The organism is Streptomyces sp. NRRL S-118 (genome assembly GCF_000716335.1).
Taxonomy (GTDB): Bacteria; Actinomycetota; Actinomycetes; order Streptomycetales; family Streptomycetaceae; genus Streptomyces.
On the sequence record NZ_KL591004.1, the window covers coordinates 363,609 to 418,777 of the forward strand.

The following is a 55,169-nucleotide window of genomic DNA, read 5'->3' on the forward strand; positions in this document are numbered from 1 at the left end:
CGCGGAACTGGCCGGAGGTCACCCGGCCGAGGCGGGCCAGGACGCACACGGTTCCGTCGCCGGTCGCACCGGGCGCGGGCGGTGCGCCGGCCGGCAGCTCCGCGCCCGTCACCCGCTCCGCCGCGACCGCTGCGCGCTGAAGGTGTGCCGTCACGTTCACGTCCTGCCCCGCGGGCAGCTCCCGCACCCGCCACGCACCCGTGCCCGCCGCCCGGGCCGCCGCGAGGAACGCCTCCGCCGCGGCCAGCGCGGCGCGCGGCGCGTCGGCGGCGGAGACCCGGTACGCCGCGTCCGCGACGCGCACCAGGGCGGTACCGGCGGCCTCTGCGAGCAACGTCACATCGGCGCCCAGGGCCGCGACGTCGCCCCGTCCGTCGTCCACGGCGAACAGGAAGCGGCCCGACAGCTCCGTCGTCCAGTCCTCGCCGCACAGCAGCTCGTCCAGCCGGTACGCCCATGCCGTCACGTCCGACCCGGCGAGCGGTGAGACGACCATGTTCCGTACGCGCTCGTGGCGTTCGGAGGCGGGCAGCAGCCCGGCCTCGCGCAGCACCTCCGCCAGTCCGAGCCCGCAGCCCTCGCCGAGGCCGCGCAGCTCGATGTTGCCGCGGGAGGTGAGGGAGAGGTGCCCGTCGCCCAGGCGGTCCGCCGCCTCCGCCAGCACCTCGACCTGATGGGCCGTCAGCACGCCGGTGGGCAGCCGGAGTCGGGCGAGCGACCCGTCGTCGGCCCGGTGCAGCCGCAGCGCACCCGGGCAGGCGTCGCCGCGGTCCCGCACGACGTCACCGGCGCGGTCCCGGCCGCGGTCCCGTATGTGAGCTTCACCCCGGTCCTGGGGGTTTGGTGAGCTGGGCGGCATGGCGGCGAGCATACGCGCAGCCTCTACTATGCAGACGGCACAGGGTCCCAGGGCCCTAGGGAGGAAGCCCGGTGAGAATCCGGCGCGGTCCCGCCACTGTGAGCCCGGCCACCCCGGACCGGGCGAGTCAGGAACTCCCGCCGTCCTACGACCACCCGGGGCGCGGACACCCCGAGGAAGGCCAGCGCACGCCATGACGCACGCGACGACCGAGGCGACGACTTCCGCCACCACGATCCTGCTGCTGTCGCACTCCGACACCGACCTGCTGAGCGCCCGCGCGGCCGGCGGGCCCGTCGCGTACCGGTTCGCCAACCCGGCCCGCCTCCCGCTGGACGACCTCCCCGCCTGCCTGGACGGCGCCGACCTCGTCGTCGTACGCCTCCTCGGCGGCATCCGCGCCTGGGAGGAGGGGCTGGACGCGCTGCGCGCGAGCCGGAAGCCGCTGGTCGTCCTCACCGGCGAACAGGCTCCCGACGCCCAGCTGATGGAGACCTCCACCGTCCCCATCGGCATCGCGGCCGAGTCGCACGCCTACCTCGCCCACGGCGGACCGGACAACCTGGAGCAGCTCGCCCGCTTCCTGTCCGACACCGTGCTGCTCACCGGGCACGGCTTCGAGCCCCCGGCCGCCGCGCCCACCTGGGGCCCGCTGGAGCGGCCCGCGCCGAAGGACGGCACCGGCCCGACCGTCGCCGTGCTGTACTACCGCGCCCACCACATGAGCGGGAACACGGCGTTCATCCACACCCTGTGCGACGCCGTCGAGGACGCGGGCGGCCGGCCCCTCCCCCTGTACGTGGCGTCCCTGCGCGCTCCCGAGCCCGAGCTGCTCGACACCCTGCGCGCCGCCGACGCCGTCGTCACCACGGTCCTCGCCGCCGGCGGCACCAAGCCCGCCGAGGCGCAGGCCGGCGGGGACGAGGAGGCCTGGGACGCGGGCGCGCTCGCCGCGCTCGACGTGCCGATCCTCCAGGCCCTGTGCCTGACCGGGCCGCGCTCCGCCTGGGAGGAGAACGACGAGGGCCTCTCCCCGCTCGACGCCGCCAGCCAGGTCGCCGTCCCCGAGTTCGACGGCCGGCTCATCACCGTGCCGTTCTCCTTCAAGGAGATCGACGCCGACGGGCTCCCGGCGTACGTCGCCGACGCCGAACGCGCCGCCCGCGTCGCCGGGACCGCGGTGCGCCACGCCCGGCTGCGCCACATCCCGAACGCCGACAAGCGCCTGGCGCTGGTGCTGTCCGCGTACCCGACCAAGCACTCCCGCATCGGCAACGCCGTCGGCCTCGACACCCCCGCCTCCGCCGTGGCGCTGCTGCGCCGGCTGCGCGAGGAGGGCTACGACTTCGGCACCGAGGACGTGCCGGGCCTGGCGTCCGGCGACGGCGACGAGCTGATCTACGCCCTGATCGAGGCCGGCGGCCACGACCAGGACTGGCTCACCGAGGAGCAACTCGCCCGCAACCCGGTCCGCATCCCGGCCGCCGACTACAAGCGCTGGTACGCCACGCTCCCCGAGGAGCTGCGTGCGAACGTCGAGCAGCGCTGGGGGCCGCCGCCCGGCGAGATGTTCCTGGACCGCTCCCGCAACCCGGAGGGCGACATCGTCCTCGCCGCCCTGCGCCGCGGGAACCTGCTGGTCCTCATCCAGCCGCCGCGCGGCTTCGGCGAGAACCCGATCGCGATCTACCACGACCCCGATCTGCCGCCGTCGCACCACTACCTGGCCGCCTACCGCTGGATCGCCACCCCGCGGTCCGACGGCGGCTTCGGCGCCGACGCCATGGTCCACCTCGGCAAGCACGGCAACCTGGAGTGGCTGCCCGGCAAGAACGCCGGCCTGTCCGCCGCCTGCGGCCCGGACGCGGCCCTCGGCGATCTGCCGCTGGTCTACCCGTTCCTCGTCAACGACCCCGGCGAGGGCACCCAGGCCAAGCGCCGCGCGCACGCCACGCTCATCGACCACCTCGTGCCGCCGATGGCCCGCGCCGAGTCGTACGGCGACATCACGCGCCTGGAGCAGCTCCTCGACGAGTACGCGCAGATCTCCTCCATGGACCCGTCCAAGCTGCCCGCCATCCGCGCGCAGATCTGGACGCTGATCCAGGCGGCCAAGCTCGACCACGACCTCGGTCTGGAGGACCGCCCGGACGACGACGGTTTCGACGACTTCCTCCTCCACGTCGACGGCTGGCTCTGCGAGGTCAAGGACGCGCAGATCCGCGACGGCCTGCACGTCCTCGGCGGTGCCCCCGCCGGCCCCGAGCGGGTCAACCTGGTCCTGTCGATCCTGCGCGCCCGCCAGATCTGGGGCGGTACGCAGTCCCTGCCCGGTCTGCGCGAGGCACTCGGCCTGGACGAGTCCGCCGCGACCCGTACCACCGCCGACGAGGCGGAGGCCACGGCCCGCGCCCTGGTCGAGGCGATGGAGGCCGCCGACTGGAACCCGGCCGCCGTCGCCGGTGTGGCGGAGGGGTACGACAAGGCCGTCGCCGAGATCCTCGACTTCGCCGCCCGCCAGGTCGTGCCGCGGCTGGCCGCCACCACCGACGAGCTGGACCACGCGGTCCACGCCCTGAACGGCGGCTTCGTCCCGGCCGGCCCCTCCGGCTCGCCGCTGCGCGGCCTGGTCAACGTCCTGCCGACCGGCCGCAACTTCTACTCCGTCGACCCCAAGGCCGTGCCCTCGCGCCTCGCCTGGGAGACCGGCCAGGCCCTCGCCGACTCGCTGCTGAACCGCTACCGCACCGACAACGGCGACTGGCCCACCTCCGTCGGCCTGTCGCTGTGGGGCACCAGCGCCATGCGCACCGCCGGTGACGACGTCGCGGAGGCGCTCGCCCTCCTCGGCATCCGGCCCGTGTGGGACGACGCCTCGCGCCGCGTCACCGGCCTGGAGCCCGTCCCGCTCGACGAGCTGGGCCGCCCGCGCATCGACGTCACGCTGCGGATCTCCGGCTTCTTCCGCGACGCCTTCCCGCACACCATCGGGCTCCTCGACGACGCCGTCCGCCTCGCGGCCTCCCTCGACGAGCCGGCCGCGGACAACTTCGTACGGGCCCACGCGCAGGCCGACCTCGCCGAGCACGGCGACGAACGCCGCGCCACCACCCGCATCTTCGGCTCCCGCCCGGGGACCTACGGCGCCGGCATCCTCCAGTTGATCGACTCGCGCGACTGGCGCACCGACGCCGACCTGGCCGAGGTGTACACGGTGTGGGGCGGTTACGCCTACGGCCGCGGTCTGGAGGGCCGCCCGGCGCGCGACGAGATGGAGACCGCGTACAAGCGCATCGCGGTGGCGGCCAAGAACACCGACACCCGCGAGCACGACATCGCCGACTCCGACGACTACTTCCAGTACCACGGCGGCATGGTGGCCACCGTCCGGGCGCTCAAGGGCACGGCCCCCGAGGCGTACATCGGCGACTCGACCCGGCCGGAGAGCGTCCGCACCCGCACCCTCGTCGAGGAGACCTCCCGCGTCTTCCGCGCCCGCGTGGTCAACCCGCGCTGGATCGAGGCGATGCGCCGCCACGGCTACAAGGGCGCGTTCGAGCTGGCCGCGACGGTCGACTACCTCTTCGGGTACGACGCCACGACCGGCGTGGTCGCCGACTGGATGTACGACAAGCTCACCGAGACGTACGTCCTGGACGAGGAGAACCGCGCCTTCCTCCAGGAGGCCAACCCCTGGGCCCTGCACGGCATCGCCGAGCGGCTCCTGGAGGCGGAGTCGCGCGGGATGTGGGCGGAGCCGGACCCGCGCGTCCTGGAGCGGCTCAAGCAGGTGTACCTGGAGGCCGAGGGCGACCTGGAGGACAAGTGACGATCACGGTCGGCGGTGCGGACGAGCAGCTCACCGAGCTGCTGGAGGAGGAGCTGACGGCGTTCAACGCCGAGGCCACCGGCGCGGGGGACTACGTGCCGTTCTCCGTGCGGGCCACGGACGACGCCTCCGGCGAGCTGACCGGCGGCGTGACCGGCTGGACCTGGGGGGACCTCGGCGCCGTCGAGCTGCTCTGGGTCCGGGACGACCACCGCAAGGACGGCCTCGGCACGCGGCTGATGCGGGCGGCCGAGGAGGAGGCCCGGCGCCGCGGCTGCGTACGCATGGTGGTGTCGTCGTACTCCTTCCAGGCGCCGCCGTTCTACCGGCGCCTGGGGTACACCGAGACGGCCCGTATCGAAGGCGTCCCCGGCGGGCACGTCGACGTCCACCTCGCCAAGTCGCTGGAACCGTCGGCCGCGCCGCTGTTCCAGGTGGCCGTGGTGCTGGAGTACCCGGCCGGCGCACTCGACGACGCCCGCCGGTGCGAGGAGGCCCTGCTGGCGCTCCTCCCCCGTCACGGCGGCCGGCTGGAGCGGCGGCTGCGCACCGCCGACGGCCTGTCGGAGGTGCACCTGCTGACGTTCCCCTCCCGGGCGGCCTACGGGGCGTACCTGGCGGACCCGGACCGTACGCCGGACGGGCGCATCACCGCGCGCGTGCTGGAGGTCACCGAGGTGTACGCCTGACAGACTCGCCCGTATGCCATCCCCCGTCATCGCCGTCACCGGGGCCTCCGGCCGTATCGGAGGCCGCGTCGCCCGCCGCCTCGCCGACGCCGGAGCGCGGACACGGCTGCTGGGCCGCGATCCGGCCCGGCTGCCCGACCTGACCGGAGCGCAGAAGGCCGCGCCCGCACCGTACGGCGACGCCGAGGCGATGCGCCGGGCCCTCGACGGCGTGGACACGCTGTTCCTGGTCTCCGCGCACGAGAGCCCGGACCGCATCCAGGAGCACCGCACGGCGGTGGACGCCGCGGTCGCGGCGGGCGCCGGGCGGGTCGTGTACGTCTCGTTCCTGAACGCCGCGCCGCAGGCGACGTTCACCTTCGCCCGCGACCACTGGCACACCGAGCGGTACATCGAGGCGTCGGGGCTGCGGCACACGTTCCTGCGGGACGGCTGGTACCTCGCCGCGTTCCCCGCCATGGCCGGGGCGGACGGCGTGATCCGGGGCCCGGCGGGCGAGGGCCGGGTCGCCGCCGTCGCCCACGAGGACATCGCGGACGTCGCCGCGGCGGTGCTCCTGGAGGGGGAGCGGCACGACGGCGCCACGTACGACGTGACCGGCGAGGAAGCGCTCACCCTCGCCGAGGTGGCCGGCGAGCTGTCCCGCGCGACCGGCCGGACGGTCCGCTACGTGCCGGAGACCCGCGAGGAGGCCTACGCCTCACGCGCCGGGTACGGCGCGGACCACTGGGAGGTCACCGGCTGGGTCACCTCGTACGAAGCCATGGCGGCGGGCGAGATGAGCACGACCGCCGACACGGTGCGCCGCCTCACGGGCCACCCCCCGATGACGCTGCGCGCCCATCTGGAGGCCCACCCGCGATCCTGGGCCCACCTGCTGTAGGCCGCCCTCTCCTCGTCCCGTGACTCCGCCGGCTGCCCGGCGCCGGGGGCGGTCCACCGCCCTGTCGATGCCGGTCCCCGTGGGGGACGAGCCCGGGGCCCCGGCCGCTGCACCCTTCGATGTAGTGCGGTTTCGTCTGCGCTCACGACGACCCCGGCGGGGCGCGCCGGAACGATGGAACACATGACCGACACACTCCGCGCACCCTCACCGCCGCCGGCCGCCGCGCAACGGCTCGTCCTCCTCGACGTCCTGCGCGGGGTGGCCATCCTCGGCACCCTCATGACCAACGTCTGGGTCTTCACAGCGCCCGGCTCCGAGTGGGGCGTGCTGCAAGGCGGCCCGGACGCCGTGTCGTTCGGGTCGGTCCCCGAGGCCGCGGAGGGCGTGTTCCGGCTCCTCGCGGACGGCAAGTTCCTGTCGCTGCTGACGATCCTGTTCGGCGCCGGCCTCGCGATCCAGTACGAGTCGGCGGCGCGGCGCGGACAGCCGTGGCCCGGCCGCTACACATGGCGGGCGCTGTTCCTGTTCGCCGAGGGGACCGTGCACTTCGTGCTGGTCTTCGCGTGGGACGTGCTGATGGGGTACGCGGTGACCGCCCTGCTGGTGGCCTGGCTGCTGACGCGCTCGGAGCGGGCGCGGCGCCGGCTGATGTGGTGGGCGGCGGGGCTGCACCTGGCGGTGACGGGCCTGCTGACGGCGGCGCTGGCCACCGCCGACAACGGCTCCGGCACGGTCTCCGCGCGCGTCGTGGACCTGTACGCGCACGGCAGCTGGGCCGACCAGATCGCCTTCCGCCTGGAGAACGCGATCGCGCTGCGCCTGGAGCCGGTCTTCGGCTTCCTCCTCCTCGTGTTCCTGTTCCTGCTGGGCGTACGGCTCTTCCGCGCGGGCGCGTTCGGCGCGGGCGACACCGGGCGGCGGCTGCGCGCCCGGATGCTGGGCTGGGGCCTCGGGCTCGGCGTGCCGCTCAACGTGGCGGTGGCCCTGGCCGGCGCGGACTACCTCCTGCTGGGGCGGTACTGCGCGGCGCCCCTGATGGCCGTCGGGTACATCGGGCTCATCGGTGCGGTGGTGGACCGGGTGCGCCGCCCGGGGCCGTTCACGGCCGGGCTGACCTCCGTGGGCCGGATGGCCCTGAGCGGCTACGTCCTGCAGAACGTGCTGTGCGTGTTCGCCGCGTACGGCATCGGGCTGGGCCTGGCGGCCGGGCTCGGTGCCGCGTGGCGGCCGTGGTGGGTGATGGGGCTGTGGGCCGCGGTCTCGGCGCTGCTGCTGGTGGTGTCCACGCTGTGGCTGCGCCGCTTCGCGCACGGCCCGCTGGAGGCCGTGCAGAAGTGGGCGCTGCGGCGCTGATCAGCCCCCGAGCACGCGCACGGCGTCGACGACGAGATCCCAGAACGCGGGGACGTCCACGTCGACGCCGACGTGCGCGTTGGGCGGGGCGCCCGTGACGCCGTCGAGGTCGACGACGGTGGCGCCGCGGGTGTGCGTGCCGGTCAGCTCGACGGCGACGGGCACGTGGACGAGGGTGATCAGCCCCGGGTCGACGAGGTGGGCGACGGTCAGCGGGTCGTGCAGCGGCGGCGCGGGGAAGCCGAAGACCTCGCGGTAGGTGGCACCGAAGTACGTCAGCAGCTCGGTGCACAGGCGCGCCAGCGGGGTGCCGAGCGCCTCGATGCGGGCGACCACGTCGGGGGTGGCGAGCACCTTGTGGCTGACGTTCAGCCCGATCATGGTGACCGGCAGTCCGCTGCCGAGGACGATGTCGGCCGCCTCCGGGTCCGCGAGGATGTTGAACTCGGCGGCCGGTGTCCGGTTGCCGCGGCCCGTGGACCCGCCCATCAGCACGATCCGCCCGATCCGCGGGCCGAGTCCGGGGTGGGCGAGCAGGAGCGCGGCGATGTTGCTGAGCGGCCCGGTGGGCACGAGCGTCACCGGCTCCGGGTGCGCGAGCAGGGTGTCCCGCAGGAACGTGACGGCGTCCCGCCCGTCGACCGGCACGTCCGGCTCCCCGAAGCCGGGCCCGTCGAGCCCCGACTCCCCGTGGATGTTCCGCGCGACGATCCCCGCCCCGCGCAGCGGCCGTGCCAGCCCGGCGGCGATGGGGACGCCCCGGATGCCGGCGGCGGTGCAGACGCGGCGGGCGTTGAGGGTGGTCTTCTCCACGGTCTGGTTCCCGGCCACGGTGGTGATGCCGAGCAGCCGGACCGCGGGGTGGGCGGCGGCCAGCATGATGTTGAAGGCATCGTCGTGACCGGGGTCGCAGTCCAGGATCACCGGAATCGGCATGGCGGTCGCCTTCCCTCCGCGGGGCTCCTGCCTCCGGCGGGGGACCCCGTTCCTCAGGCGCCCGCGCGCCCCTTCGGCTCACTCGCCGCAGGTCCCGGGAGTGACGGCCGTTTGCGGGCCATCATTCCAGCGGAGGCGCGGTCCGTCGCCGGACCCACCACAGGGTGGCCGCCGCGATGCAGGCCGAGGAGACGAAGGTGAGGGGCAGCAGGACGTGGGGGCCGTCGTCCGGGGCCGTCGCGCGGGCCTGCGGGGTCGCGGAGGGGCGGGCGGGAGCGGGGGCCGCGCGGACCGGGGCGGGGGATGCCGCGGGGCCCGCCGCGGTGGCGGCCGCCTTGGGCGGGGCCTGGAGCGAGCCGACCGGCCGGGCGCGGGGAGCGGCCGCGAAGCCCCAGTCGAGGAGCTGGCGCGCCTCCTCGTACACGGCGTACGCACCGCCGCGGCGGGGGTTCATCACGGTGACGACGAGTGTGCGGCCGTTCCGGCGGGCGGCGGCGATCAGGGTGTGGCCCGCGCCGCTGGTGTAGCCGTTCTTGACGCCGAGGATGCCCGGGTAGCGGGCGACCCCGTCGTCGCCGGTGACCAGCCGGTTGGTGTTGCGGATGCCGTACGACCAGCCGCCTCCCGGGAACTTCGCGTACGGCGTGGCGCAGTAGCGGGCGAAGTCCGGGTCGCGCAGGCCGACGCGGGCGAACAACGCCAGGTCGTACGCGGAGGAGACCTGCCCGGGTTCGTCGTAGCCGTCCGGTGAGACCACGTGCGTGTCCCGGGCGCCCAGGGCATCGGCGGTGGCCTGCATCTCGCGGGTGGTCGCCTGCCAGCCGCCGTTCAGGCCGGCCAGGACGCGCACCGCGTCGTTGCCGGAGCTGAGGAACACCCCGCGCCACAGGTCCGCCACCCGGTAGGTGACCTCCTCCTTCAGCCCGACGAGGCTGCTGCCCTCGCCGATGCCGACGAGCTCGTGCCGGCTGACGGTGTGCGGCCGGTCCGGCGACAGGCCGTGCAGCGCGGTCAAGGCGAACAGCACCTTGAGGGTGGAGGCCGGGCGCAGCCGCTTGTGCGCGTCGCGCGCGGCGAGCACCGCGCCGCTGCCAGCGTCGGCGACCAGCCAGGAGCGGGCGGACACGCCGGGCGGGCGGGCCGTGCCGGGGGGCACGCGCACCTGGGTGCCGGAGCGGTGCAGGACGGAGGCGTCCACAGCCGGGCTGGGGCGTGGCGGCACGGGCTCCACCGGCAGCGGGGGCACCGCGGGGATCAGGAAGAGGGCGGCGGCCGCGAGCGAGCTGACGATCATTCAGTCACGTTAAGGAGGCCCGCGCCGGTGCGCAGGGCGAGTGCGCCGGACGGACGACGCCCCTCCGCATTCGCATCAATCGGCGCTGCGCGGGCACTGGCAAGGGAGCCCGGGTACGGACAAGGCGAACTCTCCCCGGAGGGACGACATGACAGCGGACGCGGTCCTGCGCGACAAGGTCTTCATGCGGCTGCTCCCGCAGATGGGCCAGGAGATCCCCGTCCTGGCCCACATGAGGTACGACCCGAGGGACCCGTACGCCGTCACCGTGGAGTTCACGCACGGCGGCTGGGTCTACGCCGAATGGCGGCTGGACCGCGGCATGCTGCGGGACGGGATGCGCGGCGAGGTCGGCGAGGGCGACGTGCGGGTGTGGCCGCAGGTGGACGGCCCGCGCGAGGAGCTGTGCATCGAGCTGATGCGCAGCGCCGTCTTCACGGTGCGGACGCGCTCGCTGCTCCGGTTCCTGGACCGGACCTACGGGGCGGTGCCGGCGGGCGAGGAGCACGTGGAGCTGGACGAGTTCCTGGCGGAGGTCCTGAGCTCCGGCAGCCGGTAGCTGAGATCCTGGAGCCGTGGATGGGGCACGAGGCCGGGAGCTCGCCGTCGTGGGCGTGGTGGCCGCCGGAGGAGCGCTGGGGGCGGCGGCCCGGTACGGGGTGTCGCTGGCGTGGCCGGCGGCGCCGGGCGGCTTCCCGTGGGCGACGCTGTGGATCAACGGGTCGGGGTGCGCGCTGATCGGCGTGCTGCTGGTGGCGATCACGGAGGGCGGGGCGCCGGTGCACCGGCTGGTGCGGCCGTTCCTGGGTACCGGGGTGCTGGGCGGGTTCACCACGTTCTCCACGTACGCGGGGGACGTCGAGCGGCTGCTGCGGCGGCACGAGACGGCGACGGCGCTGGGGTATCTGTGGGCGACGGTCGTCGTGGCGCTGGGCGCCGTCTGGTCGGCGGCGTGGGCGACGCGGCGGGTACTGGTGCGGAGGGCGGCGTGATGAGGACGAGCGGCGCGCTGCGGCTGACGGTCCTGGTGGGGGAGGGCGACCGGTGGCGGCACCGGCCGCTGCACGCGGAGATCGTGCACCGGGCGCGGGAGGCGGGGCTGGCGGGTGCGAGCGTGTTCCGCGGCGTGGAGGGCTTCGGGTCGTCGTCCGTGGTGCACACGGCGCGGCTGCTGTCGCTGAGCGAGGACCTGCCGGTGGCGGTGGTGATCGTGGACGAGGAGGAGCGGGTACGGGCGTTCCTGCCGCGGCTGGAGGAGCTGCTGGCCCGCCGGGGCGACGGCGCCGCGGACGGGGCGGGGGCGGCGGCCGAGGGGCTGGTGACACTGGAGCGGTGCGAGGTCGTGCGGTGGTGAACTGGCTGCTGGTGCTGGCGGGCGGCGCGATCGGGGCCCCGCTGCGGTACCTGACGGACCGTGCCGTGCAGGCGCGCCACGACTCGGTGTTCCCCTGGGGCACCTTCACCGTCAACGTGTCGGGCTGTCTGCTGCTGGGGCTGCTGACGGGCGCCGCGTCGCAGGTGCAGCTGCTGCTGGGAACGGGGCTGTGCGGGGCGCTGACGACGTACTCGACGTTCTCGTACGAGACGCTGCGGCTGGCCGAGACGGGCGCGCGGCTGTACGCGGCGGTCAACGTGGTGGCGAGCGTGACGGCGGGCCTAGGCGCGGCGTTCGCGGGGGTGGCGCTCGCGACCGGTGGCCGGTGATCGTCCTTCCCCGTGGCCGGTGATCGCCCCCCGGTCGCTGGTGATCGTCTCCCGCCGGCCGGTGATCGTCCCCCGGCGCGCGAACGGGTGGGGCTCCTGGTAATAATGAGGCAAGGCTTGCCTAACCGCTGATGCCTCGTCGATCAGGATGCGTATGCCCTCCACCGTCGCACCGCCGCCGTCCCTCCGCACCTCCGCGGTGGAGCGGGTCACCGCCGCGTACCGCTCGATGGCCGCCGTCTCGCCCGTCCTGCGGTTCGAGGTCGGCGCGCCGGACGCGGGCGGCCACGACGGTGACGGCCCGGTGCCCGGGCGGCGCCTCGTGCGGGACCCCGAGGCGCTGGCGGCGCTGGTCGCGGCCGAGGAGCGCCGGGTCCGGGAGCTCTACGGCGTGCGGCCCCGGCGCGACGTCGCCCCCACGTGGGTGCTGCACCGGTACGCGTTCACCGTCGCCCTCGCCATGAGCGGCCCCTGGTACCTGGAAGGCTGCGCACCGCGGCTGACCCCGGACGGCGTCGCGTACGACGGGCGGACCCGGCGGCTGGTGGTGTCCCCGGCCGAAGCGGCCACCGCCCGCGCCCTCGACGCACAGGAGCTCCGCGGGGCGATCGCCGCGCACCTCGGCCCGGTCCTGGAAGCCTTCCGCCCGCTGGTGCGCCGCGGCGAACACGGCATGTGGGCGCTGGTCACCGACGCGATGGCCCAGGGACTGTGGCACCTGGGCCGCGCCCAGGGCGACCCCTGGCCCGCGGCCCACGCCGCCGAAGCCCTGCTGCCCGGCCGCACGCCCCCGCTCGCCGGCGCGGCCGCCTTCCGTCCGGACCCGGCGGCCTGCGGCGAGCCGACCCGGACGCGCGCCGGCTGCTGCCTGCTCTACACGCTGCGCCCGGAGGAGATCTGCTCCACCTGCCCGCGCCGCGGCCGGTCGCGCACCGCGTAGCGGTCCACGGCCGCCGACCGCGCGCCCGGGAGACGTCAGACCAGCAGGAACGCCGTCGCCGTCGCCGCGCCCAGCGACGCCCCGGCGACCGTCTGCGCGACCGTGTGGTACCGCAGCGCCACCCGCGACCAGCAGACGGCGGCGGTCATCGCGTACCCCAGGAGCCACCAGGGCGAGTGCGCGACGGACAGCAGGGCCACGACGGCCGAGGCGACCGCGGCGTCGACCGAGATCTTCCACACGGTGTTCACCGCGAGCAGCCCCACCGTCATCACCCACAGCGCGAGCATCGCCGCGAGGATGCCGGCCGGCGCGTGCCCGGCCACCATGACCAGCGACCCCGTACCGATCGAGCCGAGGATCACGAAGAAGATGGGCGCCCGCTTGGTGCGGTCGACGACGTGCCGGTCGCCCCACGTGCCGCGCTTGCGCTCCCACTCGATGTACGCGGCGGGCACCAGCCCCGCGCACAGCGCCCCGAGCAGCCCCCACAGCAGACCGCTCCAGTGCCCGGCGGCCGCCCAGCCGATGGCGAGCATGCCGATGAGCAAGACGTTTCGGGGCTGGAAGACGTCGGTGACGGCCCGGGCCGCCGTACGGGTGTCCTCGGGGGTGCCGGTGGTGGTGCTCACGCGCTCTTCTCCAGGGGCCGCAGCAGCGCCTCGGCCCGCTCGCCGTCGATCGTCCGGTAGGCGGCCGCCACCCGCACCAGCCAGGCGACCTCGTCGTCCTGGTCGGCGGCGTGCTTGGCCTCGATGGCCGCGGCCTTGCCGGCGGGCGCCCCACCCGCCTTGGCGGCCAGCGCCGCCTTGATCCAGTAGGCGTCGGCGAGCGGTCCCGGCTCGCCGCCCGCGGCGGCCCGCGCCGCGTCCACCAGCCCGTCGGTGACGTAGTGCCGCAGCTTCTCGACCGCGTCCGCGATGTCGGCGGCCCAGCGGTCCACGCGCAGGTCGGCCGGGGTGCCGAACCGGGTCAGCTCACGGGCGAGCGACGCCGGCGGCTCGAAGGGCTGGTCGGGGAAGGCGGCCATCAGCTCCCGCCACAGCGGGTGCAGCCGGGCCTGCGCCCGCCACAGCTTCACGCGCCGCCACCCCTTGCTGAAGGCGGGGATGGACGCGCCCACCGCGAAGAGGGCGAACAGCACGATCTGCGCGGCCTCGGTCGCCTTGTCGAAGGTCTGCGCGAAGGCGCGGCCGGGCTGCTCCACCACGCTGATCCACAGGAACAGCGTCCGGCTGACGGTGTAGCCGACGCCGATGACCATGGCGCACGTCATCATGCCGAGCCCGATCCGCAGGTGGCGCAGCGTGGCATTGGCCGTCGCCAGCCCCCACTGGTACGCGCACACGGCGGACGCGGCGCCCAGGTACAGGTAGAACACGCTCATGTAGAGCGTGGCGCCCCCCTGTCCGGCGTGGTCGGAGACGAAGCGGTCGGAGGGGACGGACCGGTCCACGACGGTGAAGAACAGGACGGTCAGCAGGATCAGCGTGGCCAGGGACGCCTTGGCCGCCACGTGCTGCACCCCCCGCGCGAACCGCACGTGCCGCGGCACGGTCCCGCCCTCCGGGTAGTGGCCGTAGATGGCGACGATGTAGCTGAGAATGGCCAGAATCGCGATGGTCGCCGTGTAGTGCTTGATGAGGACCGCGAGGTCGACGACCGGGCTGTCGTTGAGCCCGGTGCGCACCACGGGCGTCTTGGTCCACAGGGCCACGGCGAACCCGGCGTAACAGCCCCACAGCGCCCGGCGCCGCTTGTCCTCCTCGTCGCCCCACAGGGCGGCGGGCATGCGCCACAGCGCGACGGCGGTCATCAGGCCGGCTATGAGGTAGTCGGCGAGGTCGAGGGCGGTCACGGGGAGTCCTTGTCGGTGGTACGGCGGAAGAAGCCGCGCCGGCGGTGGGCGACGGGGCGGGACAGGGAGTTGGCGAGCCGCCCCACCATGTCATCGCTCGTCACCTCGCGCGCCATCCGCGGGATCAGCGACGCGCCGAATTCGGCCACTCGTTCGTCGTGGGTGTCGTACTGCGCCCGCGCCTGCACCGTGGCGCCCGAGGCGAGCACCCGGGATATCAGGGAGGTGTCGAAGACGGGCAGGAGACGGCGCAGTTGCTCGGCGTCGAGGGTGGTGCCGTGGTCGAACCACTCGTGGCACAGCTCGTGCAGGATGACGTGCTGCGTCTGGTACGCGGTCGGACGGCGGCGGTACAGGACGAAGCTGGTGGTGCCGGTGGTGAGGCGCAGTCCGCAGGCGGCGTTGACCCGGGCCAGCCGGTCGGGCAGTTCGCGCAGCACGATGGTGCGGCCCCGGGCCGCCTCCATGTTCGCCACCAGCGCTTCGATGGTGAAGGGCGAGGGGAGGGGAAGGTCCGCCAGACCGGCTTCGCACTCTTTGCGCAGCTTGCGCAGGGACATGGGGTGCTGCCTCTTACGTCCGTCAGTCCGTCGTCGTCACGCGTGCGTGTGACGACGTGCGGTCGGCGAGTTTACCGGGCCGGCTCCGGGCCGCCGGGTCTCCCGCCGCCGGGCCCCGGGCCGCCGGCGTCGTCCTTCTTCTTCGTCTCCTCCAGCAGGGAGAGCGCGAACTCCAGCAGTTCCGCCGGGATCCCGTCGTCGTCGTTGCCCCGCGCGGCCACGCCGCTGATCTCGCCGGTGCGCCGCTTGGCGAGGAACTGGAGCCCGGCGACGACGTCGTCGACGACCTCGCTCTCCTCCTTGAAGAAGCGCCAGTCCACGCCGAAGCCGAGGCCCAGCGCCTTGAGGATGTCCTCGGAGGGGTGGGTGACCTTCCCGGCCAGGATGTTGGAGAAGTAGCTGTGCGAGAGGGAACCACCGCGCTGCTTGACGAGATCGGCGAAGACCCGTCCCGAGACCTTCTGGCCGGGGAACGTCTTCTCGACCATGTACTCGACCTTCTGCTGCAACGTCCGCAATTCGGGCGTGCGTTCTTCGCCGTTGGTCATCGGGGTCCCCACGTCGCGCGCTGTTCGAGTCCGGTCAACGGGCTCGTACTGTAACCGACCCAGAACGTGGGTGTCTTTGCATCAGCGACAAAGCGGAGCAACCCACGCCTGCATCGGATCCGGACTTGCGCAGGCACTCTACGTCACTGTTAACTCGAAAAAACACGGGCAGGGGGCCACGAGGGGAGTCCCTTGCCCGTGGCGTACGGCACCTGTGTGCTCGGTACAAGGATGTAGCCCTTCGCGACGGGGGATGCACGAAGGGCTACATCGGCATTATGACACCTCGTCATGGGCGGTGGACAGGCGCCCCGGCGGACAATTGCGAACCGGTTCGCCTCCGCTTCGGCGCGCGGCCCACCGGATGGCTCGTTAGCGTGACAAATGGGACAACCGTTTGTGCGAAGAGGGGCAGAGCCATGGCCGTACCACCTGAGGGCACGCCCTGCTGGGCGGACGCGATGTTCACCGATGTGGAAGGTGCGAAGGCCTTCTACGGTGACGTGCTGGGCTGGACCTTCGGCGAGGCGTCGTCGGAGTACGGCGACTACACGCAGGCGTACGCGGACGGAAAGGCCGCCGCCGCGGTCGTCCCGCCGATGCCGGGCCAGGACGGTCCGGCCGCGTGGTGCCTGTACCTGGCGTCGGACGACGTCGAGGCCACCGCGCGCAAGATCCGCGAGAACGGCGGCGAGGTGCTGATGGAGCCGATGCAGGTCGGCGACTTCGGCTCGATGGTCCTGGCCCGCGACCCCGGCGGCGTGGTCTTCGGCGTCTGGCAGGGCGGCACCCACGAGGGCTTCGAGGCGCGCGGCGAGCGCGGCTCCTACTGCTGGGCCGAGATTTTCACCCGGGAGCCGGAGAAGTCCGACGACTTCTTCCCCGCCGTCTTCCCCTACCGGACCAAGGAGATGGAGTCCCCCGACCACATGGACTTCCGGGTCTTCCAGCTGGGTGAGGACCCCGTGCTGGGCCGGATGAGGATGACCGACGAGTTCCCGCCGGAGGTCCCGCCGCACATCAACGTGTACTTCGCCGTCGACGACTGCGACGCGGCCGTGGGAAGGGCGACGGCGCGCGGCGGAATCCTGCGCTGGGGCCCGATGGACACCCCGTTCGGCAGGTTCGCCTCGCTGAGCGACCCGCAGGGCGCGGCCTTCTCGGTCATCGACATGTCGAGGACCGAGGGCGAGATGCCGAGGATGACGGACGTGTAGGGAGTGTCCGCGAAACAGCGTCGTCCGCCCGCAGGGGCGGGGTCGGCGGCGGCCGCCGCGCGCGCCGGCCGCCGCCGGGCGGACGGGTCCTCGCGGCCACGGCCCGGCGGCGGCTCCCTCGCCCGCCGGGCGGCTCAGTCCTCCTGGGAGCCGGGGCCCGCTGCCGGGCCGCCCGGCGTCGTGGAGACCTGGCCCGGCGTCGTCCCGGCGGAGCTGTCGGGCGAGAACAGAGCCATCCCGACCAGGACGGCCGTGACGAACGCGACCGCACCGGCGATGGCGCTCGCCACCCGGGGGCGGCGGCTGACGAACGCGCGGGCCCCGCGGCGCGCCGGCGCCGGAGCGGCCCGGCGCCCCCGTCCGGCACTCCCGCCGCTCCGGCCCGGAAGCACGTACGTCGTCGCCGGCGCCGGGCCCGTCCCCCGGGGACCGGCGGGCATCGGCGCGGGCGGGGGCAGCGCCCCGGACGCGGACACGGGCGCCCGCACGGCGGCGGGCGCGGCGGCCGGAGCAGGCCGCGGAGCCGGCGTCCCGGGCGCGGCGGAGCGCGGACCCGGCATGGCACCGGCCGCGGGACGGCGGCCCGGTACCGGGGCCCGGACGGGTCCGGCAGCCGGCATCGGCTCCCCGTGGCCCTGCCAGGCACCCGACCCGAACCAGTCCGCGACCTGCTGCGCCGGCGGCCGCTCCTCCGGCTGCTTCGCCAGCATCCCCAGCAGGTACGCCTCGAACGCCGGCGGCACGTCGGCGCCCAGACCGCGCGGCGGTACCGGCTGGGTGTCGATGTGCTGGTAGAGCGTGGCGGTCGCCGTGTCGGCCTGGAACGGCGGCCGGCCCGTCACGAGCTGGTACAGCACGCAGCCCAGCGAGTACACGTCGGAAGCCGGGCCCGCCGGCCGGCCGAGCGCCCGCTCCGGAGCCAGGTAGAGGCTCGTCCCGACGATCTGGCCGGCCGTGGTGAGAGCGGCCGCCGGATCGTCCACGAACCGGGCTATGCCGAAGTCACCGAGCTTGACCGTCCCGTCCCCGTCGGACATCAGGTTGCCCGGCTTGATGTCCCGGTGGACGATGCCCTGCCGGTGCGCCACGGCGAGCCCTGCGGCCGTCTGCGCGGCGATCGTCGCCACGCGCGCGGGGCGCAACCGCCCCTCGGCGGCCAGCTCCTGCGCGAGGCTGCGGCCCTCGACGTACTCCATCACCAGGTAGAAGCGGCCGTCCCAGGCCCCGAAGTCGAAGACCGCGACCACATGGGGGTGGCTGAGCCGGGCCGCCGTCTGTCCCTCCAGCCGGAACCGCGCCGCCGCCTGCGAGTCGGGGTCGTCCCCCAGCATCAGTTTGACGGCCACCGGCCTGCCGAGCACTTCGTCCGTGGCCCGCCAGACCTCCCCCATTGCGCCGCGGCCGATGGGTGACTCCAACCGGTACCGATCCGCCACCAGCACGTGCGCACCAACCTCAATCCCGATCGATCCTGGGAGCAGGGTACCGACCCATCAGATGAGGGTCGGTCAGCAAGGTCCCCGCGCGGGCTCGTTGTGGCTGGCGCAATCCGCACTCGCCCGGCTTTCCGGGCCGGCGGTGCCGTCGGACGCCGACGCCGTGACGTGCCCCGAACGGTCCGGACGGCGGTCCGGACCATCCATAGCCCGCACCAGGAGTTCCCGGTGTCCCGGGAGTCACGGGTGTTCCGGGTTGCCTGGTGTTCCGGGGGCGCCCGGGGCCGCTGGTGCGGTGGCCGGGGCGGCGGGAGTTCTGGGTGCGCCGGGTGTGGCGGGAGCCGCCGCGGGTGCGGGGGCTGCTGCTGGGGCGGGCGCTCTCACCGCGTTGGGTGCCGGGGTCGGCGTCCTCACCGGTGCGGCCGGTGCCGCGACGGCGGCCGTGGCCGCGGGTCTCGGCGCCGCGAGGCTTGGCGCGGCGGAAGCTCCTTTTTCGGGGTCGGGCGGGGGGTGAGCCATCTGGTGATGGTGATGGGCATGGTGGGGCTGACGGTCTTCCTGGGACTGCTCATCCACTACCTGGCCACGCCCTTCGGGGAGGTGATGGGCGTGCAGCCGGACCCGTTCACGCGGTACTTCCCGCAGGCGGCCACGGCCGGTTCCTGAGGGCCGGGCAGACTGGCCCCCGTGGACCAGAAGCGCTTCCTCTACGTCGTCGTGTGCGCGGCCGGGATCGCCGGTGACGTCGGCACGCTCATAGCCGCCGCCCAGGACGAGGGCTGGGACGTCGGCGTCATCGCCACGCCGCACGGCCTGCCGTTCCTCGACGGGCCGGCCGTCGAGGCCCGGACGGGCTACCCGATCCGCTCGGCCTGGCGCCGCCCCGGCGATCCGCGGCCGCTGCCGCCGGCGGACGCCGTCGCCGTCGCCCCGGCGACCTTCAACACGATCAACAAGTGGGCGGCCGGCATCGCCGACACGCTCGCGCTGGGCACCCTGTGCGAGGCGTACGGCGCGGGCGTGCCCACCGCCGTGCTGCCCTGCGTGAACGCGGAGCTCACCGCGCACCCCGCCTACCGCGAGAGCCTGGCGCGGTTGCGCGGGATGGGCGTACGGATCGGCGAGGGCAGCGGCGGCGCGGCGGGCTTCCGCTGGGAGGAGGCGCTGGAGCTGCTCGCCGCCCGGTGACCGGGCCGGCCGCCGGCCCCCGGCCCCCCCGGGCGGGGGTGCCGCCCGCCGGGCGGTGGTCCACCGGCTGCGGTCGCCGCGGGTGTGGGGGGACCATGGGTGGCATGGGCGGTGCGGATGAGCTGCGGGCCGATCGGGAAGCGGTCGACGGCGCGGTCGACGGCGCGGAGGTGGGGCCTTCGCCGGCCGGCGGCCTGCTCGACGTCCTCGGCGTGGCCGCGATCGTGATCGACGCGGACGGGCGCATCGTCCTGTGGAGCCCGCAGGCCGAGGACCTGGTCGGCTGGAGCGCGCACGAGGCGCTGGGCAAGTACGCCGCGCGCCTGCTGGTGGGCGAGGAGCACCTCCCGCTGGTGCTGCGCCTCTTCGACCAGGTGATGACGACCGGGCAGAGCTGGGCGGGCGTCTTCCCCGTACGGCGCAAGGACGGCACCACGCGGCGGCTGGAGTTCCGCAACATGCGGCTCCTGGACGACCTCGGCGACTTCTACGCCCTGGGCCTGGCCACCGACCGGGAGACGCTGCGCCGGGTGGAGCGGGACCTGGCCCTGTCGGTGCGGCTGGTGGACCAGTCGCCGATCGGTCTGGCGGTCCTCGGGCCGGACCTGCGGTACGTGGGGGTCAACGCGGCGCTCGTGCGGATCGACGGCGTCAGCGCGGAGGACCACCTCGGCCGCACCGTCGGGGAGGTGCTGCCGTTCATCGACGCCGGACGGACCGAGGCGTCGATGCGGCGGGTGCTGGAGACGGGCGTACCGCTGCTGGACCGGCAGGTCGTGGGGCGGGCCCCGGCCGATCCGGAGCACGACCACGCCTGGTCGGTGTCGATGTACCGGCTGGACAACGTGGCGGGCAGGCCGATCGGGCTGGCCGTGTCGGTGGTCGACGTCACCGACCGGTACCGGGCCACGGCGGAGGCGGAGCGGGCGCGGGACCGGCTGGCCGTGGTCGCCGACGCGTCGGTGCGCATCGGGACCACGCTGGACCTGGAGCAGACCGCCCGGGAGCTGGCCGACGTCGCCGTGCCGGAGCTCGCCGACATCGCCGCGGTCGACGTGCTGGACACGGTGCTGGAAGGCCGCCCGAACCGGATCACGTCCGGCGCCGAGGCCCCCGCCGTCTTCCGCGCCCTGGCCGTTTCGGCTGCGTACCCGACGGTCGCCGTGGACGCGGCCGACCCGCCGGGGGAACTCGCCCGCTACGGCGCCGACCGGCTCGTCACCCGGTGCGTGCGCACCGCGCGGCCGGTGCGGGAGGCGCACCTCGACGAGCAGGCGCTGTCGTGCGTGGCGCGCGACCGCCGGGCGGCGGACCTGCTGGCGGAGGCCGGGGTGCACTCGTACCTGGCGGTGCCGCTGATCGCGCGCGGTGAGGTGCTGGGCGCGCTCGACCTGAAGCGGGCCCGCAATCCGATGCCGTTCAGCGACGACGACACGCTGCTCGCCTGCGAGCTGGCCGCCCGCGCGGCGGTGTGCATCGACAACGCCCGGCTGTACCGGCAGCAGCGGGAGACCGCGCTGACGCTCCAGCGCAGCATGCTGCCGGAGGCGCCGGGGGACCTCACCGGGCTGGAGGTGGCCACCCGCTACCAGCCGGCCGGCCCCGGCAGCGAGGTCGGCGGCGACTGGTTCGACGTCATCCCGCTCTCCGACGGGCGGACCGCCCTGGTGGTGGGCGACGTGATGGGCAGCGGCATCAACGCGGCGACCAGCATGGGACGGCTGCGCACGGCCACGCAGACGCTCTCCCGGCTCGACCTGGAACCGGCCGGGGTGCTGCGCCACCTGGACGAGATCAGCGCCGGGATGGACCCGTCACTGGCCACCTGCGTGTACGCCGTGTACGACCCGCACCACCACCGGTGCCGGCTGTGCACGGCCGGCCACCTGCCCCCGGTCCTGGTGCGCCGGGGCCGCGAGCCCGTCCTGCTGGAGCTGCCCACCGCGCCGCCGCTGGGGGTGGGCGGGATCCCCTTCCGCGAGGTCACGGTGGACCTGGAGCCGGGCGACCGGCTGGTCCTCTACACCGACGGGCTGATCGAGACGCGGGAGGAGGACATCGACAGCCGTCTCGAAGCCCTGCTGGCACTGATGGCCACGCTGGGGGACAGCGGCCTGGAGGAGTCCTGCGACCGGCTGCTGCGCGAGCTGCGCCACCCCGGCGACCACGACGACGTGGCCCTGCTGATGGCGTGCCCCGTCCCGGTCCGCTGAGGGCGCCGCCCGACCGGGCGGCCCGTACCCCGCCGCCGGGCCCACGGCCGGTGCTGCCTGCCGCGGCCGTCCGACCACGGCCTCCCATCGCGGTGGGACGGTGGCGGGGGAAGGACGGCGACGCGGGAGGGGACGGGTCGGGTCCCCTTCCGCGTCGGCGTGCCGTCCTGCCCGGTGCCGGGCCTGTCCGCGGTGCCGGGCCTCCCGGGGGCGCGTGCTCAGGCCGCGAGGCAGACCTCGGCACGGTGGCCGACGGTCGCACGCGCCGGCGCCGTCGCCGCCGTGACCCGCGGCACGGACCGGGCGAGCTCCTGCTGGGCCAGCGAGAGCACGTCGCCCAGACCCAGGCCGAGCGCCCCGGCCGCGGCCGCGAGCACCTCGGAGGACGCCTCCTTGCGTCCGCGCTCCAGTTCCGACAGGTACGGCATCGAGATCCGGGCCGCGTCGGCCACGTCGCGCAGCGTGCGCCCCTGGGCGAGGCGCTCGCGGCGCAGGGCGTCACCGACGACGTGGCGCAGCAGCGGCTCCGGCTGGGGGCGGTCCGGCTTCGTCCGAGGTGTGGTCACAGGCTTCATCCGGTCAGCCTAGAAGCAGACGGGGCGTCACGTCACGGGCCCGCTACGGCTTCCACCAGGCGCGGGAGGCGTCCCGCAGGGTGTTGGTCCCGCAGTGCACCTCTCCCATGCCCAGGTGGTAGGTCTCCCAGTCGTCGATGTACGCCACCTTCAGCCCGGCCCGCGTGTACGCGGCGTTCACGGCGGCGGTGAACACGTCCTTGCCGCCGATGACGGGGCCCCACTGCTTCGGAGCGAGGTACCGGTCCCGGCCGAGCAGCACGCCGTTGACCGCGCCGGGGACGTACGCGCTGGTCATGACGGTCGCCGGGCCCGCGGCCCGCTCGCCCTCGCGGGGCAGCCGCTTCTGCTGGCCGTACTCGTCGACCGCGTCCGGCAGGTCGCCCGCGCCCATGCGCTTCAGGCGGGGCATGCGGGCACCGCGCTCGCCCTCCTCGGTACCGCGGGTGAAGAGCGCGGGCACGCGGACGATCTCCGCGTCGGCCACACCCGTCTCGCGCTTGAGGACGTCGAGGTTGGCCCTGATGCGCTGCGCGGCCATCGTGTTGTCGGCGACCAGCCACTTCGAGGCGAGCGCCTGGGCGATCGTCTCCTTCGGGGCGGGCACGTCCTTGCTGCCCGGGACCGAGAACATCCGCGTCGAGCCGTGCCCGGCCTTCTGCGCGTCGCGCAGCAGCTTCAGCCCGGCCTCCGGGTCGGCGATGCCGATCCGCCAGCCGCGGGCGGTGCCCGGCGCCGGGAGGAACTGCACGAACTCGTCGACGTGGCCGACGTGCAGCCACGAGGTGTCGAGGAACAGCGGGTCCTGGAAGCCCTGGGCCTTCAGCAGCGTGCGCATCGCGCGGGCGGGCTTGGAGCCGTCGTCCTTGCGCTCGCCCATGATGATGCGTCCGGCCGGGAAGGAGCGCCCGCCGTGGGCGTACGGCGGAACGGTCTCCAGGTTGCCCATGGAGTTGAGGGTCCACTCCTCCGAGTCGCGGACCCCCGAGACCTGGACGACGCCGACGCCGTTGCCGCGGAGCTTCTCGAACAGCTCCCGGCCGGACTCGCGGTCGGGCTGCGCCGAGCGGAGCATCACGCGGATGACCTGGCGGCGCCCGTCGGGCCCGGTCATGCTGACGTACCCCGGCTCGACGAAGTCCTGGGCCCAGATGTCCTGGTACTTGTCGAAGGTGACGAGCGGCTTGGTGATGCCGGCCGCCTTGGCCTCCTTGGCCAGGCCCTGCACGAACGCCTGCTGGCGGCGGGCGTAGGGGTCCTTGCCCGGCACCTTGGTGACCATCACCTGCTGGGCGTTCTGTAGGTGGTGGTGGGTGAGCAGCGGCGCCACACGGAGGGTGACGTCGTCGGAGGTGGTCCGCCCGCCGGAGGTGACGGACAGGCGCAGGACCGCGCGGCCGTCCCACACCGCGGTGTCGCGGACGACGTCGGTGACCTCGACGCCGAACTCCACGCCGGAGCGCAGCTCGGCGGCGGTCAGACGGGTGTTGCCCTTGACCCGGTCCCAGCCGCCGGCGCGCTTGACGAAGACCCGGGTGCGGGCCGCCCCGGCGACGACGGCCGGGGTGCCGGTGGCCGACGCGGGCAGGTCCTTCATCGGTACGGAGCGCACCCGGGCGAGGTCGGCGGCGTCGGCGGTGCCGTTCACCCGTGTGTCGGAGGCGTCGTTGCAGGCGGCGAGGCGGGCGTCGGACAGCGGCTTGCCGCCCGGGCCGGTGGTCGCGCAGCGCTTGGTGTCGTCGTCGATGTTGGGCAGGACGACCGCGCCGCGGGCCGCGGTCCAGGTGTCCTCGCCCGCGGTGTCCGTCGCGCCGGCGACGTCCACGCGCCCGTCCCGGTTCACGTCCGCCCGCAGGTCGGCCGACGGCGGCGGCCCGGCAGCGAACACGGGCGCGGCGGGCGCCAGTACGGCCCCGATGACGGATATGGCCAGGGTCGCGCGTCTGGCGTGGCTCGTACGCACCATGCGTCCTTTCGTGGGGGATGCGTCTGTCGAGCCGGAAGAGGGCGTGCGGGCGCGATGCGTTGCTTCGGGACTCCGGTTCACGGCCGATGACTGCCCGCGGTGTGCCCGGGTTATGACGGCGGCTCAGTCCTGGCGCGGTGAAGGAGGCGGTTCCCGGCGCACCGGCGGCGTGCGGGTCGTCGTGCGGCCCAGCGCGGACGCCGCGCGGGCGAACGCGGCGGCGTCCACGACGGCCGCGCCGCCCGGGTCGTTGTTGAAGTACACGTACACGTCGTCCTGGTCGGTCCACGTGCCGGCGATGCGCCGGGCCCAGGAGGCCAATGCCTGGCGCCCGTAGCGCGGCGACGGGTCGGCGAGGCCGGCGTGGAAGCGGACGTACCCCCAGGGCGCCGTGCGCCACAGCGGTGTCACCGGGCGGGACCGGCGGTCCGCCCAGCACAGGGCGGCGCCGTACCGCTCCAGCACCGTCCGCAGCTCGCGCTCCGCCTCCCACCACGACGCGTGCCGCAGCTCGACGGCCACCCGGACCGTGGCGGGGAAGCACCGCAGGCACGCCTCCAGCGCCGGGACGTCCACCCGGAAGTCCGGAGGCAGCTGCACCAGGACCGGGCCCGTCCGGTCCTCCAGCCCCTCCAGACGGCCCATCAGCCGCGCGACCGGTTCCGCGGGTTCGCGCAGGCGCTTCAGATGGGTCAGGTAGCGGCTCGCCTTGACCGCCATGACGAACCCCTCCGGCGTGCGCTCACGCCAGGAGGCGAACACCTCCCGGGTGGGCAGCCGGTAGAAGGCGTTGTTGTTCTCCACCGTGGCGAAGTGCCGCGCGTACTCCTCCAGCCACAGCCGCTGCGGCAGCCCGGCCGGGTACAGCACGTCGCGCCAGTCCTTGTACTGCCATCCGGAGGTGCCGATGAGCAGGGGCATGCCGCCATGCCTGCCCGGGCGCCGGCGGCGCCTACCGCTCCGCGCCCGGGTTGGCCCGCCCGGCGGACCCCCGCCCGGTCCGCCCCGTCTAGCGTGCGACGAACTGGGTGAGGATCGCCTGCACTTCGTAGATGTCGACGCCCTTGGTGAAGGTCTTCTGGATCGGCGCGGGGCTCCCGGACAGCCACAGCTTCAGCTCGGCGTCGAGGTCGAAGGTGCCGGCGGTCTCCACCGCGAAGTGGGTGATGCTCCGGTACGGGATCGAGTGGTACTCCACCTTCTTGCCGGTGATGCCCTGCTTGTCGACGAGGATGAGGCGCCGGTCCGTGAAGAGGATGGTGTCGCGGATCAGCAGGAACGCGGCGTGCACCTGCTCGCCGTTGCCGAGCAGCCGGGCGTAGTCCTGCTGCGCCGTCGCCGGGTCGATGGTGTGCGCGTTTCCGAACAGCGCCATGGCAGGCCCCCCAGGTGGTGTGGTTCCACGATGATCGTCGCACTGTATACCGGGGGTGCCGGCCCGGCCGAGGGGTACGTTCCCGGCGGATCGTCCCCCGGGTGCGCCCCCCGGCGTGCCGTCGGAGGCGGGTGCTCCGTCGTGCGCGGGGCAGAACTTCACCACCTGCGACGATCATGACGATCTGGTTGCAGTGATGGCGGTGCGCGTATTTTGCTCCGGGGCCGGATCGTTCCCGGGGTGTGAGCGGTTTCGAGACGCAGACACGGACGCAGGCGACGGCGGGCGCCGCCGCGCAGGCGCAGCAGCGGACGCGGGACGCGGCGGCGCCCGGGGACGGTACCGGCACGGTGACCCGGGACGGCACCGGCGCGGGCCACCCGTCCCGGGAGACGGGCACGCCCCCGGCCCACGCCGCGCTCCTCGGGGCGTACTGGCTCGACGGGCCGCCCCACGGCACCCATACGTGCGACCGGTGCCGGCGGCTGCTCGGGCCCTCCGGCCAGGAGGTGGTCCGCACGGTGATGCTGGGTCTGGCCGTCGTCACGATCGTGTGGGGCGCGCTGATGGCGGTCGCGGTGGGGTGAACACCGTTTGTGGGGTCCGCCCGCCCGGCGTTTGATGGGAACGAGCGGGGGCGGATCCGGACGGAAGGAAGTGCGGCCGTGGACCTCTCCCTGCGTCCCGGGCGGGCGGAGGACGCCGCCGAGTGCGGCCGTATCTGCTACGAGGCCTTCCACGCCGTCGCCCACGAGCACGGCTTCCCGTCCGACTTCGCCAGTGCCCGGGAGGCCGAGGACACGATGGCGATGCTGCTGGGCCATCCCGGTTTCCACAGCGTCGTCGCCGAGCTCGACGGACGGATCGTGGGCAGCAACTTCCTCGACGAGCGCTCCCCCGTCGTCGGGGTCGGCCCGGTCACGGTGGACCCGGCCGTCCAGGACGGCGGCATCGGCCGCCGCCTCATGCGCCACGTCATGGACCGGGCGGCCGAGCGGGACGCCCCCGGCATCCGGCTGCTCCAGAGCGGCTACCACTCCCGCTCGTTCGCGCTGTACGCCGGACTCGGCTTCGTCTTCCGCGAGACGGTGGTCTGCCTTCAGGGCCCGCCGATCGGCGTCACGGTCCCCGGCCACGCGGTACGGCCCGCCCGGGAGGCGGATCTCGCCGCCTGCGACGACCTGTGCCGCCGGGTCCACGGCACCGACCGCCACGGCGAACTCGCCGATGCGCTCGCCCGGGGCACCGCACGCGTCGTCGAGCACGACGGGCGCGTCACCGGTTACGCCACGGACCTGGCCTTCTTCGCCCACGCCGTCGGCGACACGACCGAGGACGTCCGCGCGCTCATCGGCGCGGCCGAGGCCTTCGGCGGGCCGGGCATCCTCGTCCCCGCCCGCGACAGCGCACTGCTTCCCTGGTGCCTGGCCCACGGTCTGCGCGTGGTGCAGCTGCTGAGCCTGATGACCATCGGGTTCTACAACGAACCGGCCGGCGCCTACCTGCCCTCGATCCTCTACTGACGCGGCGGGCGGAGGCGGTGGAGGCCGGACGGACGGCGGGACGGGCCGCGCGGGTACCGCGGCGGGGACCCCGCCACGCGCTGTTCACCCGGCACCCGGCCCGTACGGTCGTCCTCGCGTTCACCGTCGCTGTCCTGGCCGGCACCGGGCTGCTCGCGCTGCCCATCGCCACCGAGGACGGCCGCGCCACGGACCCCGTCACCGCCCTGTTCACCGCGACCTCCGCCGTGTGCGTGACCGGACTGGTCGTCGTGGACACCGGCACCTACTGGAGCGGCTTCGGCGAGGGCGTCATCCTGGCGCTGATCCAGATCGGCGGCTTCGGCATCATGACGATGGCGTCGCTGCTCGCGCTCCTCGTCTCCGGCCGGCTGCGCCTGCGGCTCCAGCTGACCGCCGCGGCCGAGACCAGGAGCCTCGGCATCGGCGACGTGCGCCGCGTCCTGCTCGGCGTCGCCCTCTGCGCGCTGGTCGTGGAGCTGGCCACCGGCGCCGTGCTGGCCCTGCGGCTGCGGTTCGCGTACGGCGAGGGCGTGGGCTCCGCCGTGTACCTGGGGTTCTTCCACGCGGTGTCGGCGTACAACAACGCCGGCTTCGGGCTGTACCCCGACAACCTCGTCCGGTACGCCCGGGACCCGTGGGTGACGCTGCCGGTCGCGGTCGCCGTCATCATCGGCGGGATCGGCTTCCCGGTGATCCTGGAACTGCTGCGCCACCGCCACCGGCGGCGCACCACCGGACGGCGGCGGTGGTCGCTGCACATCAAGCTGACGCTGCTCACCTCGGCCGTCCTGCTGGTCACCGGTACCGTGCTCACCTGCCTGTTCGAGTGGGACAACCCCGGCACGTTCGGGCCGCTCGACGGGTGGGAACGGGCGCTGAACGGCTTCTTCCACTCCGCGGTGAGCCGCACCGCCGGCTTCAACACCGTCGACATCGGCGCGATGGAACCCTCCACGCTGCTGCTCACCTCCATCCTGATGTTCATCGGCGGCGGGAGCGCGAGCACCGCCGGCGGCATCAAGGTGACCACCTTCGCCGTGCTCGCCGTGGCGATGCTCGCCGAGGTGCGCGGCGAACCGCACTCCGAAGCGATGGGCCGCCGGCTCTCGCCGCACACCCTCCGCCAGGCGCTGACCGTGGCGCTGCTCGGCGTCGGGCTCGTCGTCGCCGGCACGCTCGCCCTGGAGACCCTCAGCGGGGTGGCGCTCGACGCGGTGCTGTTCGAGACGGTGGCCGCGTTCGGGACCGCCGGCCTGTCCACCGGCATCACCGCGGATTTCGCCACTGCCGGGCGGCTGATCCTCGTCCTGCTCATGTTCGTCGGCCGGCTCGGCCCGGTCACCCTCGTCTCCGCCCTCGCCCTGCGCGAACGCACCCGCCGCTACCACCTGCCCGAGGAGCGACCCGTCATTGGCTGACCACCCGAACCCGTGGCGCCGGCGCCGCCGCGAACGGCCCGCCCCGCAGCCGCCGCACACCGTGCCGGGCGACCGGCGCGTGGCCGTGATCGGTCTCGGCCGCTTCGGCAGCTCCCTGGCCGACGAGCTCACCCGGCGCGGCTGGGACGTCCTCGGCATCGACTCCGACCCGCGCCTCGTCCAGCAGCACAGCGCGCTGATCACGCACGCCGCCGCAGCGGACTGCACGGACCCCGAGGTGCTGCGCCAGCTCGGCGTGCACGAGTTCAGCCGGGCGGTCGTCGGCATCGGCAACGCCATGGAAGCGAGCATCCTGATCACCGCCAACCTGCTGGACCAGGGGGTGCCCAACATCTGGGCCAAGGCCGTCAGCCGCCAGCACGGGCGGATCCTCGAACGGCTCGGCGCCCACCACGTGGTCCTGCCCGAGCACGAGATGGGCGAGCGCGTCGCGCACCTGGTCACCGGGCGGATGCTCGACTTCATCCGGTTCGACGACGACTACGCGCTGGCGAAGACCGTCGCCCCGGTCCGCGCCACCGGCGTCCCCCTCGGCGAGAGCCAGGTGCGCAGCCGGTACGGGGTCACGGTCGTCGGCATCAAGCGCCCGGGGCAGGACTTCACGTACGCCACCGCCGAGACGGTCATCGAACGCGGCGATGTCATCGTCGTCACGGGCCGCACCCGGGCGGTGGAGACCTTCGCAGAGCTGACCTAGGAGGTGCCGTATGGCGCGGGACACGGACGTCGTGGTGATCGGGATGGGCGTGGGCGGCGAGCACGTCGCCGGGCGGCTGGCCGCGGCCGGGCTCGACGTCGTCGGGGCCGAGGCCGAACTGGTCGGCGGTGAGTGCCCGTACTGGGCCTGCATCCCCAGCAAGATGATGATCCGCGCGGGCAACCTGCTCGCCGAGGCCGGGCGCGTCCCGGGCATGGCCGGCGCCGCCGAGGCGGCACCCGACTTCGCCCAGGTCGCCGCCCGGATCCGGGGCGAGGCGACGGACGACTGGAACGACCGGGCGGCCGTCGACCGCTTCACCGGCAAGGGCGGGCACTTCGTGCGCGGCCGCGCACGGCTGACCGGGCCCGGCCGGGTCGAGGCCGACGGCACGGTGTTCACCGCGCGGCGCGGGATCGTCGTCGCCACCGGCAGCCGCCCGCAGGCGCCGCCCGTGCCGGGCCTCGACACCGTCCCGTACTGGACCAACCGCGATGCCGTCGCCGCCGAGGAGGCGCCCGGCTCGCTGCTGGTGCTCGGCGGCGGCGCGGTCGGCCTGGAGCTGGCCCAGGCGTTCGCCCGCTTCGGCACCGAGGTGACCGTCGTGGAGGCGGCGGACCGGCTGCTGCCACCCGAGGAACCCGAGGCGAGCGCGCTCGTCACCGCCGTCCTGCGCGGGCAGGGGATCATGGTCCTGACGGGGGCGCGCGCCACCCGGGTGCGGTACGAGGACGACGGCACGTTCCGGCTGACCCTGGACGGCGGCGAGGAGATCGGCGCGCAGCGGCTGCTGGTGGCCACCGGGCGGCGCCCGGTGCTGACCGGCCTCGGCCTGGAGACGGTGGGCCTGGACGTGGCGGACGCGCGGGCACTGGAGGTCGACGGCAGGATGCGCGCGGTCGGCGCGGACGGCGTCTGGGCCGTCGGCGACGTGACCGGGCGCGGTGCGTTCACGCACGTGGCGATGTACCAGGCGGAGATCGTCGCCCGTGACCTCCTCGGCGAGCCGGGACCCGAGGCCGACTACCGCGCCCTGCCGCGCGTGACGTTCACCGACCCGGAGGTCGGCTCGGTGGGGCTGACGGAGCACCAGGCCCGGGAGCGGGGCCTGCGGGTGCGGACGGGCACGGCGCAGGTGCCGTCCTCGACCCGCGGCTGGATCCACAAGGCGGGCAACGAGGGCCTGGTCAAGCTGGTCGCCGACGCCGACCGCGGGGTGCTGGTCGGCGCCACCTCCGCCGGCCCGGCGGGCGGCGAGGTGCTCTACGGGCTCGCGGTCGCGGTCCAGGCGGAGGTGCCGGTCGCCCGCCTGCGCCACATGATGTTCGCGTACCCGACCTTCCACCGCGCCGTGGAGACCGCGCTCACCGACCTCGGCGACCTGCCCGACGGTGTGCCGGACGCCCGGCACGGGAGGTGAGCGCCGCCTTCCCGGCCCGCCGGAGGCGCGGACGGACGCGCCGCGGTACGACCGGCCGCGTGCGGCGCTCCGGGCGGGGCGTCGCCGCGGCGTGACCGGCGGATCCGTCGGAGACGGCGTGAGGGGGTGACCTCGCCGCGCCGGCCGGTGGCCCGGCTCGACGGCCGGCGGGATGCGTGACCCCGTCCCGGGCCCGTGGCCCGGGACGGCGAACGGGACGCCCCGGCATGTGTGCCGGGGCGTCCCGTTCGTGCGTCGGGAGCGGGGCGTCAGCCGCGCGGGCGGCCCGCCGTCTCCAGGGGCTGCTCGCCGCCGGCGGCCGCGTTCGCGGCGACCTGCGGGGTGCGGGTCTTCAGCACCGCCCAGCCGACCGCCAGGCACACGGCCCAGCCGGCGCCCACGTACAGCGACACGCGGCTGTCGGGGTCGATGGCGATGAGCACGGTCACCATGAGGAGGAACGCCACGGCGATCCAGCTGCACACGGTGCCGCCCGGGGCGGGGAAGGACGAGGCCGGCAGACGGCCGGCGACGACCGCCCGGCGGTAGAGGATGTGGCTGACGAGGATCATCAGCCAGGTCCAGATACCGGCGGCGGTGGCCACCGAGGTGACGTAACCGAAGGCCTTCTCCGGGACGACGTAGTTGAGGACCACGCCGATGCCCATCAGGGCGGCGGAGAGGGTGATGCCGATGGCCGGCGTCTTGGTGGAGCTCAGCTTCCCGAGCGCCTTCGGCGCCTCGGAGTTGGCGGCCAGGCCCCGCAGCATACGGCCCGTGGAGTACATGCCGGAGTTGCAGGACGACAGCGCGGCCGTCAGGACGACGAAGTTGACGATCGCCGCGCCCGCCGGGATGCCGATCTTCGCGAAGGCCGCCACGAAGGGGCTCACGCCCGCCTCGAACTCGGTCCACTTGACCACCATCAGGATCACGCTGAGCGCACCGACGTAGAAGACGATGATCCGCCACGGCAGCGTGTTGATGGCCTTGGGCAGGGTCTTCTCCGGGTTCTCCGACTCGCCCGCCGTGACACCGACGAGCTCGACGGCGAGGTAGGCGAACATGACGCCCTGGAGGGTCATCAGGCTGGAGCCGATGCCCTTGGGGAAGATGCCGTCGTGGGCCCAGATGTTGGAGACCGCGGCGGTGTCACCGGCCTGGCTGAAGCCGAGCGTCACGACACCGAGACCGATGACGATCATGCCGACCAGCGCGGTGACCTTGACCATCGAGAACCAGAACTCGATCTCGCCGAAGATCTTCACCGAGATCAGGTTGGCCAGGTACAGGACGACCAGGAAGACCAGGGCGGTCACCCACTGCGGGACCTGCGGGAACCAGAAGTTCACGTAGATCGCCGCGGCCGTCAGCTCCGCCATGCCGGTGACGACCCACATCAGCCAGTACGTCCACCCGGTCACGAACCCGAAGAACGGGCCGAGGAACTCGCGGGCGTACTCCGCGAAGGAGCCCGACACCGGCCGGTACAGGAGCAGCTCGCCGAGCGCCCGCATGATGAAGAACACGATCACGCCCGCGAGGGCGTACATGAGGATGAGGCTGGGTCCGGCCTTCGCGATGTTCGCGCCCGCACCCAGGAAGAGGCCCACGCCGATGGCGCCGCCGATTGCGATCATCTGGACCTGACGGCTGCCGAGCCCGCGCTCGTAGCCCTCTTCGGGAGTGCCTCCCGCGGCCCCATTGCCGTCGCTCTGCTTGCCGACCTGCACTGAGGTCATGGTTTCTTGCGCCTTTCTCCATGCGCGATCCGTGCCTGACGGCCACGGATCGGGTCACGATCCCCCCGGATGTGGATGGAGTTGCATACCGGCGGTCCGCCGGTCGTAGCGCCCGGCCGGACAGGGATGGCGTCCGGCAGGAGTCGTGCAGATTTATCACAGCCGTCACGATGATCCAGACGTTCGGACGTGATCCACACCACGAGGAAAGGCGTGCAAAGCGGTCATGCGCGGGCAACAGGGACGATCGGTTTGACGCGATCGTTATCCGGATCTGAGCAACACCTGAGCGAACACCGACCGGCCGGGCGACCTACCGGCGAGTAACTCTGCGTGACCGTCCGTTTGGTACGCGCCCTTGCCGTACAGGGCTGGACTCCCTCCGGCCGGGTACGCGTATGACGCACCGTGAACGAATCGTCGCAGCGCCCCGATCGAGAACGGGCGAGAACGGAGCAGCCAGTCATGAGCAACGCCGTACCTCACCGCGACCGGCCGATCGTCGTCGGCGTCGAGGAGGGGCCCGGACAGGAGGAGCTCGTACGGTTCGCCGCGCGGCAGGCACTGCTGCACGGCAACCCCCTGCACATCGCCCACGTCGTGCGGGAGTCCCCGGGGGAGGAGGAGCGGGGCGACGCCGCGGTCAAGCAGGCGGCGATGCTCGTGCAGCGGTACGAGGAGGTCGTGCGGTCCGAGTACCCCGAGGTCATCGTGGCCGGTGAACTGCCCGTCGGCAGCCCGGCGGCCGCGCTGGTGGAGCGCTCCGCGGACGCCGCGACCGTGGTGATCGGCCACCGCGGCTCCGGCGGCTTCCCGCGGCTGCCCCTGGGGTCGGTCAGCTGGCAGGTGGCCACGCACGCCGAGTGCCCGGTGATCGTCGTACGCCCGGGGGAGAGCGAGCAGCCGCGCGACAACCGTGTCGTGGTCGGCGTCGCCGCGGACGAGGCGTCGCTCGCGGCGCTGGACGTGGCGTACCGCGAGGCGCAGTTGCGCGGGGCCGCGCTGGAGGTCGTCCACGGCGCCTTCCACCCCGGCATGCTGCCGTCCGGACCGGTCGGGATGGTGCCGCCCGACTTCACACTCATGGAGGACGGGGCCCGCGAGTACCTGAAGCAGCAGACCGGTCTGCGCCGCGACCGCTACCCCGACGTGCCGGTGGAGGTCCGCATCGAGCACACCCGGCCCGCCACGCTGCTGGTCGAGGCCGCTCTCAACGCCTCGCTGCTCGTCGTCGGCTCCCGCGGCCGCACCGGGCTGCGCCGGCTGTTCCTCGGCTCGGTCAGCGCCGAGGTCCTGCACGAGGCGCAGTGCCCGGTCCTGGTGGTGCCGGTCGTCGAGGAGGACGCCGCCGCCTGACGCGCGCCGGCGGCCGGGCCCGTCCGGGGGCGTGACCGCTCAGCGCCGCCGGGCGGTGCGGCCCGTACCGCCCTGCCGCCGCCGCACCAGAGCGCGCAGCCAGCGGCGCAGCCGGCGGCGGATCCCGCGCAGCGGACGCACGGCGGACGCGGCGTGCGGCTGCCCCTCGGTCGCCAGGGGCACCAGCGGCATCAGATAGCGGGCGCCGCCGCGCACCATCACGCACAGCGGGACCTCGTCCACGTCCTCCACCAGCAGCGTGATCGGCTCCGGCGGGTCCCCCGGCAGCTCCGCCGCCAGCTCCGTGCCGCCCCGGCCGTGGGTGTGCCGGGCGGCGACGACCTTGCCGTCGACCAGCACCTCCACGTCGTGCGCCGTGCGCCCGAGGAGCACGGTGACGGAGTGGCCGTCCTGGTCCAGGTGGAAGCGGTGGCGGTGGGGCACGCTCATCGTCCCGAAGCTACGCGGCGCGGACCGTCCGGCCGGGCGGCCGGCGAGGCGTGGCCGGCCGGTTCAGCCGTGTGGCGCAGCACCGGCACCCGCCCGCGCGCCGCACGGCTCCCGCCGGGCGGCGGGATCAGGACGGCGCCCCGGCGTGCGCGGGGCGACCGGTCCCCGGCCCCGGCCGCCGCCGACGGGGAACCCGACGCCCGTGGTGAACATGGCGGGGGTCGAAGGCGAGGAGCGGCGCGGCCTCGGCGACCTCCTCCCCGGACCCGTTGCGCCGCGGGGGCGTGCCCGTCCCGTGGCCCCGGCCCCGGAGGGTTCGGCGGGGCACGTGCCCCGGCGGGCCGGTACCGGGGCGCGGCACGGCTGCTGCGGGCGGCGGCCACCACCCGGCAGCGGCTCGGCGCGCCGCCGCCCGCGGCCGCACGCGCCGACGTCGACCGGATCGCACGGCGCATCGTGGCGGCGGGCGGCGCCTTCAGCGCGGGCTGCGGGGAGGCGGCGGGGACTGCGCGCCCGCCGCGGTGAGCAGCTCCACGACGTCCGGGTACGGTCCGGCGGCCGCCCATTCCAGGGCGGTGCGCCCGGTGCCGTGGTCCTCCCGCAGCCCCGGGTCGGCGCCGTGCTCCAGGAGCGCCCGCACGGCTTCGGTGTGACCCCAGCAGGCGGCGGCGCACAGGGGCGTGCCCTCGGAGCCGAACCCGCTCTCGGCGTCGGCCGGGGCTCCCGCGGCGAGCAGCACACGGGCGACCGCGGCCTCTCCCTGCACCGCGGCGGCGTAGAGGGGGGTCGTCCCGTCCGCGTCCGCCCGGCCGGGACCGGCGCCGGCGCGCAGCAGCGCCCGTACGCGGGGCAGGTCGCCGAAGGCCGCGGCGGCCACCAGTCGCCGGCTGAGCTTCTTGCTCCGTCGCAGGTTCACCCGGCGACCCTACGCGGGGACGCCGCGGCTACCTCAGGGGGCGGGAGCGCCGGGAGCGGCGGACGGCGACGAACACGATGTCGACGACCAGCACGATGATGCCGATGACCAGCAGGAACATCAGACCTTCGATGATCACGCCGATCAGCCCGAGGATGATGGCCACGAGGACCAGGAACAGGAACAGCGCCATGGCGGGACCCTCCTGCGGCGGGGCGGCCGGTCAGCGGCGCGCGAGCTGCCGCTCGCCGTGCGCACCCTGCCGGTAGGGCAGGTCGTAGTGGCGGAAGACCGCCTCCTCGCTCTCGGCCGCAAGGACGCCGTCCGTCTCGATCGACGGGGCGTCCCGCACATGGCCCTTGTCGTAGGCGACCTTGAGGTAGTCCGGTCCGACCGTCGCCTCGTCGAGGGGGACGAACACCAGGCGCTGCCGGGTGGGCAGCCCGGTGCGCACCGTGGCCATGGCGGGCTCGTCGGTCCTGGTGTCGACGTAGACCGCCTCCAGCACGCCGATCTTGTGGCCCCTGGGGTCGACCACGTCGTGGTTGCGCCACTCACGTATGTCTGCTGACCGAATCATGCGTGCGTCCTCTGAGCGGGTTCCGTGTCCGTCGGACTCTTCACGTCCAGCCTGCCCCGGTGCGCCGGGGGCTGCCACACGGGGCTCGGCGGCCGGGTGGCGGCTCTCCGGTGGTCCCGCCGGGCGGTGTCAGACCTCGTCCGCCCGCCGGCGGTCGTCGAACGACGACTCGCTGGTCGCGAGCCAGGAACGGGCGGGTTCCGCCGGTTGGGTCGTGTCCACCGTGAGGTGGAGGCGGGTGCCGCCCCCGGGACCGGCGGGATAGCTGCGCTGTTCCGTCGCGGCGAAACAGTGCCGCAGTACGTCGGCGACCATGCGGGCGACCTCCGGGGTCGCCGCCACGACCCGGACCTCCGCGTGTCCGGTCGCGGGCATTTCCTCCTCGGCCTGCACAGCGCCACCTCCTCGCACACCCCGGGGACCGGCCGGCCCCCCGTGGCCAGTGTGCACCCGGGCGGTCCGTCAGACGTCCTCGCCGCCGACCGGCCCGCCACCGGGGGAGCCCTCCCTGCGGCGCAGTTCCTCGTTGTCCCGCAGGGCGTCGTCGAGCCGGTCCTCCAGGGTGATGACCCGGCAGGCCGCCTCCACCGGGGTCCCCTGGTCGACCAGCTCGCGGGCGCGGGCCGCGATGCGCAGCTGATGCCGGGAGTACCTGCGGTGACCGCCCTCGGACCGCAGCGGCGTGATGAGCCCGGCCTCGCCGAGGGCGCGCAGGAACGCGGGGCTCGTGCCGGTCATCTCCGCGGCGCGCCCCATCGTGTAGGCGGGGTAGTGGTCGTCGTCGAGGTTGTCGGCGGCGGGGGTGGAGCGGGATTCTGACGCCATGCGGACCTTTCGTCCCGTCGGCAGCGGGCGGACCGGTGACGTTCGCCTCGTGCTGCACCCGCGGACCTGACCAACGGGCGTACGGAAAGTCTATTGCGGCCGCTGCAGGTTCGTCATGGCGCTCCCCGGTGCCGTGCCCGGGGCCCCGCCGGGGCGGGTGCCGCCGCCCAGGGGGGCGCGGCGGGAAAAGTCCGCCGGATTCGACGAGGATTTCTCCAGCGGCCGTGGAAGAAACCGAAGGGGCGCGCGCCCAGGATTTCTCGCACCGACAATTGCCCGGCGTATTTCCCCGCCCTTCGCCGCCCTGCGTGCTACTGTCGATATCAGTTGCAGTTGTGGTTCCCAGACTTCAAGTGCCCCGCCGGTTCGTTCGCGGCGGAGCACTTTTGTTTTGCCGGTATTCCGGACGGGTCAATCATCGCGGCGACGCGCGAGACCCGCACGGTGCGGGCTCGGAAAACCCGCAAGGAGCAGAGACATGGCTACTGGCACCGTCAAGTGGTTCAACGCTGAAAAGGGCTTCGGCTTCATCGAGCAGGAGGGTGGCGGCGCGGACGTGTTCGCCCACTACTCGAACATCGCGACCTCCGGGTTCCGCGAGCTGCAGGAGGGCCAGAAGGTCTCCTTCGACGTGACGCAGGGCCAGAAGGGCCCGCAGGCGGAGAACATCGTTCCCGCCTGACGTGCACCGTCCTGACGGCGCCGGGGCCCGCACCTTGGGGTGCGGGCCCCGGCGCCGTTTTTTGCGTCTCGGCCCAGGCCCCGCTGCCTGATTTCCCACGGACCTGCCGCCCGGTTCCGGCCCCGGCCGCGCGCGCCCGGCCTTCTGCTCGTCGCCGCAATTCCGCTGTATCCGGCAGTGTCGAGGGCCGACGATTCCTCGATGTGTTCATCACGTCCATTTCGAGGAAGGCATCTCGTGAACCCTTCATCCCGCCCCGGCCCGCCCGGACCCGGTGACCTCCGGGAGCCCGCGCACGGCCCCGGCACCCCGACGCTCCCCCCGGTCGCGGCATTCGCCGACCTGGACCTCCCCGCCCCGCTCCTGGCCGCGCTCGCGGCCGAGGGTGTGACCGTGCCGTTCCCCGTCCAGGCGGCGACCCTGCCGGACACGCTGGCGGGCCGGGACGTCCTGGGCCGCGGCCGTACCGGTTCCGGCAAGACCCTGGCGTTCGGGCTCGGCGTGGTCGCGCGCCTCGCGGGCCGCGTCGCCGAACCCCGCCGGCCCCTGGCGGTGGTGCTCGTGCCCACCCGGGAACTCGCCCAGCAGGTCGGGGAGGCGCTCGCCCCGTACGCCCGCGCCCTGAGGCTCCGGCCCCTCACCGTCGTCGGCGGGCTGTCCATCCGCCGCCAGGCCGCCGCGCTGCGCGACGGCGCCGACATCCTGGTGGCCACGCCGGGCCGGCTCGGTGACCTCGTCGAGCGCGGCGACTGCCGGCTCGACGCCGTCGCCGTCACCGTCCTCGACGAGGTCGACCGGATGACCGACCTGGGCTTCCTGCCGCAGATCACCGGCCTGCTGGACCTGGTGCCGGCCACCGGCCAGAAGCTGCTCTTCTCCGCCACGCTCGACCGCGACGCCGACATCCTGGTCCGGCGGTACCTGCACGACCCGGTCGTGCACGCCGTCGACACCCCGACCGGCGCGGTCACCACGATGGAGCACCACGTCCTCCACGTCAGCGACACCGACAAGACCGGTGCGACGACGCGGATCGCGGCCCGCGAGGGCCGCGTGATCATGTTCCTGGACACCCGGCAGGCGGTGGACCGCCTCACCCGGCACCTGCTCGACAGCGGCATCCGCGCCTGCGCCCTGCACAGCGGCAGGACCCAGGCGCAACGCACCCGCACCCTGGCGGAGTTCCGGGAGGGGCACGTCACCGTCCTGGTCGCGACGGACGTGGCGGCCCGCGGCCTCCACGTCGACGACCTCGACCTCGTCGTCAACGTCGATCCGCCCGGTGATCACAAGGACTACCTGCACCGGGGCGGCCGCACCGCCCGCGCCGGCGGGGAGGGCAGGGTCGTCACCCTCGTCCTGCCGCACCAGCGCCGCTCCATGAACGCCCTGCTGGCCCATGCGGGTGTCACCGCGCAAATCACCGCGGTGCGCCCCGACGGGGCGGAGCTGAGCCGGATCACGGGTGCGCGGACGCCCGCGGGGGTCCCGGTCCTCGCCGCCGTGGCGGCGCAGCCCGGCGGGCCGGCCGGTGACGGGACCGGCCGGCGGCACGGCGGAGCGGGCGGGGGCCACCCGGCTCACCCGCCCGTCCTGGCACCCCGCCGCCCCGCGACGGGGGGAGCGGCCGCCTGACGCGTCCGCCGAGCACCGTCCGCGACGCCATGGGGCCCACGGCCCCCAGGTCGGCGACGACATGATCCTGGACCTCGCCCTCTCCGTCCTCGCCGCCGCCCGTACCGGGCACCTCGTGGTGTGCGACGCCGACGGGCGGGTCACCGGGCTCGTCTCCCGGACACAGCTGACCGCGCACCCGGCCGGCACCCGGTACACGGAACTCACCCGCCTGCGGGACATCACCCATGACCGGGGGCCCTTCACCTCCGCCCTGACGGCCCTGCCCGTCGCCGAGCGCGCCATGCGCGGCCGTACGCAGCAGGCGTCCGTCGTGGTGGACGACGACGGGTACGCCGTGGGGATCCTCGCGGCCCCGCACGGCGACACCCCGCGGAGGTGTGCCGTGGCGCGGGAGCGCCCGCGGCTCAGCTGTCGGTGTAGCTGAAGTCGCCCACCGTCCACGCGCTGACATCCTCGATGGCCACCCGGTACATCCCACCGGTCTCGGGGATGCCGAGCGTGCCCTGCAGGATCCGCGCGACGTGGAAGTGCAGGTGCGAGGGCCGCTTCGGGGGTGTGCCCGCGGCCGCGCCGCCGAACACACCGGAGAACGCGCTCAGCCGGTCGGAGTCCCGCAGGACCTCGGCGACGCGCTCCCGCCACACGGCCTCGGGAGCGAGCCGTCCCGTGATCACGGCTCCGTTGACCACGACGGTCAGGGACATCTGATTGGACTGCTCGGACTCGACCATGGACGCGACATCCACGAGCAGGTCATCAGGCTTCGTCATGCGGTGACACTACAAGCCGCGCCCCTCCAGGGGGAGGCCGCCCTGGTGAAGTCGGCGCCCGCGCCGTCCCGTACCGGGGGTGCGAGGGTCACGCCGGCGCCTTCCGGGGGAAGGCCCGCCGGTAGTCCCCGGGCGTCACCCCGACCTGCTTGAGGAAGTGGTGGCGCAGGTTGTTCGCGGTGCCGAGGCCGCTCAGCTCCGCGACCTTCTCGATCGGCAGGTCCGTCGCCTCCAGCAGGCTCCGCGCCAGGCCGAGCCGCTGGTCGAGGAGCCACTGCAGCGGGGTCGTCCCGGTGACGGCCCGCAGGCGCCGGTAGAAGGTCCGCGGGCTCATCGCGGCGCGCCGCGCCAGGTCCTCCACGGTGAGCGGCCGGTCCAGGTGGGTGCGGGCCCACTCCAGGGCCGGGGCCAGGGCGTCGTCGTCGGTGGCGGGTACGGGCAGGTCGATGAACTGGGCCTGGCCGCCCGGCCGGTGGGCGGGGACCACCATCCGGCGGGCGAGCTGGTTGGCGATGTGCGCGCCGAGGTCGCGGCGCACGAGGTGCAGGCACAGGTCGAGTCCGGCGGTCAGCCCGGCGCTGGTGAGCACGTCACCGTCGTCCACGTACAGCACCGAGTCGTCCACGTCCACCTTCGGGTAGCGGGCGGCCAGTTGGGCGGTGTGGAGCCAGTGGGCCGTGGCGCGGCGCCCGTCGAGCAGCCCCGCTTCGGCGAGGGCGAAGGCGCCGGTGCACAGGGAGACCACGCGGGCGCCCGCGTCATGGGCCGCGCGCAGGGCGGCGATCAGGTCGCGGGGCAGCGGGGCGCCGTCCTCGACGCAGGCGTCGGGGACCGAGGGGACGACGACCGTGTCGGCGCCGACGAGGTCGTCGAGCCCGTAGGGCGTCCGCAGCGACAGCCCGGCCGCGCCGCCGGGGGCCGTGCCGGCGGTGCCGCACAGCCTCAGCTCGTACCAGGGGTCGGCGAGATCGGGCTGCGGCTTGCCGAAGACGGTGCACGGGATGCTCAGTTCGTAGAGGTCCCAGGACGGGACCGGGATCTCCCCGGTCACCACCACGGCGACGGATCCGGGCCCGGCGGCAGTACTCATGCCGTGCAGCCTATGGCAGGAATTTGGTGGGGGACGTCACCGGTGCCACTGTTCCCGCGGGCCGGGCGCTGCGAGCGTGGTGCGTACGTGAGCGACCGCAACGTGCGTGACACACCCAGGAGTTGAAGAACATGCGTACCGAATCCCCCGATCGTCCGGAGCGCCCGGCGGTGACCGTCCTCGGGCTGGGCTCGATGGGAACGGCGCTGGCGGCGGCGCTGCTGGACCGCGGCCACCCGACGACCGTGTGGAACCGCTCGGCGGACCGGGCCCGTCCGCTCGCCGGCCGGGGCGCCCGGGTGGCCGCCACGGCCGCCGAGGCGGTCGCGGCCGCCCCCCTCGTGATCGTCTGTGTGCTCGACGACGCGGCGGTGCACGCGGTCCTCGACCCGATCGCCGACTCCCTCGCCGGCAAGGCCCTGGTCAACCTCACCACCGGCTCCCCCGAGCAGGCCCGGGCGACCGCCGGCTGGGCCGCGGCGCACGGCGCCGACTACCTCGACGGCGCGATCATGACGACCCCGCCGGGCGTCGGCAGCCCCGACATGATGTTCCTGTACAGCGGGTCGCCCACCGTCCTCGCGGAGCACAGCCCGGCCCTGGAGGCGCTCGGGGACCCGCTGCTCCTCGGGACCGACCCGGGCCTGGCCTCCCTGCACGACGTCGCGCTGCTCGGCCTGATGTGGTCCACCATGACCGGCTGGCTGCACGGCGCCGCGCTGCTCGGCGCCGAGAAGACGCAGGCCACGGACTTCACCCCGCTGGCGGTCCGCTGGCTGACCGCGGTGGCCGGCTTCCTGACCACCTACGCGCCGCAGGTGGACGCCGGGCGGTACCCGGGCGACGACGCCACCGTCGACGTGCAGATCGCGGCCATCGACCACCTCCTCCACGCCGCGGCCGCCCGGGGCGTGGACAACGCCCTGCCGGAGCTGCTGAAGGCGGCCATGGTGCGGGCGGCCGCCGCGGGCCACGGGTCCGACAGCTTCGCGAGCGTGATCGAGGTGCTGAGGCCCCCGGCGGCCCACGGCTGACCACATTCCGCCCGGTGTCCGCACAATGGATACACGGATGGGAAACGTGCGGAAGGGGGCGCCGGTGGCGCCGGACCGGTCGGGGGACGACAAGGCTCCCGGCCCGCTCTGGTCGGAGCCGGGAACGCTGCTGGAGCACGTACGCGTCGCGGTCTTCGGCATCGGCGGGGACGATCGCATCTGCTTCTGGGGGCCAGGCGCCCAGGACCTGTTCGGACACGACTCCGCCGCGGTGCTGGACCGGCCGGCCGGTGTGCTCTTCGCGGACCCGCCCGAAGGCGCCGCCCCCGGTGACGCGGGCACCGGCGCCGGGCCGGTGCCACTGGCCGAGCGCGGCCGCCGGCTCGGGTACTGGCGCGGCCGGCTGCGGGCCCGGCACCGGGACGGCACCCCCTTCGACTGCGGGTTCCGGGCGTTCCCGGTGACCGGAGCCGACGGGGCGTCGGTCGTCATGGCGCTGGCCAGCCGCAGCGACGAGCTCGACCGGGTGAAGACCAATCTGGCGTTCCTCGACTCGCTCTTCGAGACCTGCCCCATCGGGCTCGTCATGCTCGACGAGGAGCTGCGGTACGTCCACCTCAACCAGGCCCTCGCCGACATGGACGGCCTGTCCATCGAGGCCCACCTCGGCCGCCGGACCGGCGACATCATGATCACGTCCGACGGCGGCGAGTACGAGCGGGTGCTGCGGCGCGTCACCGAGGAGGGACGGCCCGTCGTGGGCGCGCTGGTCGGGGTGCGGACCCCCGGCCACCCGGACCGCGACCAGGTGCGGTCGGTGAGCTTCTTCCCGCTCAGCGGGGCGGTCGGCAGCCGCCCCGGGGTGGGCGGGCTGCTCGTGGACGTGACCGAGCGGGAGGAGGCGCTCATGGAGGCGAGCGCCCACCGCCGGCGGCTCGCCCTGCTGTACCGGGCGGCGGCGTCCATCGGCAGCACCCTGGACGTGGGCACCACCGCGCGGGAACTGGTCGGTGCCGCGGTCCCCGAGTTCTGCGAGGCGTCCGTGGTGGAGCTCGTGGAGTGGATGGACGAGCCCGAGGTGTTCGACCCCGGGCGGCCCCTGAACACCCGCCGGATCGCCTCCGGGACCACGCTCCCTCCGCCCGCCACCGAGCTGGTGAGCGGGCTGGAGAAGGTGACGTACCCGCCCGGCTCCGCGATCCACCGCATGATCACGGCGGGGAGGGCCGTCTCCGTACCGGTCAACGACGAGTTCATGACCCGGACCGTCATCCACCAGGAGCGGGCCCGGCTGCTCAGGGACAGCGGTCTGTCCTGCCTCCTCATCGCCCCGCTGATCGCGCGCGGCACGGTGCAGGGGCTCATCATGTTCGGCCGTTCCGCGGCCCGGCTGCCCTTCACCGAGCAGGACCTCGACCTGGCCGGTGAGCTGGCCTCCCGCGCCGCGCTCAGTCTGGACAACGCGCGCCTCTACAGCAGGGTGCAGGACATCGCGGTCACCCTCCAGCGCGCGCTGCTGCCGAGCGCGCTGGCGTCCAGCCCGTACGTCGAGTTCGCCCACCGCTACGTGCCCGGCAGCCACATCACCGAGGTCGGCGGCGACTGGTACGACGTGATCAACGTGTCCGGCGGCCGGGTCGCCCTGGTCGTCGGCGACGTCATGGGGCACGGCGTACCGGCCGCCGCGGCCATGGGCAGGCTCCGCATCACCGCCAAGGCGCTCGCCCGGCACAACCAGGAGCCCGCCGCGCTCCTCACCGAACTGGACCTGTGCGCCCAGGAGGCGGGCATCGAGCTGGCGACCTGCGTGTACCTCCTGTACGACCCCGCCACCGGACGGGCCCGGATCGCCAACGCCGGGCACCCTCCGCCCGTCGTGCGCCGGCCGGACGGCTCGGTCGACGTGATCGGTGACGTCCTGGGCGTGCCCCTCGGGGTGGGCGGCCACCGCTTCGGGACGACCGGCGTCGACCTCCCCGACGGTGCGGTCCTCGCGCTGTACACCGACGGCCTCGTCGAGGCGCGCGGCCGGGACATCGAGGACGGCGTGCGGGCGCTGTGCGGCGAACTGCGCCACGTGGGCGGCGGACTGGAGGCGGCGGCGGACCGCATCCTCGGGCGTCTGCTGCCCGGTCCGCCGCACGACGACACGGTGCTCGTCCTCGCGCGCGTCCGCCGCCGCCCCCCGCACGGCGCCTGACCCTCACCGGGGCCCCGGCGCTCCCGCCCGGTGGAGCTCCCCGGCCGCGGGGGCCCGCCGCCGTCCCAGCACGCTGCCCACCAGACCGAGCAGGAACGCCGCGGGCAGCGAGACGAGGACGACCGTCTGGAGCGGGAACCAGTCGAAGTGCCGGTCCGGGAAGAGGGCCGCGGGCGAGCCGGAGAACACCGGACCGGAGAGCTGGAGCCCGACGGCGCAGAACAGGCCGCCGTACAGGGTCCACAGCAGCCCGGTGCGGTTGAGGCCGCGCCAGAAGAAGGAGTACACCAGCGCCGGGAGCAGGCTGGAGGCCGCCACCGCCAGGGACAGGACGGACAGGAACTGCACGTTCCACCCCTGCACCCCGACCGCGAGGGCGATGCTCAGCACCCCGGCCCCGGCGGACGCGCAGCGGGCGGCGGCCACCTCGCGGCCCTCGGTGGTGCGCCCCTTCCGCAGTACCTGCGTGTACAGGTCGTGGGCGATCGCCGCGGCCGCCGCGAGGGTGACGCTCGCGACCACGGCGAGGGTGGTGAGGAAGACCGCGGAGGAGACCAGTGCGACGAGCAGCGCGCCGCCCGTGCCGGTGGCCGGGCCGCCCGCGAGCACGGCCGTGAGCAGCAGCAGGGCGCTGTTGCCGCCGGGATCCGCCCCGACGATGGCCGGTGCGCCGACCAGCGCGGCCGCCCCGAAGCCCAGCAGGGCCGTGGTGAGGCAGAAGGCCCCGACGATGCCGAGGGCGTGACGGACGGTACGGCGGGCGGCCGCCGCGTCGGGGGCCGCGCCGAGCTGCATGGTGACGTGGGGCAGGCACGCCACGCCCAGCACGATGGTGACCATCAGGCCGATGAAGTCCAGCGTGCTCTCCGCCCCGGTGCCGGCGGCGAACCGCAGGCCGGGGCGCAGGTACGCGTCCGGGCGGCCGCTGCCCTGCGCGGCGGCACCGATCAGGGAGTCGGTGTCCCAGCCGAAGCGGTTCAGGAGCACGGCCGCCACCGCCGCGGCGGCGCAGAGCAGCACCACCGTCTTGATCGCCTGGATGACGATGGTGCCCCGCATGCCGCCGAAGACCGTGGCGCACACGACGAGGGCCCCGATCATGACGACGGCCGTCTGCTCGACGCCCGGGCCGGACATCCCGAGCAGCGCGGCGGTGGTCGTCCCCGCGCCGGAGAGCTGGACGACCAGGTACGGGACGCAGGCGCTCAGCGTCACCACGGCGACCGCGATCCGTACCGCCGGCCCGGGGGCGCGCAGCGCGAGCGTGTCGCCCAGGGTGTAGCCGGCGCGGCGCCGCAGGGGCTTGGCCAGCAGGAGGAGCACGCCGAGCGACAGCACGGTGCACAGGGCGATGAACAGGCCGTCGTAGCCGTAGATCGCGACGCTGCCCGTGGTGCCGAGGACGGTGGCCGCGGACAGGTAGACGCCGGCGAGGACGAGCGCCCCGCGCAGCGGCCGCAGCCTGCGGCCGGCCGTGTAGAAGTCGTCGACGCGGTCCCGCTCGGGTCCGCTGAGCACGCAGATGAACAGGACGGGGACGACGAAGGCCAGGAAGCCGACGAGGACCAGGTCGCGGGCGTCCCGGTCGAGGGCGCCGGAGGTGGCGAGGAGGATGTCCGCACTCGGACGCGTACCGGTGCTCATCGGTCGTACCGCACCGCCGTCCACAGCAGCAGGGAGACCTGGAGGAGCAGCGCCGCCACACCGATGGTGATCCCGCCCCACAGGCCGGTGGCCATGAGGCCGGGGGCCCAGCAGGCGAGGATCACATGGACGGCGAAGACGGCTCCGTTGACGACGGCGAAGGTCGCGCCGGTGCGGTGACGGGGCCCGGTAAGGGGCGCGGACGCGGATGCGGGTGCGTACGGCCCGCCGGGCGGACGGCCGGAGGGACGGGCGGGGGCGTACGGCTCCTGGGGGTACGGCTCCGGGGAGTAAGGGTGGTCGGGGAAGTACGGATGGTCGGGGAAGTACGGATGGTCGGGCGAGTACGGATGGGCATGGGCGTACGGGTCGGCCATGGCGTCTCCTGGCGGCGGAGGGTCGGGTGCGGGGGCGGCACACCAGAGCAGCCGACGCGGCCCCGCCCGTCCAGGCGTCCGGCCCAGGGCAGTGCACGGTCACAACGCCGGGCGGCTCCGGCTGTGCTGACTCCCAAGCAGGGCCGCGGCCGGGCCGAGGAGCCGGTGTGCGTCGAACGCGAGCGTCAGGCGCAGCAGGTCGCGCGGGCGGGTCAGCGAGAGCCCGGTGATCTGCTCGACGCGGCGCAGCCGGTTGAGCACGGTGTTGCGGTGGCAGAACATGCGCCGGGCGGCCTGGGCGGCGGAGCCGCCGTGTTCGATCCACACCCCGAGGGTGGTCAGCAGCGTCTCGCGATCGGCGGGTTCCAGGTCGTACAGCGGGCGCAGGACCTGGTGCGCCAGTTCGGCGGCCAGGTCGGGGCGTGAGACCAGCAGGCCGTCGGGCAGCCGCGCGTCGAGCCGGACGACCTCGCCGCCGGCCCGGCAGGTGCGCAGGGCCAGCGCGGCCATGTCGCGGGCCCGGGCCAGGCCGTCCAGGCCCTGGACGACCGGGCTGATCCCGATGCGGACACCGGCGCCGGGCCGCAGACCGGCGGCGAGCGCGTCCAGGGGCAGGGCGCCCAGGTGGGCGACGAGCACGTCCCGGTCCGCGGCGGCGTGCCGCAGGATCCGGATGCCGGGCACCTCCGGGGTGCTCCACGGCTCCCCGCCGTACGGCGGCGCCGCCACCGCGGCCACCGCGTACCGCCCGTCGAGCGGCAGGTCGAGGACCGCGGCCGCGTCGCGGGCGAACGCCGGGTCGTCGCGGGTCTCCAGCAGGGCGGCGAGGATCAGCCGGACGCGCTCGGTGTGCCGGCTGGCGACCCCCTCGGCGGCCTGCCGGTAGGCGTCGGCGACCAGCACGGCGTCGCGGTCGTTGCTCTTCCAGACGAGTTCGGCGACGTGGACGAGCTGGCGCACGTCGCCGAGCCCGTCGCGCTCCACCACGCCGATGATCCCGCTCCACACGCTGGAACCGGCCACCCGGAAGGCGTGCAGCACCTCGTCGAGGGGCCGCCCCTGCTCCGCCCGCCGTACGCCCAGCTCCCTGGTGTACCGCTCGACGTCCACGATCCGGTCCGGCTCGAGGCCGGCCTCCAGCCCGTGGCGGATGCCGTTGCCCACGGTCGTGCGCACGTCGGGCGGGGCGAGCACGGGATCGGCGTAGTACGGCACGTCGGCGCGGATCCTCGCCACGACCGTGTCCGTGAACGCGCTGCCCCGCTCCAGCAGGCGCCGGCAGGCGAGGTGGAAGAGCTCCTGCGGGGCGGAAATGTGCTGCATGGCGCCTCCATGCCGTCCGGAGGGCCACCATGCTAAGCGGTTGCTTAAGCGCAAGCGAGATTTCGGCCGATGCGTTCCGAATCGTGACCTGGCGCGTACCGCGTCGCCGTCCGGCGCCCCGGCCTGAGGTCTCCGGTCGGCTCCGGCGGTCGGGGTGGGCGGCCGGCCACCGGCATCGGGCGGCCGCTCCGCCGACCGGCCGGCCGGCCTCCCGCTCCCAGGTGCCCGGCACCCACTCGATCACGGCCGGCGTCGGGTCCTGCTCGTCCTCGAACCGGTGGTGGAGCGCACCGCACGTGCAGCCGGCATCCCTGGCCGCCTGTTCCAGGGCGAGGTTGCCACGGGTGTGTCCCTGTGCGTGGGGCGCGGGCCGCCACGCGTCCGCTATGTGCCCGTTTCCGGGGGCAGGCAGCAAGCTGCCGTACAGCTTGCTGCGCGATGCGTGTCTTCAGGGGGAATGCCCCGGCCTGGCAGCATCGGCCCACGACACGGGCCACCGGGCCTTCTCCGCCCCGCGTGAAGGGACACCGCCCCACCGATGGACATCTCGACCGACGACCTCTCCGCCTCCGACGTCGTCGCCCTCCTGGAGGAGCACCTGGCGGAACTGCGGTCCGTCACGCCGCCGGAGAGCGTGCACGCCCTCGACCTCGACGCGCTGCGCCGCCCCGAGGTGACGTTCTGGTCCGTCCGGGACCACGGGGTCCTCCTCGGCTGCGGCGCCGTCAGGCGCCTGGACGCGCACCACGGCGAGATCAAGTCGATGCGTACGTCGTCCGCCGCGCAGCGCAGGGGCGTGGCCGCCGCACTCCTCGCCCGCATGCTGTCGGAATCCGCCCGGGCGGGGTTTCGCCGGATCAGTCTGGAAACCGGAACGGAAGAATTCTTTGCGCCCGCGCGGGCCTTGTACGAGAAATTTGGTTTCTCCTACTGCCCTCCCTTCGGTGAATATCAGGAAGACCCCAACAGCGCCTTCATGACGAAGCTCCTCGTGCCCCTTGTGTAGCGGTATGGCGGCTTCTCCTTGTTTACCCGGATGTGTCGCTTGCGCATCTTGCTGCCATGCAGCTTCGTGAGTCGCCGGGCGCACCACACACCGATGCCTGGCGTGGCAGTGTGATGCGCACGCCGCACCGCCGGCCAGTGCCGAAAGCAGAAGAACCGGCCGGGACGAAATCGAACCGGCCGGAACGCAAAGAACCGGCCGGGAGCGGAAAACCAGCCGGGAGCAGGAAAGAACCGGCCGGACGGAAAGAGAACCGGCCGGGGCGGCTGTGGCGAAAAGAGATCAGGAAACCCGACGTGAAGGAACGTGCCGTGAAACGTCTGCGTCAGACCCTTCTTACCGGATGCGCCCTGGCCGTGGCGGCCCTCGGAGTGTCCGCCGGACCCGGCCAGGACGACACCGGATGGGGCCGGAACGTCGCGAAGGCGACGACCGGAATCACGACGGCCGGCACGGGCACGGCGAACGCCGTCACCGGTGACGACACCGGCTGGGGCTGACCGGGCCGCGGCGCCGGCCGAGTCGCCGCTCCGCATCTCCGGGGAACGACAGCCCGGAACCCATCCGCTTCCCGCCCGGCCAGTGGAGTCGACGAGGACACCACCGGCCGGTGCCGAACTCCCTTTCCGCCCGGTGCCGTCATGGGCGCGTCCGATCAGACACCCATAGGGGATGAGCGAAGATGACGCACTGGTCACCAGTGGCGGACGACCCCGTGACCCGTCCCCCCGCCAATGGGTTCCGGCAACTCGTCGCCGGCGCCGTGGGCAACGTGGTGGAGTGGTACGACTGGCACGTCTACACGTTCCTCGCCGTCTACATCGCGGCCGAGATCTTCCCCGGCAAGGCGGGAAACCCGCTCGTTCCGCTCCTCGCGACGTTCGCCGTCTTCGCCGTCGGCTTCTTCGCCAGGCCGGTGGGCGGGCTCCTGCTCGGCGCCGTCGCCGACCGGCACGGCCGGCGGACCGCGCTGACCACGACGGTCCTGCTGATGGGCGCGAGCTGTCTGCTGATCGCGGCGACCCCCACCTACGCCACGGCCGGGATGCTCGGACCCGTCGTCCTGGTCCTCGCGCGGCTGCTCCAAGGGGTGTCGGCCGGCGGGGAGTTCACGGCCAGCACCACCTTCCTCGTGGAGTCCGCCGGGCATGGCCGGCGCGGCCTGTTCTCCAGCTTCCATTACGTGTCCGCCACGATCGGACAGGTCCTCGCCTCCGGTACGGCGACGCTGATCGTGTTCACCCTCCCCGAGCAGGACATGCGCGACTGGGGCTGGCGGCTGCCGTTCCTCATCGGCGCGGTGCTCAGCCTGGCCGGCCTGTGGATCCGGCGGGGTGCCGAGGAACCGCGCGGCCGGTGGCAGATGGAGCGGCGGCCCGGCCTGTTCCACGCGCTGCGCCACCACCCCCGGGAGTCGTTCCTGATCTGCGGCATCACGATCGGCGGCACCATCGCCTTCTACACGTGGACCGCCTACCTGCCCACGTACGCCCAGGTGAACCAGGGGTTCGACAAGAGGCAGGCCCTGCTGGTGGGCACCGTCTCGCTGATCTTCTTCGCCCTGGTCCAGCCGCTCGGCGGGCTGCTGTCGGACCGGCTCGGCCGGCGTCCCCTGCTGATCGGGTTCGCGGTGGGGACGGCCGTGCTGTGCGTGCCGCTGATCGACCTGATCACCCCCGGATCCTTCCTGTCACTGCTCTTCGTCCAGTGCGCGGGCATGCTGCTGCTCACCGGCTACTCCTCGATCGCGGCGGCGGTGAACGCCGAGGTGTTCCCGGCCCGTGCGCGCGCCGCCGGGATCGGCTTCCCGTACTCGCTCACGGTGGCCCTGTTCGGCGGGACCGCCCCCTATGTGGGGACGGCCCTCGACGCCGCGGGCGCTGCCGGTGTCTTCCCCTGGTACGTGGCCGCGCTCTGCCTGGTGTCGGCGCTCGTCTACCTGCGCCTGCCGGAGACCGCGCACGAGCCACTGGAGCAGTAGCGGGGCGGGCGGCGGCCCCGCCGCACCGACCGCATCAGGCGCCGACCGCTTCCTGGGTGGCGAGCATGTGCCCCGCCTGGAAGCGGCTCTGCGCGCCCAGCTCCGCCATGATCTCGGCGACGTAGCGGCGGCAGGTCCGCACCGACATGCCCAGACGGTTGGCGATCGACGCGTCCGTCATGCCCTCGGTCAGCAGCCGGATGATGCTCTGCCGCAGGTCGTCCGCGATCTCCACCCGGGTGTCCGCGCTGCCCACGAACGGCTCGGCGGCCAGCCACAGCCGTTCGTACGTCTCGGTCACGAAGGCCACCACATGGGGCTCCCGGATCAGCGCCGCGGCGTGCGGCCTGCCCGGCACCGCGATCAGCGCGGCCTTCCGGTCGAAGATCAGCAGCCGGGTGAAGTGGTCGTCCAGCGTGCGCACATGGGCGCCGAGCTGCGTGACCCGGTCGACGTACACGGTGGTGCCGCGGCTGAACCGCGCCGTGTGCTGGTAGAGGATCTGCATCCGCACGCCCCGGTGCAGGGCCGCCTCGTCACGCGGCATCGCCTCCTCCAGGATGCTCTCCTCGCGCCGCCCGCCGGGCTGGGCGGTGAGGATCTCCTCCCGGCACTGCTGGGTGAGGTCGGCGATGACCGCCCGGACGTCGGCGAGGTTCTCCAGCACCTGGAACGGGCTGTGCTGTTCGCCCGTGCCGGACAGGCACGCCTCGAAGTCCGGGACGAACGCCATGAGTTGCTCGCGGGTCTGCTCGATCTGCGTGCGCTGCAGCCGGATGCCGCGCTCCAGTGGACCGATGACGTCCGCCGCCGCCTCCGCCGGGGACACCGCGACGAGGCGGTCGCCCGCCCGGCCGCGCAGCAGCCCCATCGTCAGCAGCCGGGTCACCGCCGCCTCGGCCCGGGGCCGGTGCAGCCCGAGCGCTCCGGCCAGTTCGGTGAGTGCCACGCCGCCCGCCCCCTGGGCCAGGGCGTAGCCGTACAGGCGGTGCAGCGTTTCTCGATCAGGTGCTTCCGTGCTCATCAGGCGTATGCCCCCCTGCCCGTCGACTGCATGACCAGCCCAGCCCCCGAACTCAGGATTACCCATGGGTCACGGGATGCACATCCCTGTTCCACATCCTGAGAGACGGTTTCTCGCCGCCGTGTCCTGATGGGTTTTTGCCCGGCCCGCCCGATTCGTTCGCGCGGCACCAAGCTGTCACGCAGCAAGCTGATCGTCTTTCCCGCTGATGCACGCCATTCCGCTGTGCCATCGTCGTTCTCGTCCCGCCCGGAGAAAACAGCTCCCGCAGAGGACTTCCTTCCCTCGTCAGTTATCTCGCTGTACTTCGCCGTTCCCGAATACGGCGGGTGGGCGGGGCGTGCCACAGGAGATGATCGAGTGAGCGGCTTGGTGGGCTGGGTCGACTTCCACCACGACCTGACCAAGGAGGAGCCCGTCGTCCACGCGATGACGGATTCCATGCGCAACCGCGGTCCCGACACCAAGGGGACCTGGATCTCCCGGACCGCCGCACTCGGGCACCGGGACCTGCTCACCACCACGGTGCACGGCGAGCAGCCCTTCGCGTCGCGCGTCGGCGGAAAACCGGTCACCGTCACCGTCGCGGGCACCCTCCACAACCGGCGGGAACTCGCGGCCGACATCGAAGCCGCCGGAGGAAATCCCGGGGAACGCACCGACGCCGAATTGTTCTTACAGGCGTATCTGCTCTGGGGGAACCGATTCGTCGAACGTGTCGACGGCGTCTTCGGATTCGCCGTCTGGGACGGCCGGACGCAGCGCCTCGTACTCGGCCGCGACCGGGTCGGAATCAAGCCGCTCTACTACTCCGCGTACGACGGCGGAATCCTCTTCGCGTCCGTACCGAAGGGGATCATGGCGAATCCCCGCTTCACGGCACGGCTCGACCTCCGAGCGCTCCCCGTCGCCCTCCAGCCCCGGCTGGCCCTGCCCGGGGAGACCCCGCTCCTCGGCCTGTACGAGGTCCCCCCGGGCCACGTGCTGACGTACACCCGGTCCGGCCTGACCAAGGACCGCTACTGGCAGCTCACCAGCGCACCCCACGGCGACTCCTTCGAGACGACCGCACGCCGGGTCCGGGAGCTGCTGGAGGACGCCGTGGAGCGCCAGGCCGCCACGGACGGCCCCCTCGGCGCCATGCTGTCGGGCGGGGTGGACTCCACCTCCGTCGCCGCCCTGGCCGTACGGCAGTTGCGCCGGACCGGCTCCGAGCGGACGCTGGACACCTACTGCGTGCAGTTCGAGAGCGACCCCGCCCACTTCGTGGCCACCGAGCTGCGGCCCGACGTGGACGCCCCGTACGCCGCGGCCGCCGCCGAGTTCATGGGCAGCCGGCACCACACGCTGACCGCCACGGTCCAGGACCTGCTGGACGTCATCCCGGACACCCGGCGCGCCCGCGACCTGCCGGGCTGGGGCCAGTTCGACGCGTCGATGTACCTGCTGTTCCGCGAGATGCGGGGCAACGGCACCGTGGCGCTGACCGGCGAGGCCGCCGACGAGGTCTTCGGCGGCTACCCGTACTTCTTCAAGCAGGAGGTGGTCGGGCGCCGGAACTTCCCGTGGCTGGGCGACGGGCCCAAGCTGTCGCGGTACCTGTCCCCGGACCTGATGGCGCTCGTCGACCCCGAGGAGGACGAGCGCGCCCGGTACTCCGAGATCGTCTCGCAGGTGCCCCGGCTCGACGGCGAGGACCCGGAGAACGCCCGCATGCGGGAGATCTTCCACCTCGGTCTCGCCGGCCCGCTGTCGGTCATCCTCGACCGCAAGGAGCGCATGAGCTCCTTCAACGGCCTGGACGTACGGGTGCCGTTCTGCGACCACCGCCTGCTCGAGTACGTCTGGAACGTGCCCTGGTCGCTGAAGTCGCGGGGCGGGGTGAAGGGACTGCTCAAGGCGGCCATGTCCGATGTCCTGCCCCCGAGCACGGTCCACCGCAAGAAGAGCGCCTACCCGCACGTGCAGAACCCGGAGTACGACCGGACGCTGGTGCGCGCCGCGTCCTGGATCGCCAACGACGCCGCGTCGCCCCTGGCCGGCCTGTTCGACACCGCACGGCTGAACGGCCTGATCGAGCGGATCCGCAACAACGCGATCGACGCGGAGCTGCCCGGCGGATCGAACCAGGCCGCGCTCCTCATCCAACTCGTCGAGCTGCACACGTGGGTGGACGAGTACGGAGTATCGCTGCCCTGACCGGCCCGGGGCGCCGCCACATCCACAGCAATCCGCAAGGGAGCACCCATGCTTGAGCTGGTACCCATCACCGAGTCCATCGGCACCGAAGTGCGCGGGGTCGACGTCACGGCCGGTCTCTCCGACAGCGACTTCGAGCGCGTGTACCGGGCCTGGCTGGACACCACGATCCTGCTCGTCCGCGGCCAGGACATGACGCCCGCGCAGCACATCGAGTTCACCCGGCGGTTCGGCGAGATCTACACGTACACCCGCTCCCAGTTCAACGACCAGGAGTATCCCGAGATCCTGATCCTGTCGAACAAGAAGGAGAACGGGAAGCCGATCGGCTCCGCCTACAGCGGCCGTGTCTGGCACAGCGACGGCCACTTCCTGACCGACCCCCCGGTCGGCTCCATGCTGTACGCCCGCGAGGTGCCGCCCGTGGGCGGCGACACGTGGTACGGCAACATGTACGCCGCCTACGACGCCCTGCCCGAGCGGGTCAAGGAGCGGATCGAGGACCTCCGGGTCGTCATCAGCCGCGTCCAGTCGCGCCCGTACAACTACCCGGACCGCCCCGCGCCCACCCCCGAGGAGCGGGCCGAGTGGGTGGACGTCAGCCACCCCGTCGTCCGCGTCCACGAGGAGACCGGGCGCAAGGCCCTGATGGTGGGCGGCAACGTGCCGTGGCGGATCGAGGGGATGCCCGAGGAGGAGAGCCTCCCGCTGGTCACCTTCCTCCAGGAGTTCGCGGTCCAGCCGGGGTTCACCTACCGCCACACGTGGCAGCCCGGCGACATCCTCCTGTGGGACAACCGCAGCGCCATGCACCGGGCCACCTACTACGACCACGTCGCGCACACCCGGCTGCTGCACCGGACCACGATCACGGGGCGGCGCACCACCGCCGCCGCGGCCTGAGCGGGCGGCCATGAAGACGTACGACTACATCATCGTGGGCGCCGGCGCCGCGGGCTGCGTGCTCGCCGGGCGGCTGACCGAGGACCCGTCCATCAGCGTCCTGCTGCTCGAATCGGGCCGCGAGCGGCACAGCCCGCTCCTGTCCGTCCCGGCGGCCGAGACGGTGCTCATGGGCAACCCGAAGTACGACTGGTGCTTCGAGACCGACGCCGACCCGACGATCGAGGGCCGCAGCGTCCGGATCCCGCGCGGGCGGCTCCTCGGCGGATCCAACGCCATCAACGGCATGATCTACGTTCGCGGCCAGAAGGAGGACTACGACGACTGGGCGGCGCTCGGCAACGAGGACTGGTCCTGGTCCGGCGTCCTGCCCTACTTCAAGAGCCTGGAGCGGGCGGACGGCATCGGTGGCGAGAACCGGGGCCGCGACGGCCTGATCTCGGTCGGCCTGCCCCGCGACCGCGACGAGCTGTGCGACGCGTTCGTCGAGGCCGGCGTGAAGGCCGGCTACCCGGAGAACCCCGACTACAACTCCGGTGACCAGGAAGGCTTCGGCTACTACCAGGTCAATCACGAGAACGGCCGCCGCTCCTCCGCCGCCGGCACCTACCTGAAGGCGGCGCGCCGCCGGCCCAACCTCACGCTGCTGACGGAGGCGCACGTCGGGCGGCTGAGGTTCGAGGGCAGGCACTGCACCGGCGTCGAGTTCCGCCACGACGGCCAGGAGCAGCGGGCCGGCAGCCGCCACGACGTCATCGTCAGCGCGGGCGCCGTGCAGTCCCCGCAACTGCTGGAGCTCTCCGGCATCGGCTCCGCACGCGTGCTCTCCGACAGCGGAGTGCCCCTCGTGCACCACCTGCCCGGCGTCGGGGAGAACTTCCAGGACCACTTCGCCGCCCGGCTGCGCTGGCGGGTGCGCCGCCCCATCACCTTCAACGAGCGCTCCCGCGGGCTCGGCCT

The 55,169-nt window shown here is 73.8% G+C and carries 55 protein-coding genes and 1 riboswitch (2 of these 56 cut by a window edge); of the genes, 30 read left to right on the forward strand and 25 right to left on the reverse strand.

Annotated elements, in window-relative coordinates:
- Window positions 1-859, reverse strand: partial view of a cobalamin biosynthesis protein CobG gene (locus tag IH00_RS0110950; protein ID WP_234334817.1) — the 5' portion only. Its footprint begins 356 nt before the window's first position; the window shows 859 of its 1,215 coding nt (coding positions 1-859); the start codon lies at window positions 857-859; the stop codon falls past the left edge of the window.
- A 24-nt stretch (window positions 860-883) separates the two neighbouring features.
- Window positions 884-1,015, forward strand: a riboswitch (cobalamin riboswitch).
- Between the two features lie 37 nt (window positions 1,016-1,052).
- Here IH00_RS0110950 and cobN point away from each other — a divergent pair.
- The 4 genes from cobN (at window position 1,053) to IH00_RS0110970 (ending at window position 7,616) form a co-directional block, all read left to right on the forward strand.
- Entirely contained in the window at window positions 1,053-4,688 is a 3,636-nt protein-coding gene (gene cobN / locus IH00_RS0110955; RefSeq protein WP_052411313.1) for a cobaltochelatase subunit CobN, read from the forward strand.
- Window positions 4,685-5,377: a GNAT family N-acetyltransferase gene (locus tag IH00_RS39495; RefSeq protein ID WP_063835349.1), complete on the forward strand. Its 693-nt coding sequence runs from the start codon at window positions 4,685-4,687 to the stop codon at window positions 5,375-5,377. The genes cobN and IH00_RS39495 overlap by 4 nt, the downstream gene beginning before the upstream one ends.
- A 13-nt stretch (window positions 5,378-5,390) precedes the next feature.
- Entirely contained in the window at window positions 5,391-6,260 is an 870-nt protein-coding gene (locus tag IH00_RS0110965) for an SDR family oxidoreductase (RefSeq protein ID WP_031072176.1), read from the forward strand.
- 183 nt (window positions 6,261-6,443) lie between these two features.
- Entirely contained in the window at window positions 6,444-7,616 is a 1,173-nt protein-coding gene (locus tag IH00_RS0110970; RefSeq protein ID WP_031072178.1) for a DUF418 domain-containing protein, read from the forward strand.
- On the opposite strand, the gene IH00_RS0110975 is transcribed toward IH00_RS0110970, so the two are convergent.
- Entirely contained in the window at window positions 7,617-8,552 is a 936-nt protein-coding gene (locus IH00_RS0110975) for a nucleoside hydrolase (RefSeq protein WP_031072180.1), read from the reverse strand. It abuts the gene before it with no gap.
- 121 nt (window positions 8,553-8,673) lie between these two features.
- On the reverse strand, window positions 8,674-9,846 hold the full coding sequence (locus tag IH00_RS0110980; protein ID WP_031072182.1) for a D-alanyl-D-alanine carboxypeptidase family protein: 1,173 nt from the start codon (window positions 9,844-9,846) through the stop codon (window positions 8,674-8,676).
- Between the two features lie 148 nt (window positions 9,847-9,994).
- On the opposite strand from IH00_RS0110980, the gene IH00_RS0110985 reads away from it, so the two are divergent.
- The 5 genes from IH00_RS0110985 (at window position 9,995) to IH00_RS42710 (ending at window position 12,490) form a co-directional block, all read left to right on the forward strand.
- Entirely contained in the window at window positions 9,995-10,405 is a 411-nt protein-coding gene (locus IH00_RS0110985; RefSeq protein WP_052411314.1) for an SsgA family sporulation/cell division regulator, read from the forward strand.
- 16 nt (window positions 10,406-10,421) lie between these two features.
- A complete protein-coding gene (locus tag IH00_RS0110990; protein ID WP_031072185.1) occupies window positions 10,422-10,838 on the forward strand; it encodes a fluoride efflux transporter FluC in 417 nt (138 codons plus the stop codon).
- A complete protein-coding gene (locus IH00_RS0110995; RefSeq protein WP_420710868.1) occupies window positions 10,838-11,200 on the forward strand; it encodes a DUF190 domain-containing protein in 363 nt (120 codons plus the stop codon). The genes IH00_RS0110990 and IH00_RS0110995 overlap by 1 nt, the downstream gene beginning before the upstream one ends.
- Window positions 11,197-11,550: a fluoride efflux transporter CrcB gene (crcB, locus tag IH00_RS0111000; RefSeq protein WP_031072189.1), complete on the forward strand. Its 354-nt coding sequence runs from the start codon at window positions 11,197-11,199 to the stop codon at window positions 11,548-11,550. Before IH00_RS0110995 ends, crcB begins: the two co-directional genes overlap by 4 nt.
- A 154-nt stretch (window positions 11,551-11,704) precedes the next feature.
- Window positions 11,705-12,490 (forward strand): (2Fe-2S)-binding protein, encoded by a 786-nt coding sequence (locus IH00_RS42710; protein WP_031072191.1) that lies wholly within the window; start codon window positions 11,705-11,707, stop codon window positions 12,488-12,490.
- Between the two features lie 35 nt (window positions 12,491-12,525).
- On the opposite strand, the gene IH00_RS0111010 is transcribed toward IH00_RS42710, so the two are convergent.
- The 4 genes from IH00_RS0111010 to IH00_RS0111025 all read right to left on the reverse strand — a co-directional run bounded on the left by IH00_RS0111010 (window position 12,526) and on the right by IH00_RS0111025 (window position 15,456).
- Entirely contained in the window at window positions 12,526-13,122 is a 597-nt protein-coding gene (locus IH00_RS0111010; RefSeq protein ID WP_031072193.1) for a phosphatase PAP2 family protein, read from the reverse strand.
- Entirely contained in the window at window positions 13,119-14,348 is a 1,230-nt protein-coding gene (locus IH00_RS0111015) for an MAB_1171c family putative transporter (RefSeq protein ID WP_031072195.1), read from the reverse strand. The genes IH00_RS0111010 and IH00_RS0111015 overlap by 4 nt, the downstream gene beginning before the upstream one ends.
- Entirely contained in the window at window positions 14,345-14,908 is a 564-nt protein-coding gene (locus IH00_RS0111020; RefSeq protein ID WP_031072197.1) for a hypothetical protein, read from the reverse strand. Before IH00_RS0111020 ends, IH00_RS0111015 begins: the two co-directional genes overlap by 4 nt.
- 71 nt (window positions 14,909-14,979) lie before the next feature.
- Window positions 14,980-15,456, reverse strand: a complete 477-nt coding sequence (locus IH00_RS0111025) for a hypothetical protein (protein ID WP_031072198.1) — start codon at window positions 15,454-15,456, stop codon at window positions 14,980-14,982.
- A gap of 419 nt (window positions 15,457-15,875) precedes the next feature.
- On the opposite strand from IH00_RS0111025, the gene IH00_RS0111030 reads away from it, so the two are divergent.
- Complete coding sequence (locus IH00_RS0111030) at window positions 15,876-16,673, forward strand: VOC family protein (RefSeq protein ID WP_031072201.1); 798 nt, start codon at window positions 15,876-15,878, stop codon at window positions 16,671-16,673.
- Between the two features lie 134 nt (window positions 16,674-16,807).
- On the opposite strand, the gene IH00_RS0111035 is transcribed toward IH00_RS0111030, so the two are convergent.
- The gene (locus tag IH00_RS0111035) at window positions 16,808-18,064 is read right to left on the reverse strand and encodes a serine/threonine-protein kinase (protein WP_031072202.1); all 1,257 of its coding nucleotides are present in this window, start codon (window positions 18,062-18,064) and stop codon (window positions 16,808-16,810) included.
- A 555-nt stretch (window positions 18,065-18,619) separates the two neighbouring features.
- Between IH00_RS0111035 and IH00_RS42715 the strand changes: the two genes are divergently transcribed.
- From IH00_RS42715 to IH00_RS0111050, 3 genes are all read left to right on the forward strand, one after another.
- Window positions 18,620-18,775 carry a hypothetical protein gene (locus tag IH00_RS42715; RefSeq protein ID WP_158827775.1) on the forward strand — a complete coding sequence of 52 codons (156 nt, stop codon included), beginning with the start codon at window positions 18,620-18,622 and terminating at the stop codon, window positions 18,773-18,775.
- Window positions 18,776-18,796: 21 nt separating this feature from the next.
- Window positions 18,797-19,297: a flavoprotein gene (locus IH00_RS0111045; RefSeq protein WP_234334818.1), complete on the forward strand. Its 501-nt coding sequence runs from the start codon at window positions 18,797-18,799 to the stop codon at window positions 19,295-19,297.
- 104 nt (window positions 19,298-19,401) lie between these two features.
- Complete coding sequence (locus tag IH00_RS0111050; protein WP_031072205.1) at window positions 19,402-21,510, forward strand: SpoIIE family protein phosphatase; 2,109 nt, start codon at window positions 19,402-19,404, stop codon at window positions 21,508-21,510.
- A gap of 218 nt (window positions 21,511-21,728) precedes the next feature.
- Here the strand turns inward: IH00_RS0111050 and IH00_RS0111055 are convergent, their stop codons facing one another.
- From IH00_RS0111055 to IH00_RS0111070, 4 genes are all read right to left on the reverse strand, one after another.
- Window positions 21,729-22,085 (reverse strand): helix-turn-helix domain-containing protein, encoded by a 357-nt coding sequence (locus tag IH00_RS0111055; RefSeq protein ID WP_052411315.1) that lies wholly within the window; start codon window positions 22,083-22,085, stop codon window positions 21,729-21,731.
- Window positions 22,086-22,128: 43 nt separating this feature from the next.
- Window positions 22,129-24,051, reverse strand: a complete 1,923-nt coding sequence (locus IH00_RS0111060; RefSeq protein WP_031072208.1) for a protein-arginine deiminase domain-containing protein — start codon at window positions 24,049-24,051, stop codon at window positions 22,129-22,131.
- Between the two features lie 123 nt (window positions 24,052-24,174).
- Window positions 24,175-24,972: a DUF72 domain-containing protein gene (locus IH00_RS0111065; protein WP_031072210.1), complete on the reverse strand. Its 798-nt coding sequence runs from the start codon at window positions 24,970-24,972 to the stop codon at window positions 24,175-24,177.
- Between the two features lie 88 nt (window positions 24,973-25,060).
- Window positions 25,061-25,426, reverse strand: coding sequence for a PH domain-containing protein (locus tag IH00_RS0111070; protein WP_031072211.1), 366 nt, complete (start codon window positions 25,424-25,426; stop codon window positions 25,061-25,063).
- Window positions 25,427-25,668: 242 nt separating this feature from the next.
- On the opposite strand from IH00_RS0111070, the gene IH00_RS0111075 reads away from it, so the two are divergent.
- The 5 genes from IH00_RS0111075 (at window position 25,669) to IH00_RS0111095 (ending at window position 30,508) form a co-directional block, all read left to right on the forward strand.
- Window positions 25,669-26,013: a hypothetical protein gene (locus IH00_RS0111075; RefSeq protein ID WP_031072213.1), complete on the forward strand. Its 345-nt coding sequence runs from the start codon at window positions 25,669-25,671 to the stop codon at window positions 26,011-26,013.
- A 78-nt stretch (window positions 26,014-26,091) separates the two neighbouring features.
- Entirely contained in the window at window positions 26,092-26,949 is an 858-nt protein-coding gene (locus IH00_RS0111080; protein WP_031072215.1) for a GNAT family N-acetyltransferase, read from the forward strand.
- Between the two features lie 17 nt (window positions 26,950-26,966).
- Entirely contained in the window at window positions 26,967-28,370 is a 1,404-nt protein-coding gene (locus IH00_RS0111085) for a TrkH family potassium uptake protein (protein ID WP_052411316.1), read from the forward strand.
- The gene (locus IH00_RS0111090; RefSeq protein ID WP_199819732.1) at window positions 28,363-29,088 is read left to right on the forward strand and encodes a potassium channel family protein; all 726 of its coding nucleotides are present in this window, start codon (window positions 28,363-28,365) and stop codon (window positions 29,086-29,088) included. The genes IH00_RS0111085 and IH00_RS0111090 overlap by 8 nt, the downstream gene beginning before the upstream one ends.
- A gap of 10 nt (window positions 29,089-29,098) precedes the next feature.
- Window positions 29,099-30,508, forward strand: a complete 1,410-nt coding sequence (locus IH00_RS0111095; protein WP_031072221.1) for a dihydrolipoyl dehydrogenase family protein — start codon at window positions 29,099-29,101, stop codon at window positions 30,506-30,508.
- 269 nt (window positions 30,509-30,777) lie between these two features.
- Here the strand turns inward: IH00_RS0111095 and IH00_RS0111100 are convergent, their stop codons facing one another.
- Window positions 30,778-32,250, reverse strand: coding sequence for an amino acid permease (locus IH00_RS0111100; RefSeq protein ID WP_031072222.1), 1,473 nt, complete (start codon window positions 32,248-32,250; stop codon window positions 30,778-30,780).
- Window positions 32,251-32,715: 465 nt separating this feature from the next.
- Between IH00_RS0111100 and IH00_RS0111105 the strand changes: the two genes are divergently transcribed.
- The gene (locus IH00_RS0111105) at window positions 32,716-33,606 is read left to right on the forward strand and encodes a universal stress protein (RefSeq protein ID WP_031072223.1); all 891 of its coding nucleotides are present in this window, start codon (window positions 32,716-32,718) and stop codon (window positions 33,604-33,606) included.
- Window positions 33,607-33,645: 39 nt separating this feature from the next.
- Here IH00_RS0111105 and IH00_RS37225 read toward each other — a convergent pair whose 3' ends face one another.
- The 6 genes from IH00_RS37225 to IH00_RS0111135 all read right to left on the reverse strand — a co-directional run bounded on the left by IH00_RS37225 (window position 33,646) and on the right by IH00_RS0111135 (window position 36,377).
- Window positions 33,646-34,056, reverse strand: a complete 411-nt coding sequence (locus IH00_RS37225) for a hypothetical protein (protein ID WP_039946719.1) — start codon at window positions 34,054-34,056, stop codon at window positions 33,646-33,648.
- 475 nt (window positions 34,057-34,531) lie between these two features.
- The gene (locus tag IH00_RS0111115; RefSeq protein WP_031072225.1) at window positions 34,532-34,972 is read right to left on the reverse strand and encodes an ankyrin repeat domain-containing protein; all 441 of its coding nucleotides are present in this window, start codon (window positions 34,970-34,972) and stop codon (window positions 34,532-34,534) included.
- A 28-nt stretch (window positions 34,973-35,000) separates the two neighbouring features.
- Entirely contained in the window at window positions 35,001-35,165 is a 165-nt protein-coding gene (locus IH00_RS43330) for a hypothetical protein (RefSeq protein ID WP_199819733.1), read from the reverse strand.
- A 30-nt stretch (window positions 35,166-35,195) separates the two neighbouring features.
- Window positions 35,196-35,552, reverse strand: a complete 357-nt coding sequence (locus IH00_RS0111125) for a PRC-barrel domain-containing protein (protein ID WP_031072226.1) — start codon at window positions 35,550-35,552, stop codon at window positions 35,196-35,198.
- Window positions 35,553-35,681: 129 nt separating this feature from the next.
- Entirely contained in the window at window positions 35,682-35,927 is a 246-nt protein-coding gene (locus IH00_RS0111130) for a hypothetical protein (RefSeq protein WP_031072227.1), read from the reverse strand.
- A gap of 87 nt (window positions 35,928-36,014) precedes the next feature.
- The gene (locus IH00_RS0111135; protein ID WP_031072228.1) at window positions 36,015-36,377 is read right to left on the reverse strand and encodes a MerR family transcriptional regulator; all 363 of its coding nucleotides are present in this window, start codon (window positions 36,375-36,377) and stop codon (window positions 36,015-36,017) included.
- A 478-nt stretch (window positions 36,378-36,855) separates the two neighbouring features.
- On the opposite strand from IH00_RS0111135, the gene IH00_RS0111140 reads away from it, so the two are divergent.
- The 3 genes from IH00_RS0111140 (at window position 36,856) to IH00_RS0111150 (ending at window position 39,121) form a co-directional block, all read left to right on the forward strand.
- Window positions 36,856-37,059, forward strand: a complete 204-nt coding sequence (locus IH00_RS0111140) for a cold-shock protein (protein WP_031072229.1) — start codon at window positions 36,856-36,858, stop codon at window positions 37,057-37,059.
- A 201-nt stretch (window positions 37,060-37,260) separates the two neighbouring features.
- Window positions 37,261-38,694, forward strand: coding sequence for a DEAD/DEAH box helicase (locus tag IH00_RS0111145; RefSeq protein WP_052411317.1), 1,434 nt, complete (start codon window positions 37,261-37,263; stop codon window positions 38,692-38,694).
- 61 nt (window positions 38,695-38,755) lie between these two features.
- On the forward strand, window positions 38,756-39,121 hold the full coding sequence (locus IH00_RS0111150; protein WP_199819734.1) for a CBS domain-containing protein: 366 nt from the start codon (window positions 38,756-38,758) through the stop codon (window positions 39,119-39,121).
- Here the strand turns inward: IH00_RS0111150 and IH00_RS0111155 are convergent.
- Both IH00_RS0111155 and IH00_RS0111160 read right to left on the reverse strand, forming a co-directional pair.
- Window positions 39,102-39,467 (reverse strand): hypothetical protein, encoded by a 366-nt coding sequence (locus IH00_RS0111155; protein ID WP_031072232.1) that lies wholly within the window; start codon window positions 39,465-39,467, stop codon window positions 39,102-39,104. The genes IH00_RS0111150 and IH00_RS0111155 overlap by 20 nt on opposite strands.
- An 88-nt stretch (window positions 39,468-39,555) precedes the next feature.
- Window positions 39,556-40,524 (reverse strand): GlxA family transcriptional regulator, encoded by a 969-nt coding sequence (locus tag IH00_RS0111160; protein WP_031072234.1) that lies wholly within the window; start codon window positions 40,522-40,524, stop codon window positions 39,556-39,558.
- A gap of 164 nt (window positions 40,525-40,688) precedes the next feature.
- On the opposite strand from IH00_RS0111160, the gene IH00_RS0111165 reads away from it, so the two are divergent.
- Entirely contained in the window at window positions 40,689-41,591 is a 903-nt protein-coding gene (locus IH00_RS0111165; RefSeq protein WP_031072236.1) for an NAD(P)-dependent oxidoreductase, read from the forward strand.
- Between the two features lie 37 nt (window positions 41,592-41,628).
- The gene (locus IH00_RS0111170; protein ID WP_052411318.1) at window positions 41,629-43,752 is read left to right on the forward strand and encodes a SpoIIE family protein phosphatase; all 2,124 of its coding nucleotides are present in this window, start codon (window positions 41,629-41,631) and stop codon (window positions 43,750-43,752) included.
- Window positions 43,753-43,755: 3 nt separating this feature from the next.
- On the opposite strand, the gene IH00_RS0111175 is transcribed toward IH00_RS0111170, so the two are convergent.
- The 3 genes from IH00_RS0111175 to IH00_RS0111185 all read right to left on the reverse strand — a co-directional run bounded on the left by IH00_RS0111175 (window position 43,756) and on the right by IH00_RS0111185 (window position 47,096).
- Entirely contained in the window at window positions 43,756-45,396 is a 1,641-nt protein-coding gene (locus IH00_RS0111175; RefSeq protein WP_031072239.1) for a sodium/solute symporter, read from the reverse strand.
- Window positions 45,393-45,773, reverse strand: coding sequence for a DUF485 domain-containing protein (locus tag IH00_RS43945; RefSeq protein ID WP_234334820.1), 381 nt, complete (start codon window positions 45,771-45,773; stop codon window positions 45,393-45,395). The genes IH00_RS0111175 and IH00_RS43945 overlap by 4 nt, the downstream gene beginning before the upstream one ends.
- 99 nt (window positions 45,774-45,872) lie before the next feature.
- Window positions 45,873-47,096, reverse strand: a complete 1,224-nt coding sequence (locus IH00_RS0111185) for a PucR family transcriptional regulator (protein WP_052411319.1) — start codon at window positions 47,094-47,096, stop codon at window positions 45,873-45,875.
- A gap of 538 nt (window positions 47,097-47,634) precedes the next feature.
- Between IH00_RS0111185 and IH00_RS0111190 the strand changes: the two genes are divergently transcribed.
- The 3 genes from IH00_RS0111190 (at window position 47,635) to IH00_RS0111200 (ending at window position 50,083) form a co-directional block, all read left to right on the forward strand.
- Window positions 47,635-48,102 (forward strand): GNAT family N-acetyltransferase, encoded by a 468-nt coding sequence (locus IH00_RS0111190; RefSeq protein WP_031072244.1) that lies wholly within the window; start codon window positions 47,635-47,637, stop codon window positions 48,100-48,102.
- A gap of 56 nt (window positions 48,103-48,158) precedes the next feature.
- Complete coding sequence (locus IH00_RS42720) at window positions 48,159-48,602, forward strand: hypothetical protein (RefSeq protein ID WP_158827777.1); 444 nt, start codon at window positions 48,159-48,161, stop codon at window positions 48,600-48,602.
- Between the two features lie 182 nt (window positions 48,603-48,784).
- Window positions 48,785-50,083 carry an MFS transporter gene (locus IH00_RS0111200; RefSeq protein ID WP_031072248.1) on the forward strand — a complete coding sequence of 433 codons (1,299 nt, stop codon included), beginning with the start codon at window positions 48,785-48,787 and terminating at the stop codon, window positions 50,081-50,083.
- A 34-nt stretch (window positions 50,084-50,117) separates the two neighbouring features.
- Here IH00_RS0111200 and IH00_RS0111205 read toward each other — a convergent pair whose 3' ends face one another.
- The gene (locus tag IH00_RS0111205) at window positions 50,118-51,107 is read right to left on the reverse strand and encodes a LuxR C-terminal-related transcriptional regulator (protein WP_234334821.1); all 990 of its coding nucleotides are present in this window, start codon (window positions 51,105-51,107) and stop codon (window positions 50,118-50,120) included.
- 360 nt (window positions 51,108-51,467) lie between these two features.
- Here IH00_RS0111205 and asnB point away from each other — a divergent pair, with 360 nt between their 5' ends.
- The 3 genes in view from asnB to IH00_RS0111220 are tightly spaced (at most 48 nt apart) and all read left to right on the forward strand, a layout consistent with a single transcriptional unit that may run on beyond the window.
- Window positions 51,468-53,306 (forward strand): asparagine synthase (glutamine-hydrolyzing), encoded by a 1,839-nt coding sequence (gene asnB / locus IH00_RS0111210; protein WP_031072252.1) that lies wholly within the window; start codon window positions 51,468-51,470, stop codon window positions 53,304-53,306.
- Between the two features lie 48 nt (window positions 53,307-53,354).
- Window positions 53,355-54,209: a TauD/TfdA dioxygenase family protein gene (locus IH00_RS0111215; RefSeq protein WP_031072254.1), complete on the forward strand. Its 855-nt coding sequence runs from the start codon at window positions 53,355-53,357 to the stop codon at window positions 54,207-54,209.
- 10 nt (window positions 54,210-54,219) lie between these two features.
- On the forward strand, window positions 54,220-55,169 hold the 5' portion of the coding sequence (locus IH00_RS0111220) for a GMC family oxidoreductase (protein ID WP_031072256.1). The gene runs 661 nt beyond the window's last position; 950 of the gene's 1,611 nt are visible here — the first part of the coding sequence; it begins with the start codon at window positions 54,220-54,222; its stop codon lies off the right edge, out of view.

What these genes read in the sequence shown, in the direction of transcription:
- IH00_RS0111025 (WP_031072198.1), bottom strand. Translation starts at nt 15,456, where the DNA reads ATGACCAACGGCGAAGAACGCACGCCCGAATTGCGGACGTTGCAGCAG.
- IH00_RS0111065 (WP_031072210.1), bottom strand. Translation starts at nt 24,972, where the DNA reads ATGCCCCTGCTCATCGGCACCTCCGGATGGCAGTACAAGGACTGGCGC.
- IH00_RS0110980 (WP_031072182.1), bottom strand. Translation starts at nt 9,846, where the DNA reads ATGATCGTCAGCTCGCTCGCGGCCGCCGCCCTCTTCCTGATCCCCGCG.
- IH00_RS37225 (WP_039946719.1), bottom strand. Translation starts at nt 34,056, where the DNA reads ATGAGCGTGCCCCACCGCCACCGCTTCCACCTGGACCAGGACGGCCAC.
- IH00_RS42710 (WP_031072191.1), top strand. Translation starts at nt 11,705, where the DNA reads ATGCCCTCCACCGTCGCACCGCCGCCGTCCCTCCGCACCTCCGCGGTG.
- IH00_RS0110985 (WP_052411314.1), top strand. Translation starts at nt 9,995, where the DNA reads ATGACAGCGGACGCGGTCCTGCGCGACAAGGTCTTCATGCGGCTGCTC.
- IH00_RS0111200 (WP_031072248.1), top strand. Translation starts at nt 48,785, where the DNA reads ATGACGCACTGGTCACCAGTGGCGGACGACCCCGTGACCCGTCCCCCC.
- IH00_RS0111135 (WP_031072228.1), bottom strand. Translation starts at nt 36,377, where the DNA reads ATGGCGTCAGAATCCCGCTCCACCCCCGCCGCCGACAACCTCGACGAC.
- IH00_RS0110975 (WP_031072180.1), bottom strand. Translation starts at nt 8,552, where the DNA reads ATGCCGATTCCGGTGATCCTGGACTGCGACCCCGGTCACGACGATGCC.
- cobN (WP_052411313.1), top strand. Translation starts at nt 1,053, where the DNA reads ATGACGCACGCGACGACCGAGGCGACGACTTCCGCCACCACGATCCTG.
- IH00_RS0111030 (WP_031072201.1), top strand. Translation starts at nt 15,876, where the DNA reads ATGGCCGTACCACCTGAGGGCACGCCCTGCTGGGCGGACGCGATGTTC.
- IH00_RS0111105 (WP_031072223.1), top strand. Translation starts at nt 32,716, where the DNA reads ATGAGCAACGCCGTACCTCACCGCGACCGGCCGATCGTCGTCGGCGTC.
- IH00_RS0111155 (WP_031072232.1), bottom strand. Translation starts at nt 39,467, where the DNA reads ATGACGAAGCCTGATGACCTGCTCGTGGATGTCGCGTCCATGGTCGAG.
- IH00_RS0111185 (WP_052411319.1), bottom strand. Translation starts at nt 47,096, where the DNA reads ATGCAGCACATTTCCGCCCCGCAGGAGCTCTTCCACCTCGCCTGCCGG.
- IH00_RS0111095 (WP_031072221.1), top strand. Translation starts at nt 29,099, where the DNA reads ATGGCGCGGGACACGGACGTCGTGGTGATCGGGATGGGCGTGGGCGGC.
- IH00_RS43330 (WP_199819733.1), bottom strand. Translation starts at nt 35,165, where the DNA reads ATGGCGCTGTTCCTGTTCCTGGTCCTCGTGGCCATCATCCTCGGGCTG.
- IH00_RS0111150 (WP_199819734.1), top strand. Translation starts at nt 38,756, where the DNA reads ATGATCCTGGACCTCGCCCTCTCCGTCCTCGCCGCCGCCCGTACCGGG.
- IH00_RS0111020 (WP_031072197.1), bottom strand. Translation starts at nt 14,908, where the DNA reads ATGTCCCTGCGCAAGCTGCGCAAAGAGTGCGAAGCCGGTCTGGCGGAC.
- IH00_RS0111205 (WP_234334821.1), bottom strand. Translation starts at nt 51,107, where the DNA reads ATGAGCACGGAAGCACCTGATCGAGAAACGCTGCACCGCCTGTACGGC.
- IH00_RS0111175 (WP_031072239.1), bottom strand. Translation starts at nt 45,396, where the DNA reads ATGAGCACCGGTACGCGTCCGAGTGCGGACATCCTCCTCGCCACCTCC.
- IH00_RS0111130 (WP_031072227.1), bottom strand. Translation starts at nt 35,927, where the DNA reads ATGCCCGCGACCGGACACGCGGAGGTCCGGGTCGTGGCGGCGACCCCG.
- IH00_RS0111215 (WP_031072254.1), top strand. Translation starts at nt 53,355, where the DNA reads ATGCTTGAGCTGGTACCCATCACCGAGTCCATCGGCACCGAAGTGCGC.
- IH00_RS0111165 (WP_031072236.1), top strand. Translation starts at nt 40,689, where the DNA reads ATGCGTACCGAATCCCCCGATCGTCCGGAGCGCCCGGCGGTGACCGTC.
- IH00_RS0111125 (WP_031072226.1), bottom strand. Translation starts at nt 35,552, where the DNA reads ATGATTCGGTCAGCAGACATACGTGAGTGGCGCAACCACGACGTGGTC.
- IH00_RS0110965 (WP_031072176.1), top strand. Translation starts at nt 5,391, where the DNA reads ATGCCATCCCCCGTCATCGCCGTCACCGGGGCCTCCGGCCGTATCGGA.
- IH00_RS0111070 (WP_031072211.1), bottom strand. Translation starts at nt 25,426, where the DNA reads ATGGCGCTGTTCGGAAACGCGCACACCATCGACCCGGCGACGGCGCAG.
- IH00_RS0111100 (WP_031072222.1), bottom strand. Translation starts at nt 32,250, where the DNA reads ATGACCTCAGTGCAGGTCGGCAAGCAGAGCGACGGCAATGGGGCCGCG.
- IH00_RS0110970 (WP_031072178.1), top strand. Translation starts at nt 6,444, where the DNA reads ATGACCGACACACTCCGCGCACCCTCACCGCCGCCGGCCGCCGCGCAA.
- IH00_RS42720 (WP_158827777.1), top strand. Translation starts at nt 48,159, where the DNA reads ATGCAGCTTCGTGAGTCGCCGGGCGCACCACACACCGATGCCTGGCGT.
- IH00_RS0111140 (WP_031072229.1), top strand. Translation starts at nt 36,856, where the DNA reads ATGGCTACTGGCACCGTCAAGTGGTTCAACGCTGAAAAGGGCTTCGGC.
- IH00_RS0111170 (WP_052411318.1), top strand. Translation starts at nt 41,629, where the DNA reads ATGGGAAACGTGCGGAAGGGGGCGCCGGTGGCGCCGGACCGGTCGGGG.
- IH00_RS0111050 (WP_031072205.1), top strand. Translation starts at nt 19,402, where the DNA reads ATGGGCGGTGCGGATGAGCTGCGGGCCGATCGGGAAGCGGTCGACGGC.
- IH00_RS0110995 (WP_420710868.1), top strand. Translation starts at nt 10,838, where the DNA reads ATGAGGACGAGCGGCGCGCTGCGGCTGACGGTCCTGGTGGGGGAGGGC.
- IH00_RS0111145 (WP_052411317.1), top strand. Translation starts at nt 37,261, where the DNA reads ATGTGTTCATCACGTCCATTTCGAGGAAGGCATCTCGTGAACCCTTCA.
- IH00_RS0111055 (WP_052411315.1), bottom strand. Translation starts at nt 22,085, where the DNA reads ATGAAGCCTGTGACCACACCTCGGACGAAGCCGGACCGCCCCCAGCCG.
- IH00_RS0111190 (WP_031072244.1), top strand. Translation starts at nt 47,635, where the DNA reads ATGGACATCTCGACCGACGACCTCTCCGCCTCCGACGTCGTCGCCCTC.
- IH00_RS43945 (WP_234334820.1), bottom strand. Translation starts at nt 45,773, where the DNA reads ATGGCCGACCCGTACGCCCATGCCCATCCGTACTCGCCCGACCATCCG.
- IH00_RS0111035 (WP_031072202.1), bottom strand. Translation starts at nt 18,064, where the DNA reads ATGGGGGAGGTCTGGCGGGCCACGGACGAAGTGCTCGGCAGGCCGGTG.
- IH00_RS0111060 (WP_031072208.1), bottom strand. Translation starts at nt 24,051, where the DNA reads ATGGTGCGTACGAGCCACGCCAGACGCGCGACCCTGGCCATATCCGTC.